This is a genomic window from Corynebacterium aurimucosum, from assembly GCF_046895345.1.
Lineage (GTDB): Bacteria > Actinomycetota > Actinomycetes > Mycobacteriales > Mycobacteriaceae > Corynebacterium > Corynebacterium aurimucosum_G.
In genome coordinates this window covers 2,570,817-2,628,206 of the sequence record NZ_CP160096.1, presented here as the reverse complement: position 1 = coordinate 2,628,206, position 57,390 = coordinate 2,570,817, and the positions used below count along the sequence as shown (strand labels likewise).

Annotated in this window: 52 protein-coding genes (2 of these 52 running past the window's edge); 24 read left to right on the top strand and 28 right to left on the bottom strand. The window is 62.8% G+C overall.

Features of this window, described 5'->3' with window-relative positions; translation table 11 throughout:
• Nucleotides 1-887 carry the 3' portion of a cation diffusion facilitator family transporter gene (locus ABZS45_RS12320; protein ID WP_046647215.1) on the top strand. 4 nt of this gene lie to the left of the window's left edge, so only the last 887 of its 891 coding nucleotides appear in the window; the start codon falls outside the window, past its left edge; it ends in the stop codon at nt 885-887.
• Between the two features lie 484 nt (nt 888-1,371).
• On the opposite strand, the gene ABZS45_RS12315 is transcribed toward ABZS45_RS12320, so the two are convergent.
• On the bottom strand, nt 1,372-4,149 hold the full coding sequence (locus ABZS45_RS12315) for an ATP-dependent Clp protease ATP-binding subunit (protein WP_046647214.1): 2,778 nt from the start codon (nt 4,147-4,149) through the stop codon (nt 1,372-1,374).
• 234 nt (nt 4,150-4,383) lie between these two features.
• Here ABZS45_RS12315 and ABZS45_RS12310 point away from each other — a divergent pair, with 234 nt between their 5' ends.
• The 4 genes from ABZS45_RS12310 to ABZS45_RS12295 all read left to right on the top strand — a co-directional run bounded on the left by ABZS45_RS12310 (nt 4,384) and on the right by ABZS45_RS12295 (nt 8,698).
• Complete coding sequence (locus tag ABZS45_RS12310) at nt 4,384-5,070, top strand: hypothetical protein (RefSeq protein ID WP_046647213.1); 687 nt, start codon at nt 4,384-4,386, stop codon at nt 5,068-5,070.
• A 122-nt stretch (nt 5,071-5,192) separates the two neighbouring features.
• The gene (locus tag ABZS45_RS12305; protein WP_412100070.1) at nt 5,193-5,858 is read left to right on the top strand and encodes a hypothetical protein; all 666 of its coding nucleotides are present in this window, start codon (nt 5,193-5,195) and stop codon (nt 5,856-5,858) included.
• Nucleotides 5,859-5,860: 2 nt separating this feature from the next.
• Nucleotides 5,861-7,339 carry a serine/threonine-protein kinase gene (locus ABZS45_RS12300; protein WP_049154723.1) on the top strand — a complete coding sequence of 493 codons (1,479 nt, stop codon included), beginning with the start codon at nt 5,861-5,863 and terminating at the stop codon, nt 7,337-7,339.
• A gap of 111 nt (nt 7,340-7,450) precedes the next feature.
• Nucleotides 7,451-8,698 (top strand): serine/threonine protein kinase, encoded by a 1,248-nt coding sequence (locus ABZS45_RS12295; protein ID WP_412100069.1) that lies wholly within the window; start codon nt 7,451-7,453, stop codon nt 8,696-8,698.
• 9 nt (nt 8,699-8,707) lie between these two features.
• On the opposite strand, the gene ABZS45_RS12290 is transcribed toward ABZS45_RS12295, so the two are convergent.
• On the bottom strand, nt 8,708-10,108 hold the full coding sequence (locus ABZS45_RS12290; RefSeq protein WP_070515880.1) for an MDR family MFS transporter: 1,401 nt from the start codon (nt 10,106-10,108) through the stop codon (nt 8,708-8,710).
• Between the two features lie 270 nt (nt 10,109-10,378).
• Here ABZS45_RS12290 and ABZS45_RS12285 point away from each other — a divergent pair, with 270 nt between their 5' ends.
• Nucleotides 10,379-10,720: a hypothetical protein gene (locus ABZS45_RS12285; protein WP_102233531.1), complete on the top strand. Its 342-nt coding sequence runs from the start codon at nt 10,379-10,381 to the stop codon at nt 10,718-10,720.
• 1 nt (nt 10,721) lies between these two features.
• On the opposite strand, the gene ABZS45_RS12280 is transcribed toward ABZS45_RS12285, so the two are convergent.
• Together ABZS45_RS12280 and lysS are read right to left on the bottom strand one after the other, a co-directional pair.
• Nucleotides 10,722-11,660: a hypothetical protein gene (locus ABZS45_RS12280; protein ID WP_049154719.1), complete on the bottom strand. Its 939-nt coding sequence runs from the start codon at nt 11,658-11,660 to the stop codon at nt 10,722-10,724.
• Between the two features lie 147 nt (nt 11,661-11,807).
• Entirely contained in the window at nt 11,808-13,382 is a 1,575-nt protein-coding gene (gene lysS / locus ABZS45_RS12275) for a lysine--tRNA ligase (protein WP_412100068.1), read from the bottom strand.
• Between the two features lie 170 nt (nt 13,383-13,552).
• Between lysS and ABZS45_RS12270 the strand changes: the two genes are divergently transcribed.
• Nucleotides 13,553-15,649, top strand: a complete 2,097-nt coding sequence (locus ABZS45_RS12270; protein WP_070511113.1) for a PhoX family protein — start codon at nt 13,553-13,555, stop codon at nt 15,647-15,649.
• A 27-nt stretch (nt 15,650-15,676) separates the two neighbouring features.
• On the opposite strand, the gene ABZS45_RS12265 is transcribed toward ABZS45_RS12270, so the two are convergent.
• The 13 genes from ABZS45_RS12265 to dacB are packed head-to-tail and all read right to left on the bottom strand — an operon-like array spanning nt 15,677 to nt 27,467.
• Nucleotides 15,677-16,624 (bottom strand): 2-dehydropantoate 2-reductase, encoded by a 948-nt coding sequence (locus ABZS45_RS12265; protein ID WP_412100067.1) that lies wholly within the window; start codon nt 16,622-16,624, stop codon nt 15,677-15,679.
• Between the two features lie 39 nt (nt 16,625-16,663).
• Nucleotides 16,664-17,437 (bottom strand): pantoate--beta-alanine ligase, encoded by a 774-nt coding sequence (locus ABZS45_RS12260; protein ID WP_412100066.1) that lies wholly within the window; start codon nt 17,435-17,437, stop codon nt 16,664-16,666.
• The gene (locus ABZS45_RS12255; protein WP_412100065.1) at nt 17,419-18,096 is read right to left on the bottom strand and encodes a hypothetical protein; all 678 of its coding nucleotides are present in this window, start codon (nt 18,094-18,096) and stop codon (nt 17,419-17,421) included. The genes ABZS45_RS12260 and ABZS45_RS12255 overlap by 19 nt, the downstream gene beginning before the upstream one ends.
• Entirely contained in the window at nt 18,097-19,314 is a 1,218-nt protein-coding gene (locus tag ABZS45_RS12250) for a DUF6779 domain-containing protein (protein ID WP_070516217.1), read from the bottom strand. It abuts the gene before it with no gap.
• A gap of 5 nt (nt 19,315-19,319) precedes the next feature.
• Nucleotides 19,320-19,793, bottom strand: coding sequence for a DUF3180 domain-containing protein (locus tag ABZS45_RS12245; RefSeq protein WP_070511118.1), 474 nt, complete (start codon nt 19,791-19,793; stop codon nt 19,320-19,322).
• Nucleotides 19,793-20,266, bottom strand: coding sequence for a 2-amino-4-hydroxy-6-hydroxymethyldihydropteridine diphosphokinase (folK, locus tag ABZS45_RS12240; protein WP_046647202.1), 474 nt, complete (start codon nt 20,264-20,266; stop codon nt 19,793-19,795). Before folK ends, ABZS45_RS12245 begins: the two co-directional genes overlap by 1 nt.
• A complete protein-coding gene (folB, locus tag ABZS45_RS12235) occupies nt 20,266-20,637 on the bottom strand; it encodes a dihydroneopterin aldolase (RefSeq protein WP_046647201.1) in 372 nt (123 codons plus the stop codon). The genes folK and folB overlap by 1 nt, the downstream gene beginning before the upstream one ends.
• A 3-nt stretch (nt 20,638-20,640) precedes the next feature.
• Nucleotides 20,641-21,570, bottom strand: a complete 930-nt coding sequence (gene folP, locus ABZS45_RS12230; RefSeq protein WP_046647200.1) for a dihydropteroate synthase — start codon at nt 21,568-21,570, stop codon at nt 20,641-20,643.
• Nucleotides 21,571-21,575: 5 nt separating this feature from the next.
• Nucleotides 21,576-22,166 (bottom strand): GTP cyclohydrolase I FolE, encoded by a 591-nt coding sequence (gene folE, locus ABZS45_RS12225; protein WP_046647199.1) that lies wholly within the window; start codon nt 22,164-22,166, stop codon nt 21,576-21,578.
• Complete coding sequence (gene ftsH / locus ABZS45_RS12220) at nt 22,156-24,612, bottom strand: ATP-dependent zinc metalloprotease FtsH (RefSeq protein WP_070511120.1); 2,457 nt, start codon at nt 24,610-24,612, stop codon at nt 22,156-22,158. The genes folE and ftsH overlap by 11 nt, the downstream gene beginning before the upstream one ends.
• Nucleotides 24,613-24,660: 48 nt before the next feature.
• Nucleotides 24,661-25,248: a hypoxanthine phosphoribosyltransferase gene (hpt, locus tag ABZS45_RS12215; protein ID WP_049154711.1), complete on the bottom strand. Its 588-nt coding sequence runs from the start codon at nt 25,246-25,248 to the stop codon at nt 24,661-24,663.
• The gene (gene tilS, locus ABZS45_RS12210) at nt 25,238-26,191 is read right to left on the bottom strand and encodes a tRNA lysidine(34) synthetase TilS (RefSeq protein ID WP_412100063.1); all 954 of its coding nucleotides are present in this window, start codon (nt 26,189-26,191) and stop codon (nt 25,238-25,240) included. The genes hpt and tilS overlap by 11 nt, the downstream gene beginning before the upstream one ends.
• Nucleotides 26,181-27,467 (bottom strand): D-alanyl-D-alanine carboxypeptidase/D-alanyl-D-alanine-endopeptidase, encoded by a 1,287-nt coding sequence (gene dacB, locus ABZS45_RS12205; RefSeq protein WP_412100062.1) that lies wholly within the window; start codon nt 27,465-27,467, stop codon nt 26,181-26,183. The genes tilS and dacB overlap by 11 nt, the downstream gene beginning before the upstream one ends.
• A 69-nt stretch (nt 27,468-27,536) precedes the next feature.
• On the opposite strand from dacB, the gene ABZS45_RS12200 reads away from it, so the two are divergent.
• Nucleotides 27,537-28,010: an inorganic diphosphatase gene (locus ABZS45_RS12200; protein WP_010188812.1), complete on the top strand. Its 474-nt coding sequence runs from the start codon at nt 27,537-27,539 to the stop codon at nt 28,008-28,010.
• A 404-nt stretch (nt 28,011-28,414) separates the two neighbouring features.
• Complete coding sequence (locus tag ABZS45_RS12195) at nt 28,415-28,972, top strand: endonuclease domain-containing protein (protein WP_412100060.1); 558 nt, start codon at nt 28,415-28,417, stop codon at nt 28,970-28,972.
• 27 nt (nt 28,973-28,999) lie between these two features.
• Here the strand turns inward: ABZS45_RS12195 and ABZS45_RS12190 are convergent, their stop codons facing one another.
• The 3 genes from ABZS45_RS12190 to ABZS45_RS12180 are packed head-to-tail and all read right to left on the bottom strand — an operon-like array spanning nt 29,000 to nt 32,012.
• On the bottom strand, nt 29,000-29,932 hold the full coding sequence (locus ABZS45_RS12190) for a S41 family peptidase (RefSeq protein ID WP_412100059.1): 933 nt from the start codon (nt 29,930-29,932) through the stop codon (nt 29,000-29,002).
• A complete protein-coding gene (locus ABZS45_RS12185) occupies nt 29,929-31,329 on the bottom strand; it encodes an FtsX-like permease family protein (protein ID WP_412100058.1) in 1,401 nt (466 codons plus the stop codon). The genes ABZS45_RS12190 and ABZS45_RS12185 overlap by 4 nt, the downstream gene beginning before the upstream one ends.
• On the bottom strand, nt 31,326-32,012 hold the full coding sequence (locus ABZS45_RS12180) for an ABC transporter ATP-binding protein (protein ID WP_412100057.1): 687 nt from the start codon (nt 32,010-32,012) through the stop codon (nt 31,326-31,328). Before ABZS45_RS12180 ends, ABZS45_RS12185 begins: the two co-directional genes overlap by 4 nt.
• A gap of 109 nt (nt 32,013-32,121) precedes the next feature.
• Between ABZS45_RS12180 and ABZS45_RS12175 the strand changes: the two genes are divergently transcribed.
• A complete protein-coding gene (locus tag ABZS45_RS12175; RefSeq protein WP_412100056.1) occupies nt 32,122-32,814 on the top strand; it encodes a sensor histidine kinase in 693 nt (230 codons plus the stop codon).
• A gap of 3 nt (nt 32,815-32,817) precedes the next feature.
• The gene (locus ABZS45_RS12170; protein ID WP_012715319.1) at nt 32,818-33,474 is read left to right on the top strand and encodes a LuxR C-terminal-related transcriptional regulator; all 657 of its coding nucleotides are present in this window, start codon (nt 32,818-32,820) and stop codon (nt 33,472-33,474) included.
• 164 nt (nt 33,475-33,638) lie between these two features.
• Here the strand turns inward: ABZS45_RS12170 and ABZS45_RS12165 are convergent, their stop codons facing one another.
• Nucleotides 33,639-34,451, bottom strand: coding sequence for an endonuclease domain-containing protein (locus tag ABZS45_RS12165; protein ID WP_412100055.1), 813 nt, complete (start codon nt 34,449-34,451; stop codon nt 33,639-33,641).
• 90 nt (nt 34,452-34,541) lie between these two features.
• On the opposite strand from ABZS45_RS12165, the gene ABZS45_RS12160 reads away from it, so the two are divergent.
• From ABZS45_RS12160 to ABZS45_RS12140, 5 genes are all read left to right on the top strand, one after another.
• On the top strand, nt 34,542-34,844 hold the full coding sequence (locus ABZS45_RS12160) for a rhodanese-like domain-containing protein (RefSeq protein ID WP_412100054.1): 303 nt from the start codon (nt 34,542-34,544) through the stop codon (nt 34,842-34,844).
• Nucleotides 34,845-34,913: 69 nt separating this feature from the next.
• On the top strand, nt 34,914-35,243 hold the full coding sequence (locus tag ABZS45_RS12155; RefSeq protein ID WP_412100053.1) for a type II toxin-antitoxin system HicB family antitoxin: 330 nt from the start codon (nt 34,914-34,916) through the stop codon (nt 35,241-35,243).
• A 60-nt stretch (nt 35,244-35,303) separates the two neighbouring features.
• Complete coding sequence (locus tag ABZS45_RS12150; RefSeq protein WP_412100052.1) at nt 35,304-35,780, top strand: MarR family winged helix-turn-helix transcriptional regulator; 477 nt, start codon at nt 35,304-35,306, stop codon at nt 35,778-35,780.
• A complete protein-coding gene (locus ABZS45_RS12145) occupies nt 35,781-39,758 on the top strand; it encodes a Pls/PosA family non-ribosomal peptide synthetase (RefSeq protein ID WP_412100051.1) in 3,978 nt (1,325 codons plus the stop codon). It begins immediately after the preceding gene.
• 373 nt (nt 39,759-40,131) lie between these two features.
• Nucleotides 40,132-40,278 (top strand): hypothetical protein, encoded by a 147-nt coding sequence (locus ABZS45_RS12140; protein ID WP_412100050.1) that lies wholly within the window; start codon nt 40,132-40,134, stop codon nt 40,276-40,278.
• 102 nt (nt 40,279-40,380) lie between these two features.
• On the opposite strand, the gene ppk2 is transcribed toward ABZS45_RS12140, so the two are convergent.
• The 5 genes from ppk2 to ABZS45_RS12115 form a co-directional block, all read right to left on the bottom strand.
• Complete coding sequence (gene ppk2 / locus ABZS45_RS12135) at nt 40,381-41,280, bottom strand: polyphosphate kinase 2 (RefSeq protein ID WP_010188788.1); 900 nt, start codon at nt 41,278-41,280, stop codon at nt 40,381-40,383.
• Nucleotides 41,281-41,674: 394 nt separating this feature from the next.
• On the bottom strand, nt 41,675-41,779 hold the full coding sequence (locus tag ABZS45_RS12130) for a porin (RefSeq protein ID WP_412100049.1): 105 nt from the start codon (nt 41,777-41,779) through the stop codon (nt 41,675-41,677).
• A 59-nt stretch (nt 41,780-41,838) separates the two neighbouring features.
• Nucleotides 41,839-42,021, bottom strand: a complete 183-nt coding sequence (locus tag ABZS45_RS12125; protein WP_412100048.1) for a PorH family porin — start codon at nt 42,019-42,021, stop codon at nt 41,839-41,841.
• 513 nt (nt 42,022-42,534) lie between these two features.
• The gene (gene groL / locus ABZS45_RS12120) at nt 42,535-44,181 is read right to left on the bottom strand and encodes a chaperonin GroEL (protein ID WP_070445838.1); all 1,647 of its coding nucleotides are present in this window, start codon (nt 44,179-44,181) and stop codon (nt 42,535-42,537) included.
• A gap of 277 nt (nt 44,182-44,458) precedes the next feature.
• The gene (locus ABZS45_RS12115; RefSeq protein ID WP_412100047.1) at nt 44,459-46,432 is read right to left on the bottom strand and encodes an OPT family oligopeptide transporter; all 1,974 of its coding nucleotides are present in this window, start codon (nt 46,430-46,432) and stop codon (nt 44,459-44,461) included.
• Nucleotides 46,433-46,528: 96 nt separating this feature from the next.
• Here ABZS45_RS12115 and ABZS45_RS12110 point away from each other — a divergent pair, with 96 nt between their 5' ends.
• From ABZS45_RS12110 to ABZS45_RS12075, 8 genes are all read left to right on the top strand, one after another.
• Nucleotides 46,529-47,896, top strand: a complete 1,368-nt coding sequence (locus tag ABZS45_RS12110; RefSeq protein WP_412100046.1) for a dipeptidase — start codon at nt 46,529-46,531, stop codon at nt 47,894-47,896.
• Nucleotides 47,897-48,125: 229 nt separating this feature from the next.
• The gene (locus ABZS45_RS12105) at nt 48,126-51,041 is read left to right on the top strand and encodes a Na+/H+ antiporter subunit A (RefSeq protein WP_412100045.1); all 2,916 of its coding nucleotides are present in this window, start codon (nt 48,126-48,128) and stop codon (nt 51,039-51,041) included.
• Nucleotides 51,041-51,541, top strand: a complete 501-nt coding sequence (locus tag ABZS45_RS12100) for a Na(+)/H(+) antiporter subunit C (protein WP_070445823.1) — start codon at nt 51,041-51,043, stop codon at nt 51,539-51,541. Before ABZS45_RS12105 ends, ABZS45_RS12100 begins: the two co-directional genes overlap by 1 nt.
• On the top strand, nt 51,534-53,330 hold the full coding sequence (locus ABZS45_RS12095; protein ID WP_412100043.1) for a Na+/H+ antiporter subunit D: 1,797 nt from the start codon (nt 51,534-51,536) through the stop codon (nt 53,328-53,330). Before ABZS45_RS12100 ends, ABZS45_RS12095 begins: the two co-directional genes overlap by 8 nt.
• Nucleotides 53,327-53,845, top strand: coding sequence for a Na+/H+ antiporter subunit E (locus ABZS45_RS12090; RefSeq protein WP_412100042.1), 519 nt, complete (start codon nt 53,327-53,329; stop codon nt 53,843-53,845). Before ABZS45_RS12095 ends, ABZS45_RS12090 begins: the two co-directional genes overlap by 4 nt.
• Nucleotides 53,845-54,117, top strand: a complete 273-nt coding sequence (locus ABZS45_RS12085) for a monovalent cation/H+ antiporter complex subunit F (protein ID WP_010188770.1) — start codon at nt 53,845-53,847, stop codon at nt 54,115-54,117. The genes ABZS45_RS12090 and ABZS45_RS12085 overlap by 1 nt, the downstream gene beginning before the upstream one ends.
• Nucleotides 54,114-54,494 (top strand): monovalent cation/H(+) antiporter subunit G, encoded by a 381-nt coding sequence (locus ABZS45_RS12080; RefSeq protein WP_412100041.1) that lies wholly within the window; start codon nt 54,114-54,116, stop codon nt 54,492-54,494. The genes ABZS45_RS12085 and ABZS45_RS12080 overlap by 4 nt, the downstream gene beginning before the upstream one ends.
• A gap of 88 nt (nt 54,495-54,582) precedes the next feature.
• Nucleotides 54,583-55,806 carry a glycosyltransferase 87 family protein gene (locus tag ABZS45_RS12075; RefSeq protein WP_412100039.1) on the top strand — a complete coding sequence of 408 codons (1,224 nt, stop codon included), beginning with the start codon at nt 54,583-54,585 and terminating at the stop codon, nt 55,804-55,806.
• 165 nt (nt 55,807-55,971) lie between these two features.
• Here ABZS45_RS12075 and ABZS45_RS12070 read toward each other — a convergent pair whose 3' ends face one another.
• Entirely contained in the window at nt 55,972-57,108 is a 1,137-nt protein-coding gene (locus ABZS45_RS12070) for a glutamate--cysteine ligase (protein WP_412100038.1), read from the bottom strand.
• A 48-nt stretch (nt 57,109-57,156) separates the two neighbouring features.
• On the bottom strand, nt 57,157-57,390 hold the end of the coding sequence (locus tag ABZS45_RS12065; protein WP_412100037.1) for a LytR C-terminal domain-containing protein. 531 nt of this gene lie beyond the right edge of the window; 234 of the gene's 765 nt are visible here — the last part of the coding sequence; its start codon lies beyond the right edge, outside the window; its stop codon occupies nt 57,157-57,159.

Below are 57,390 nucleotides of genomic sequence, written 5' to 3'. Positions count from 1 at the left end.
CACACGAGCACCACGACCACGATCACTCCAGCACGCCGCTGCGCGCGCTCTTGATTGCGCTCAGCATTACCGGCACCGTCTTCTTCGCGGAGCTAATCGGCGGCTGGTTGGCGGGTTCAATGGCGCTGATGGCGGATGCGATGCACATGCTTTCCGACGCCGCTGGGTTGATCATCGCGGTGTTAGCGGTGTTGGTTGGGCGTCGACAAGCATCAGCCCAGGCCACGTACGGCTACCGGCGAGTAGAGGTGCTTGCTGCGCTAGCGAACGCGGTGATGGTCCTGGCGATCTCGGTGTGGATTGTCGTCGAGGCGGTGCGCCGCCTGCAGAGCCCAGCTGAGGTACAAGGAACAACGATGCTGATCATCGCGGTGATTGGCCTTGTGGCGAATGCGCTATCGGCGTGGGTGTTGCACCGGCACCGCGAATCCTCAATCAACGTGGAGGGCGCGTTCTTGCACGTGCTGGTGGATATGCTCGGCTCGATCGCAGTGATCGTGGCGGGCGTCGTGGTACTGACCACGGGGTTTGTGGCGGCGGACGTGATCGCCTCCCTGGTGATCGCGGCGATGGTGCTCCCGCGCGCCTGGCAGCTCATGCGGCTCTCGGCGAGCGTGCTGCTCGAGCAGGTCCCGGCGGACTTCGACGCCAGCGTCATCGAGCCCGCGCTGCGACAGATCGAGGGTGTTGCCGACATCCACGACCTACACCTGTGGAGCCTGGACGGCGTGAACGTGCTGACGACCGTGCACATCGTGCGCGACGGTACCGTCGAGACCGGCCCTCTGTTGGATGCCGCCCAGCAAGCCCTGCGCGAGCACGGCATCGAGCACTCCACCATCCAGATCGAGCACCCGGAGCACGAATCCCACGAGACGGTGTGCTGATTCCCTTCTAGCCCGGCTTAGGTCATGAGCGGGCGAGCAACGTCACTCCTAACACTGCTACCTGGTACTTTTCGGCGGTGGGGTGGGATTGTTCCGCACGAAACTGAACCAAGTCAAAAGGGCGTCCCGCAAAAGGCATCTGGCAAACGGCATCTTTGGGTCTAAAAACGCCATCTACAAGGCGTAAAAGGCGTTTTCAGCCGTGAAAACGCCTTATGACAGATGCCTTTTGTCAGACGCCTTTTACCAAACGCCTCCATCATCCAGGTCGAGCACCCGGAGCACGAATCTCACGAGACGGTGTGCTGATTCCCTTCTAGTGGTGGGCGGGCCTTCCCGCCCACTGGGCCTTCCCGCCCACTGGGGCGTGCCTCCCACCGCGGCTGGAGGACACACAAAGAAAGCCCCGAACCGCACGCGGTGTCACACGCATGCGGTTCGGGGCTTATTCCTTATGGGTCCAGCACGGGGCCCAAGTCAGCGCTTAAAGCGGCTGGCTAGCACCGGCACCTGCCGGCGGCGGGTTGCCGTTATCACCATCATCGTTGTGGGATTCCTCAGCGGAATCGCTACCAGACTCGTCGAGGACGTCCGGGGTGACGGTGTCAGGACCATCGGAATCCGGACCGTGGGACTCCTCATCGATCTCGGTGGCGAGTTCCTCATCGGCCTCACGCACGGCGGTCTCCTCGAGCTCATTGTCGAAGGTGTCCTCCGGCAGCGGGCGCGGACGCGGCGTGAAGGTGAAGGTGGCGGAAGAGTTGTCCTTGGACTCGCCGTCCCAGCCTTCAACGTCCACGGTGATGATCTCACCCGCACCGATTTCGCCGAAGAGGATCTTCTCGGAGAGCTGGTCCTCAATCTCGCGTTGGATGGTGCGGCGCAGCGGACGTGCACCCAAGACCGGGTCGAAGCCGCGCTTGGCCAACAGGTCCTTGGCCTTCTGGGTGAGTTCGATACCCATGTCGCGCTCGGAGAGCTGCTTCTCTACGCGGGCGATGAGCAGCTCCACCATCTCGACGATCTGCTCCTGGGTGAGCTGGTGGAAGACCACAATCTCATCGATACGGTTGAGGAACTCTGGGCGGAAGTGCTTCTTCAGCTCGTCGTTGACCTTGTTCTTCATGCGCTCGTACTGCGCATCGGCGTCATTCTCCGAAGAGCCGGTGAAGCCCAAGCCCACGGCCTTGGAGATGTCCTGGGTACCCAGGTTGGAGGTGAAGATGAGCACGGTGTTCTTGAAGTCCACCACGCGGCCCTGCCCATCGGTCAGGCGGCCATCCTCCAACACCTGCAGAAGGGTGTTGTAGATCTCCTTGTGGGCCTTTTCGATCTCATCGAAGAGCACCACGGAGAAAGGCTTGCGGCGAACCTTCTCGGTCAGCTGGCCGCCCTCTTCGTAGCCAACGTATCCCGGAGGAGCACCAAAGAGGCGGGACGCGGTGAAGCGATCGTGGAACTCACCCATATCGATCTGGATGAGGTCATCATCCGAACCGAAGAGGAAGTTGGCCAGGGACTTCGACAGCTCCGTCTTACCCACACCGGAGGGGCCTGCGAAGATGAAGGAACCGGAAGGACGGCGCGGGTCCTTCAGGCCGGCACGGGTGCGGCGAATGGCGCGGGACACGGCCTTGACGGCATCGTCCTGGCCGATGATGCGCTTGTGCAGCTCCTCTTCCATGTTGAGGAGGCGGTTGGATTCCTTCTCCGTGAGCTTGAGCACCGGAATGCCGGTCCAGTGCGCGAGGACCTCAGCGATCTGCTCCTCGCCGACCTCGGCGATTTCCTCCAAGTCACCGGAGCGCCACTGCTTTTCCTTTTCCGCGCGCTCTTCACCCAGCTTGCGCTCCTTATCGCGCAGTCCAGCGGCCTTCTCGAAGTCCTGGGCGTCAATCGCAGCTTCCTTTTCCTTGCGGACCTCTGCGATGCGATCATCCACTTCGCGCAGGCCCTCCGGGGCGGTCATGCGCTTGATGCGCATACGGGCACCGGCCTCATCGAGGAGGTCAACAGCCTTATCCGGCAGGAAGCGGTCATTGATGTAGCGGTCCGACAGGGAGGCTGCAGCCTTCAACGCTTCATCGGTGTAGGAGACGCGGTGGTGTGCCTCGTACTTATCGCGCAGCCCCTTGAGGATCAGGATGGTGTCATCGAGGGAGGGCTCTTCCACCTTGACAGGCTGGAAGCGGCGCTCCAAGGCGGCATCCTTCTCAATGTGCTTGCGGTACTCATCCAGGGTGGTGGCACCGATGGTCTGCAGCTCGCCGCGGGCCAGTTTCGGCTTCAGCAAGGAAGCAGCATCGATAGCGCCCTCGGCGGCACCGGCGCCGACCAGGGTGTGGATCTCATCGATAAAGAGGATGATGTCACCGCGCTGGTTAATCTCCTTGAGCACCTTCTTCAGGCGCTCCTCGAAGTCACCGCGGTAGCGCGAGCCAGCCACCAGGGAGCCGAGGTCCAGCGAATAGAGCTGCTTATCCTTGAGGGTCTCCGGGACCTTGCCGTTAACGATATCGAGGGCCAGGCCCTCGACCACGGCGGTCTTACCCACGCCGGGCTCACCGATGAGCACCGGGTTGTTCTTGGTGCGGCGGGACAGCACCTGCATGATGCGTTCAATCTCGGAATCGCGGCCCACGACTGGGTCCAGCTTGCCGTCGCGCGCAGCCTGGGTAAGGTTGCGGCCGAACTGGTCCAGTACCAGGGAGTTGGAGCGCTCGCCGGAGCCACCCGGGCCGCCACGGCCACCCTGGCCAGCGCCGGCACCGGCGCCTACCGGGCCGGGGCCACCCTGGGACTGGTTGCCTTCTCCCTCGTTGCCTTCATAACCGGAGAGCAGCTGGATAACCTGCTGGCGCACGCGCGGCAGGTCGGCGCCCAGCTTGGTCAGGACCTGGGCAGCCACGCCGTCACCCTCACGGATGAGGCCGAGCAGCAGGAACTCAGTGCCAATGTACTTGTGGCCCATCTGAAGACCCTCACGCAGGGAGAGCTCGAGAACCTTCTTCGCGCGCGGGGTAAATGGGATGTGGCCGGTGTGCGGCTGAGAACCTTGACCAATAATCTCTTCCACCTCACGGCGGACGTCCTCCAGCGAGATACCCATGGACTCCAAAGCCTTGGCTGCTACACCTTCGCCTTCGTGAATAAGCCCCAGGAGGATGTGCTCGGTGCCGATGTAATTGTGGTTGAGCATGCGTGCTTCCTCCTGCGCCAAAACAATGACGCGGCGAGCACGGTCAGTAAACCTCTCGAACATTACCTCTTACCTTTCGCTGTAAATGTGTCATCCACTCTAACGCGCGGGGCGGACACTCCATTCGCGAATTCCGCACCCCCCTTCTCAAAAACCTCGTTTCCCCAGGTAGAACCACTGTACGCCGGTAGCGAACAGGTGGCGGGAGGCGTCGCCAAGCGCCTGCGCGCAAGCCTTAAAGTAAAGTAACTCTTCAGTCAACACTGGTTACATCCCCGCGGGAAGGAGCCTCCCCCGATGCAACAGGCACAGCACGGCACCCTGCTTATCGACGATCTGATTGGGCACTCCCGCCTCCTCGAGGTCTCCGAAACCGTCACCCTTGGCCGCCAGGGGGACTTCCTACTGGCCTCCGATGATCCCGCCATGCACCGCACGTTCCTGCAGGTGTGGTCCAACGGCTCACAGTGGTTCATCAAGAACATCGGCAGTTTCATCGCCGCTACGATCCAGCCGCCCGCCGCCTGCGGCTTCGGCCGCACCCTCATCAGCCCCGGCAGTATTGAGGTTCTGCACCCGGGAACCTCCACACTCTATTTCTCCACTGCCACCATGAGCTACGAGTGCGAGCTCACCGTCATGCAGTCGCTGCGCAGCCCACAGCCCAGCCTTCCACCGGATGGACCGTTTACCACCCACGTCTTCGAGCCGAATGAGGAGCAATGCCTGCTGCTCAAGACCCTCGCTCAGCCGCTCCTCGACAACCCCGCTGCGGAGCCACGGGTGGTCGTGAGTAGTCAGCGCGAGCTAGCAGAGGCCCTGGACTGGACGGAAAAGAAAGTAGAGCGCAAGATTCAGACGCTGGCGGAGACCTTGCAAAAGCTCGGCGTTCCGCAGTTCCAGCCGGGCCAAAAGATCTCATGGCGCATTGTGCTCGCCCAATTCGCGGCCGCGCACCCGCACTACTATGCGCACCTTTCATAACAATTCAGCATTATTGTTTTAAGCCGCTCACCGGTGCTGTTATTCTTTGTCTGATTCTGGCCCCTATCTATTTTTATCCCCTTCTATCCCTCATCTGTCCCTCTGCAAGGATCTGACAACCAATGTTCGCCTCCGTCTCTCCGCGCGCGCTAGCTGGACTCGGCGTAGCGCTCCTCGCGCTGTCTGCGTGCGCGACGAACAAAGACACCGCGGAGGATGCGCCCAAGTTCACGGTCACGGGCCAGACCACCCTGTCCCAGCACGAAGACGTTCCTGTCGAGGGCACCGATTCCGAGATCCCAGAACCCAGCGAACCTTCGCACCTGCGTCAGGAGGACGGCACCTACCTGCTCACGAAGAAGGAAGCGGGCCCAGGAGTGGTCAACGAAATCGTGGCCACCTACTCGGGCGTGGAGCCCTACGGTTTCCAAACCCTGCGCGTTGAGCTGGACAACCGGCGCTACGACGGGACCATCGGCGGCTCTGCCCCGACCGGCGTACTGCAGTGGGCCACCGGGGGTGCCCTTGTCCTCAGCGTGCAGGCCACGAACTTGAGTGGGGACGAGGCAGATCTGGATAACAATGCCGAATGGCAGGTGGCGCTTCTCGACGACACCCAGTCACACCACCTCAAGGAGGGCGAGGATTTCGTCGTGGACTGTGAGTCCGGCGAGTGCACGCTGGTTGCTCGGCTCACCGACCCCGGCGACTTCGTCGCAGAGATCAGCATCCGGCAGGCCGGTTATGAGCCTTTTGTCATTCACCAGCCCATCATCGTCGCCGCATAGCCATGAACAGCCAGCCCACCGCTTCCGGTCTGCCTTTGGATCTTGAGCCCGAGCTCAGCGCCAAGGGCTACTCGCAGTTCCACCAGATCGGTGCGGGTGGCATGGGCACCATCGTCTTTGCCCGCAAGGAAAGCTTGGACCGCGAGGTCGCCATCAAGGTCATCGCGCAGCATGCGGCCGAGGATGATGAGGAGGTCCGCCGCTTCATGGCGGAGATGCGCACCGTCGCGGCACTCGAGCATCCGGCCATCGTGCCTATCTACGATGGCGACATCACCCCGGGCGGCGTGCCTTATTTCATTATGAAATTTCTGCGCGGCCCTAGCTTGGAGGCGCACATTAACCAGCGGATCTTGGACAATTCCAAGTTCACGGTGGAGGAAACCGTGCAGCTGCTCGCGCCCATCGCACAGGCCCTGGACTACCTGGCGGCCCTTCCATCGCCGGTCATTCACCGCGACGTCAAGCCCGCGAACATCATCGCCGATAGCACGCCTTCCCCCACGGCCCACAGTGATAACGAGGGCTGTACCGTCATGCTGGCGGACTTTGGCATCGCCATCAATGAGGACACGACGCGCTTGACCCGCGAAGGCCTGCGCGTGGGCACGGATGCCTACATGGCGCCGGAGCTCTACCCCACGCAGTTGGTCAAGCAGCCACCGCAGCCGACCGCCGCCAGTGACCGCTACTCGCTCGCGCTCATCGCGCTGGAGATGCTCACTCTGGTTAATCTGCGCCGCGCCACCAGTCCCCAGCAGTGGGCGCACAGCCGTGTGATACCGCAGTTGACCGCTCATAATCTGGCGCCTGGCGACGCTCCCCTCGCCCCCGCCCTCAACACTTTCTTCGCCTCCGCGTTGAACCCGGATCCTCAGCAGCGCTTCGCCACTGCATCGATTATGCTCGCGGAGCTGAGTGAGCTGGCGTCCGCGCCGCGCCCCGCAGCCCCGGATGCTGCCGCCGGCCCTGCTACGCCACCGGCCAGCCCCCACCACGAGCGCGCCGAGCAGCCGCGGCGTCGCCATCTGAGCATCCTCGGGGGCGTGCTTGCGGCGGTGTTGCTGTGTCTGGCAGTCGCCGGCGGACTAGCGCTGTACGGCGCGGGGTGGGACGAGCACGACGAGGTTCTGGCCCAACAATTTCCACAGCTATTGCCGGAGCACCCTGGCCGCGCCCCGTGGCGCAACCTCGACTGCCGCCCCGCGCTGCCGGAAGCGGGGCAGCAAGCTCGAATCGTGTGCAGGAGCGACGACCTCACGCTCGTCGCAGCTGATTTCGGCACGGAGGACAACCGTAACTCCATCATGCCGCGCCGCCTCGACGTCTTAGTCCAGGATGCGTGCAGCATCACCTCGGCGGAAATCCCTCACCAGCCGGGAACGTGGGGAGTGTACCCCTCGGGAGTCTCCGCGCGTTTTGCTCTCGTTCTTGCTGGTCCGCATGCCCACGAGGACCGTTTGAGCTTGCCCATCTGTTAGCCCACCCTGGCGGGAGCGCTGTGTCACGCCCATGGACACGGTGTCGCCTTTAGAATGAGGAAGATTCTTATACCTCACCGTCTACCTCCTCCACGAAGGATTTCTCTCACCGTGACTACGCTTCCTGAATTTTTCACTACCCAGCACCGGCTGCGCGAGAAGGCTGTCTTGGACCAAGGGGCGGGCTCCTCGCTGTTTCTCGTGGAAGATCCCTCGCAGGACGAACTCCTCGTAGAGATTTATGGTCCGGAGCACCGCGGCGTGCTCCGCCAGTCCGGAATCGTTGGCCAGCTGCAGCACAGCGCTATTGCCCCCGTCGTGGGCACGGGCACGATGAACAATGGTCAGGAGTTTTTTGTGCGCCGCAGCCTGCCGGGCGAGCAGCTGTCGAAGTACACGTCGTCTGGCATCGGCGCCCACCACCTTTCCCAGGAGGAGGCTCTCGCCGTCTTTGCTCCCTTGGCCGACGCCACGGACTTCCTTATCCAGCAGGGCCGCGCTGGCTTTGCTCTCCGTGCGCTCAACCCGCGACGCATCATCCTCACCGATAACCGCTCGAACGCCTTCTTCGCCTCAGTCGGCCCAGCCACCGCTACCGACGCCCCCACTGCCTCCGCGAAGGAGGTCATCGACCGCCTGGCCCAGCTCGTCTCCGCGGCCTACCCAGGCTTCCGCGCTGCGGCCGCCTACCCCTCAGCCGCCGCCGTTATCGACGCCGTGCGCAGCACAAACACCGACAGCTCGAGCCCGAGCCCGGGCGCGGCCCCGTGGCAGTCAGCTCCGCAGCATACCGCTGCCCCGCAGGAGGACTGGGCCGGGCCGCAGCAACCCCAGCAACCCCAGCCTGGCTATGCTGCCGATCCCGCGGAGTCATCACCCACCACGCGCACCTCGAAATCGAAGGGCAAGGTCTTTGCGGGCTTGGGCGTGGGCCTTCTTCTCCTGCTCCTGGTTGGTGGGCTGCTGTGGTTCTTCTTGGGGAGGTCGGCGTGGTCCGACTCAGAGCAGGCGCTTGCCGACGGCCACCCCGGGCTCATCAGCTCCCGCCCCGGCGACGAAGGCTTCAACGGCGCCACCTGCGAATCCCGTGCTCCGGAGGACGGCCAAGAGGCGAAGATTACGTGCGTTGGTGACGGCGTGAGCTACTCCGTGGCGCGGTACAGGGACGTCACCCAGCGCGAGGCCGCCGGCCCGACGCAGGGCGCGCAGGAACTATCCAACGGACGCTGCACCGTGTACAGCTACGACATTTCCGATTCCGAGCCGGTGTTCTACATGAGCGCCGAGGACTCCGCTGACGCCGTCCTCGTCTGGGGCGAGGACGCAGAGGACATCCGCCTCAACCTGCCGCTGTGTTAAACCGCGCACTTAATCCGCGCGCTTAAGCAGCGGTGCTATCACCGCAATGGCGATGCCGGCCACGCCGGCAAACAGGAAAGCCCAGTGCGTTCCCTGCGCCGTCGCCGCGGCCGGGCTTAGCCCAGCGGCAGCGCCAGCCAGGGTGCCGCGGGTGAGGAAGACAACGAGCAAAGCCGTTCCCGTCGCACCCGCCAACTGCTGGAAAGTGTTCATGATTGCCGAGCCGTGCGAGTAGAGCTTCTTCGGAAGCGAGGACAGCGCAGTGGTCATCAGCGGCGTCATCATCAAGCACATGCCGAGGGAGAAGATCACGTGCATACCCACGACCATCCACACGGCTGAGTTCTCACCCAAGGTGGCCATGAGCCACAGCCCGGCCACCATGAGCAGCGACCCGGGAATCATGAGCGGGCGCGGGCCATAGGAATCGAAGAGCCGGCCCACAATCGGAGAGAGGAAGGCTTGGAGGATGCCGCCCGGCATCACCGCCAACCCCGTGGCAAAGGCCGTAGCACCCAGTGTGGTTTGCAGATAGATGGGCAAGACCGTGACCATTCCCAGCATGAGCCCAAAGGACAGGAGGAGGATGATCACCGCGAGGGTGAAATTGCGCACACGGAAGGGACGCAGATCCATCAGGGCGCGATCCTCCAGCGCCAAGCGCTGCTGCCGACGGATGAATACGGCGAGCGCGATGACGCCCACCACGGTAACGGCGATGTCCACCCAGCCGTCACCCTGCAGGATCTTTTCCATCGAGGACAGGCCGTAGATCAAACCGCCAAACGCGAAGGCGGAAAGGACGACGGAGAGGCCGTCGAGCGGGGTATCACGGTTCTCCCCCACATTGTCCAAACGCCACAGCCCGGCGACGAGAATGAGGGCGATGAGCGGGACCATGGCCCAGAAGATAACGTGCCAGGTGAAGTGGTTGAGAATCGCTCCGCCGACGGTGGGGCCCAATGCCGGGGCCACGGAGATCACCACGGAAATGATGCCCATCACCGTGCCACGACGCTGCGCTGGGACCAGCGTCATGGCCACGGTCATAAGGGTAGGGATCATCAAAGCGGTTCCGCCAGCTTGAAGGACGCGGCCCACCAGCAGGATGAAGAAGCTCGGTGCGAGGGCCGCCACCACGGTTCCGGCCAGGAAGAGCCCCGCGGACGCAACGAAGATCTGGCGCGTCGTGAGCCTTTCCAGAAGGAAGCCGGTGGTCGGGATAACCACAGCCATGGTGAGCATGAATCCCGTCAACAACCACTGGGCACTCGTGGCAGGAATGGAGTAGTCCGCCATAATGGCTGGTAGCGCAACGGAGAGCGAGGTCTCGTTGAGAATCATGACCATCGCTCCCAGCACCAGGATGCTGAGGGTAGTTATTACCTTCGAAGGGATTTCAGCGGACATGCGGCCGGCTACACCTTTCAACTTTTCTATTTTGGGTCTTCAGCGCTGCTACTCACATCGTCAGCGCCCAAGAGACAACACGTGAGCGATTTAGTGTATTCCTCTGGTGGCCGGGGGTGCCACACGAGCCAAATGTGAACCCTCGTTGGGTGGCACTCCCCGGAATCTCAGCAGGCGCGTTAGGCCACACGGCAGTGTAAAGGTGACAGCGCCCTCCGTACTACTCAAAGCTCTAAAAGCTACTGCCTAAAGTTACAGAAAGGCCTCTGGATGCAGCGCGACCTCCTTGTCACTAACTCCGCTGGGGAGCGCGCCGTCGTGCGCCCAGGTCAGCAGCTAGTGGCAGGCCGCGCGGGGGACTTCCCGCTGGCTCCTGATGACGCCTCCATGCACCGCCACTTCCTCCACTTCTGGCAGCAAGAGGACAACTGGATGGTGAGTAACGTGGGCAGCTTCCTCGCGGCGGAATTATCCTCCCCACACATCCGCACGCACGGCCCCATCAGGCTGCCGCCGCAGGCTACCGCAGCCATCCCCAAGGGCACCTCGCTGCTGTGCTTCACGACGCCCAGCGGTTCCTACGAACTCACGCTGACGCGCGCCCCGCACTGATCTAGCGCTGCCCACCTTTCTCTGACACGAGTGCACGCGCGGCCGGGTCCAGGACGACGACAGCGCCACCGTCTTCAATGCTGCAGCCAAGCCACCGATAGTCGGGCTCGTCTGGCCAGCCGGGATCGGCGTTATAGGAGCAACTGAAATCATCTTCCATGAGGTACCCACGGTTGCCGCCCTCCATGGGCGCGAAGTCATAGTTCTTGTAATACTCAAGAACTTCCATTGCCCGCGCGCAATTCGTCCCGTTTTCTTTGGCATAGACATACTCGCCATTGCCGAGGTCCCCACAGATGGTTCCGGTCATAGCTTTCCCTTCCCCATCTGGCTGCGGTGGGAAGGTATCGGAGTAGTACTCACCATCGTCTTTCACTGTGAAGTGGTGGCCATCGATCTTGACCGTGAACTCATCCTCATTCACGGATTCAAACGTCACACCGTTCATCGTGACGGTGTTCCCTGCTTCTAGCATGGTGGGCGCCGCGGCGTCTCCGCCCATTTTCACATTGGGATAAAAGCCCGCGTTCGCATCGAAGTTGACGGAGTTAGAAAGCCAGAACGGCTGCCCGGTCGCCGGGTACAGGGGCGGATCAGCGAGCATTACGCTGCACCCGATCAAACCTTGATCTTCAGTAACTGTGCAGGCCACACGGTCATTCGGGCTGCTCACTCCATACACCGTGGAGGTCGCGTGTCCCAAGTTGGTGGCGATGAAGTCTTCCTTATCTAATTCTTTAAGGCCCGAGTCACCTTCCTTGTCCTTCGCGGACGTCGGAGCCGGGCTCGCTTCCGTAGATTCAGTGTTATCGGCGGAAGTCTCGGCGGTGGAGGTGTTGTGGAATTGCGGCTCACCGCTGGTGGAATCCTCGGCAGCAGAACACGCTGCCGCTGTACAGGCGATCAGTGCGAGGGGCAGGGCATTCAGAAGCTTTGTCACACCTGCATTTTCCCATGGATTGGTCAATCCTGCGGCTAGCCGCAGCAACTTTCCCTCATTGGGGGCTGGAGGCGCAGCAATGAGAAAACCCGAAAACCCGCGCAGCCACCACAGTGGCGGGCGCGGGCAGGTGGAGGCTAGGAGAAACTAGTGCTCCGGCTTCACGATCGGGAAGAGCACGGTCTCGCGGATGCCCAGGCCGGTCAGCGCCATGAGCAGGCGGTCCATGCCCATGCCAGCACCGGCTGTCGGCGGCATGCCCTGCTCCATGGCGGCGAGGAAGTCCTCATCCAGCACCATGGCTTCCTCATCACCGCCGGCGGCAAGGCGGGCTTGGTCCTCGAAGCGCTCGCGCTGGATTACGGGATCCACCAGCTCCGAGTAGCCCGTGGCCAGCTCGAAGCCGCGCACGTACAGGTCCCACTTCTCCGTCACGCCCGGCTGGGAGCGGTGCTGGCGGGTCAGCGGGGAGGTCTCAACCGGGAAGTTCTTCACAAAGATCGGGCCTTCGAGCTGGTCCTCGCAGAGCACCTCCCAGATCTCCTCCACCAGCTTGCCGTGGCCCCAGCCGCCGTTCTTCGGGACGTCGAGCCCGATGACGTCGGCAATCGCCTTGAGCTCCTCGACGGTGGAGTCGATGGTCACTTCCGGCTGGCCGGGGAACTTGCGCTGCAGAGCCTCGTTGAGGGAGGGGTACATTTCAATCTCCGGCCACTCTTCGCCGCCGAGGTCATACTCCGTGCCATCCGCCAGGGTGACGGTGGTGGAACCGAAGACTGCGCGGGCCACCGACTGGATGGACTCGCGAATGGTGCGAGCACAGTCGCTGTAGTCGCCCCATGCCTCGTAGGTCTCCAGCATGGCGAACTCCGGGGAGTGGGAGCGGTCAACGCCCTCGTTGCGGAAGTTGCGGTTGATTTCAAAGACGCGGTCAATGCCGCCGACAACAGCGCGCTTCAGGAAGAGCTCCGGGGCGATGCGCAGGTACAGGTCAATGTCCAAAGCATTGGAGTGGGTCACGAACGGGCGGGCCGCCGCACCACCGTGGAGGGTCTGCAGCATCGGGGTTTCGATCTCCACGAAGCCCTGATCTTCCAGGTAGTTGCGCAGCGCACGCATGACCTTCACGCGGGTCATGGCATTCTTGCGGGCCTCCTCGCGCACGATGAGGTCGTTATAGCGCTGGCGGACGCGAGTTTCTTCGTTCATGTCAGCGAAGGAGACCGGAAGCGGGCGCAAGGACTTCGCCGCCATGGTCCACGTGGAAGCCATGACGGAGAGCTCACCGCGGCGCGAAGCAATGACGCGGCCGCGTACGGAGATGAAATCACCCAGGTCAACGTCAGACTTCCACGCGGCGAGGCGCTCCTCCCCTACCTCCGCCAGCGACAGCATGGCCTGTACCTGGGTGCCATCACCATCCTGCAAGGTGGCAAAGCAGAGCTTGCCGGTATTACGCATGAAGATAAGGCGGCCGGCGATGGCTACCTCGACGTCAGTCTCCTCACCCGCGCTGAGGTAGGTGACGCCCTCTTCCGCGGCCGGCTCTTCGCCCTCTGCAACGACCTGGAACTGCTGGCGGAGATCCCGCAGGGAGATCGTGCGGTCCACGGTCACCGGATAAGGCTCGGTGCCGGACTCCAACAGTCGGGCGCGCTTCTCGCGGCGGATGCGCAGCTGCTCGGGGACGTCAGTAACTTCAGTATTCTTCTTCTCGCTCACGGTTGTCTAGGGTAGTCGATCCCCATACGCTGGCGCGATCCCGGTTCACAGAGTGTTCATCTAGCCGTTAGACAGCATCAACCGCGCGGCCATCTCAACCGTATTAACTCAGTGCGTCCGTTGCGACATCCCCGCGCAACCAACGAGTTCGATTTTTGGAGCATATTTTCATGACACTCAACGGCCGCAATCTCTTGGCTAACATGTTTACCTCTTCTCGTTCTTCTCTTACCTGCACCTACAAGTGCGGTAATGCCTGCTTCGGCGAGTGCGAGAACACCTCCGATAACCCTTACTTTGGTGACCAGTTCTCCCGCCGCACTGCTCTGCGCGCCGGTGGTCTGGCCGTCGTCGCCGTCGGTGGCTCCTCTGCGCTGGCTGCGTGTGCCGCGCCGGATGACAACGGGTCTGCGGCTGGCAGCTCCTCCAACAAGACCAGCGAGGTCAAGGGCTCTGACATCGAGCTCACCTCCGCCGAGGGCATGCACTTTGAAGCCGTGGAGGCCAACACCAAGGATGAGGTCGTCATCCCCAAGGGTTATGAGCAGTCCGTCCTGATTGCCTGGGGTGACCCGGTCATCGAGGGCGCGCCGGAATTCGACGTCAACAACCAGACTGCCGCGGATGCGGAGAAGCAGTTCGGCTTCAACAATGACTTCGCCGGCCTCATCGAGCACCCGGATGACAAGAACCGCATGATCTACATGTGCTCGCACGAGTACACCACCGAGCCGATGATGTTCCCGGACTACGACCCGGAGAACCCTACCGAGGAGCAGGTAAAGATCGGTTGGGCTGGCCACGGCCACACCATCCTCGAGGTCTCCAAGGTGAAGGGCTCCGGCGAACTCAAGCGCGAGTTCGGCCCGCTCAACCGCCGCATTACCGCTACCACCCCGTTCACCCTGGTGGGCCCCGCTAAGGGCACCGACCTGGTGAAGACCTCCGCCGACCCGAAGGGTGAGAAGGTCCTGGGCACCCTCAACAACTGCTCCGGTGGCGTGACCCCGTGGAACACCATGCTCTCTGGCGAAGAGAACTTCGACCAGTATTTCGCCGGTGGCGATGTCAAGGATGAGAAGGCCGCTGAATCCCTCAAGCGCTTCGGCATCGAGGAGGGCCCGTCCGAGCGTAAGTGGGAAAAGTACGATGACCGCTTCGACGTGACCAAGGAGCCGAACGAGCCGAACCGCTTTGGCTGGCTCGTGGAGATCAACCCGCTGGACCCGAAGTCCACCCCGATTAAGCACACCGCTGTGGGCCGCTTCAAGCACGAGGCCGGCAACATCCACATCACCAAGGATGGCACCGTGGTCTGCTACTCCGGCGATGACTCCCGCTTCGAGTACGTCTACAAGTTCGTCTCCTCCAAGAAGTACAAGGAGGGCGACCTGAAGCACAACATGACCATCCTGGACCACGGCACCCTGTACGTGGCCAAGATGGAGGGCAACTCCCCGGAGAAGGAAATCGACGGCTCCGGCGTCCTGCCGGAGGACGGTGCTTTCGACGGCACCGGTGAGTGGGTCAAGCTGCTGACCTCCGATACGGAGAACAACAAGTTCGAGTCCCACGTGGACGGCATGTCCGCCGAAGAAGTCGCCGTCTTTACCCGTGAGGCCGCCGATAAGGTGGGCGCCACCAAGATGGACCGCCCGGAGGACGTTGAGGTTCATCCGGAGACCGAGAAGGTCTACATCGCGCTGACCAACAATAAGTACCGCGGCGCCACCGGCGAGAACGCTAAGAAGAACAAGGAAGACGCCAAGGAATGGGCTCCGGTCAAGGAGAACAAGAACGGCCTGGTCATGGAGCTCGAGGATGACCACGCCGGCGAGAAGTTCACCTGGAACCTCTTCCTGGTCTGTGGTGACCCGCGTGAGGCCAGCACCTACTTCGGTGGCTTTGATAAGGAGAAGGTCTCCCCGATTTCCTGCCCGGATAACCTGGCCTTCGACAACCACGGCAACCTGTGGATCTCCACTGACGGCAACGCGCTGGACTCTAACGACGGCCTCTACGCCGTGACCACCGAGGGCGAGACCCGCGGCGAGCTCAAGTGCTTCCTCACCGTCCCGGCGGGCGCGGAGACCTGTGGCCCGATCGTCGACGATGACCGCGTCATGGTCAACGTTCAGCACCCGGGCGAGTCTGATGACGCCACCTTCGACAACGCCACCTCCCACTGGCCTGATGGCGGTAAGTCCACCCCGCGCCCGGCCGTGGTTGTGGTGTGGAAGAAGGGCGGCAAGATCGGTACCGAATAAGGCACCGACGTTGCGTAGTGCGCACTCTTAGGCGGTGCGCAGCTGCGCCTCCAGCACCTCCTGTGCAAAGTCCCACAACGGGGTTGCAACGCCAGCTTTGACGCCCATGCGTCGGATCGCTCCGACCTGGGCGTCTAATTCGTTGGGAAGCCCCTCCTTGATATCGCGCTGCATCGAGGACGTACTGTCCGGGTGCTGCTGGCGGGCGAACTCCATGGTCTGTTCCACCACGTTCTCCGGCAGCTTCACGCCGAGTGCGCGCCCGACGGCCTCGACTTCCCGCATGAAGGCCTCAAGCTGGCCGGGGATTTCCTGGCAGAGGTAACCAATGGGCTTATCCACCAAGGCGCCCAGAGTGCCTGTCGGGGTGACGAACATGGCTTTCGACCAGACGTCGACAAGCGCGGCGTCGTGGAACTTGCTAGAGGCACCCGCCTCCTTCAGCGCGACCGACAGTTCCTCGCCCGTACGCCGCAGTGACTCCGGGGCGTTGGCACTCAGCGGACCAAAGGCCAAAGCCAAGGGCCCCGGATTGCGCTTGATCTGCGCCGGCCCCAGGCGAGTGGCATAGACGCGAGCGACACCAGCGAGGATGTTTTCCTCCCCGAATTCCTCGGCCGCCACGTACGGAATCTCGACCGAGTTGTGCGTGGTCACCACCGGGATTCCCTGCAGGGCCTCGCGGTCCTCCGCACTACCAAAGGTCTCGTTGCCCGGCAGCGCTTTCGACGCGATAATCGCCACGTCCAGCCCACCCAAGAGTTCTTTGACCTCGGCAAAGGTTTGGGCAGCTGGGACCTTAATGACCTCGGTGGTGGTGGGTTCCGCGTGGGCGTCGATCAACGTCACGCCCGTCTCCCCCAACACCCGCAAGGTCTCACCGCGAGCGACGAAGGCGACGTCGTGGCCCGCTGCTTTCAGTTTTCCGCCAAAGTATCCGCCGATGGCGCCGGCTCCCAGAATTCCAATCTTCATGCCTCCAACCTAACTGGTGGAGACCTGCGCCACAGACTTTTATCCGCGCTGTTCTAAGTTACGGAAGCCAATGCCCAACGGCACACCCGCGTTATCAATGAGCCGCACCCCACCCACGGTGGCGGCGATAAAGAGACGGGCATCGCCCTCTGCTGGGGCTTCACCCAGGTCGCGTCCGCGCAGCTCCACGTACTCCGGCTCGACGCCCGCGGCGGCCAACACTTCACGTGCCACACGGACGACTTCCTCGGCTCCGGACTCCGCCGCGTACGCACCGGCGGTGAGTGCCGCCGACAGCGCGCTGGCTTGCTCGCGGGCCTCTGGCGCGACGTCGGCGTTGCGCAGGCTCATCACCACGCCATCGGGCATGCGCACCGAGGGCACGCCCTGCACGCGCGCTGCGATGTGGAGGTCAGTAAAGGCCTGCTGGGTGGCCACGAGCAGCTCGTAATCCTTCTCCCCTATGAGCACATCGCTGGGCCCCAGCGCACAGGTCAGCGCCACAATGCGGGTCAGCTCCGCGCTCACGTGCTCCATGCCGTGATCGGGTGCGAGGACCCGCGTGCGCTGACTCTGCTCGCCGTAGCGCCACACCACGTCAACACCGTCGAGGGCAGAGATGTCCGTCGCCGGGTCCACAGCCACGACGACCACGCCGCCGCGCACGCGTTGGGCCGCCTGTACCAGGGCAAGGTGCCCGGCGTGGATGTCGCGGCCCAGCGGTACCAACACCACGCGCTTGCCCGTCTTGCGGTAAGCGCTGCCGACCATGCGGATGCGCTCAATGTCCTCCACTAGGAGTTGTTCTGCCACGGCGCTTCCTTTCTTACTGCCCACAGTTCCAGTTCTTCAATCTTCTCCTGCCCGCCCACCATGCGGGCGACGTCGCGGTAGTTGCGCGCCATGCCCAGCTCCACGGCGGCAGGATAAGCATCGATGATGTCCCCGGCGTCGAGGTCGAAGGCGCCGCCCATATAGTTTTCGATAATCCCCGCCTTTATCGCCGCCCACACGCTGAGTGCACCAAGCATCTCCGCGTAGTACAACCGTGCGGCACGTTCGGCGCGCTGCTCCTCCGGCACCGTTTCTGCGGACTGGGAAATCTCCGATAGCAGCAACCCAATGACGGTCTCCGCCACCTCATCGAGGGTGCCCACCGCGTAGGAGTCGCCCAGGGGAGCTGCGGCAATCGTCAGGCACCCGCGCGTTTCCAGCTCATCAAGGGCTTCCACCCCAGCCAGCAATGAGGTGTGGATGACGATTTGCTTGGGGCGCACGTGCTTGGCGACGTCTCCCACAGCTGCCTCCAGCTCTCTCGCCGTTGCAGCGATAATCAGTGCATCGAAGCGGTCCAACTGGGCGGGGTCCTCAAGGCTCTCGATGGTATGGCCCGCCCACTCGAGGCGTCGCGCGAAGTTAAGGCCGGCCCGGGAGCTACCCCAGACCGCCACCCGCATGCGTGGTGCCTTCATCTACTTCTTGTCGCCCTTGTTCTGCTGTTCCTGCTGACGCTTGCGGCGTGCCATGAGCTCCGCCACGGAGACCGCGCCCTCGCGGTGCTCATCGCTGCGGCGGCGGCCACGGGTGCTGGTCTGTGCGGTGTCTGCCTCCGGCTTGCGGTGGCGGTGGTGCGGCTGGGCCGGGGCAGAGTTCTCCTTGACGTGCTGCCCGCCCGCGGCACCCTGGTTCCACTGCACGGCCTGGAAGCTATCGGTCTTGAACTCCGGTGCCTTTGGCTGGGGCTGTGGCTTCTCAGTCTTCGGCTGGGGTTGAGGCTTCGGCTGCGGCTTCTGCTGTGCCGCCTGCGGCTGAGGCTGTGTTTCGGTCACTGGGCGAAACGCCGAGGGACGGTTCTGAGAAGGCTGCGGCGCGCCGAAGGCCGATGGTGCTGGGCGGGTGCCCTGCTGATCTGCGGGTTTCCCGGCGGGCTGCTCGGCTGGCTTCTGCGTGGGTTGCTGAGCAGGCTTCGCGGCTGGCTTCGCCGCCGGCTGCTGGGCGTTGGCACGGGCGTTATCCGCCAGCAGATTGTCCAGCGGGTTGCTCACCGGGTGGGTCGGCTGCGAGCCGAGGCGGCCTGCGACGGCGTCGGCAGACGGCGCGCCGCCGGACTTCTGGGTGAAGTTCACGTTGGGGGCATCGCCGCGCTCATCCACGCCAGCGCCGCCAGCCTTGCGCTCCAGCTCCTGGATGCGGCGAGCCTCCGCATACAGGGCGGCCGGCTCGTAGACCCACTCGCGCCCGGAGATCTCCTCGATCTGGGTGCGGATGGCTTCCAGCTCCGATCGGATCTCCGCCAGGACCTTGCTGTTATCCGCGCTCGAAGCACCGGAAGCGGTCAAGGTGGATGCGGCATGGGCGCGCTCCACCGCCAGAAGCTCCTTGGCCTCATGGGCCTGACGGCGATAGCGCACCACCAAGAAGAAGCCCAACACCGCGGCCCACAGGGCAGCCAGCAGGGCAATCTTCAGTGCGTTCGCCGAACCCGAAATCAACATGACCAGGCTGGCGATGACCGCGAGGATGACGAGGATGATAAGCCCAATAGAACCAGCATCCGTCTTCGAACCGTCCTGGGAAGACTCCGCCGTTGTCGGTGGCTGAGAGTCCGGCTGCGCAGAAAACTGGGTGGTCGGGCGATCATCCGGGGCCGACTCGTACTGGGGATCAGGGGCGTGGTGCGGGCTCGTCATGCCCACTAACTTACCGCTTGTGCCCCATCAGTTGGAGGTGGCACCTCGCAGTGTCGCTCCAACACCACTCCGGCAACACACATCGCGGCACCGCCCAGCGCCGAAGACACCACCCCGGCCAGGTCACCAGCCGCAGCGACGAGCTCACCGGCGCGCGGCACCACGTAGACCGCCATGCCAGCATAGGCCCCGCCCACGATGGCCCCGGTCCACGCCGAGGCTTTGCCGACAAGCAGGAATTGCGCGATGGTCATGGGATTGAGCTGCGAGTTATCCAGGCCGATACCGTGCTCGTCCTCCTTGGCACCGCGCACCTTGAGCGTCAACAGCACGCACACCAGCGCCATAGCCCACAGAGAAATCGATACGGTTGCCGGAATGGCCAGCATGGAGCCATAAAAGCGGGTGGTGAGGGTGGCAGCCGCCGCAGCCACGAAGAGGGCGGTGCCGACAAGCGCGCCAATCGACGTCCTCGTCATTACTCCCCCAGTTCCTTCACCGCAGCGACCTCGTCCTCATCGAGGTCGGCGATGAGCTCGCGCACCGGGGTGCCGTTGAGCTCCGCGTGCTCATCCGCGGCCAACCACGGCACGAGCACGAAGGCCCGCTCGTGAGCATAAGGATGCGGCAGAATAAGCTCCGGATCTTCGGAGGTCACGCCGTCTATCTGCACGACGTCCACGTCCAGGGTGCGAGGACCCCAGTGCCGCACCCGCACACGCTCAGCGGCCTCCTCCAGCTTCTGGCCACGGCGTAGCAGCTCCAGCGGGGTGCAGTCCACGTCCACGATGAGCACCGCGTTGAGGAATTCATCTTGGTCGGTCACGCCCCACGGCGGGGTGGCAAAGACTGGAGAGGCAGCGACGGTCTCCTCAGCAAACTCGTCAAAGACGGTCTGCAGCAGCGCGCAGCGGTCTTCCATGTTGGAGCCGATAGACAGCACGGCGCGCATTAGCCTGCCATCCTCTTTCGGGAGCGGCGGGCCACGACTGCCACGTCCGCGAAGGTGCGCGGGATGGGCGCCTTCGGCTTGTGGATGGTCACCTCGATGGCATGGAGAATCCCGAAGCGCTGCATCGCGGTCTCGGCGACCTCCTCAGCCACCGTCTCGATAAGGTCCCGGGAGGGGCCCTCGACGATGTCCGCGGCGACGTCGGCAAGCTCGGCGTAATTCACCGTGCGGGACAGGTCATCCCCGATTCCCGCGGTGTCCAACCAACAGGTGATATCCACGATGAAGGGCTGCCCCGTCTTCTTCTCTTCCTCGAAGACGCCGTGGTAGCCAAAGCACTCCAGGCCGGTGAGTTCAATGCGATCCGCCATGTTTTATGCCTTTCCCAAAGAAGTGGACACCACTGTTCCGCCGTCCGCGCCGTTGGCGTAGCTGCCGGAGGCATGCGCGCCGCCGGTGTAGGCCGCGCCCGCGTTCCAGGCCGCGGCGACATCCACGGCATCGCGCGAGACTTCCACCTCGTGCACGCGCACGCCCCACGCACCCATCTGCGCAGAGATGGCGGTGACGGCCGCGGTGGCCGGGTCCGCGAGCAGCGGGCTGGACTCGGCGCCGCGATCTTCCCGGATGGCGGCGAGGAAGCGCTTGCGGGACGCGCCCACCAACAGCGGGAACTCGCCCTGGAGGAACTCCGGCAGAGCCTTGAGCAAAGCCCAGTTATCCTGCGGGGACTTGGCAAAACCCAGGCCCGGATCCACGACGATATTGTCGTGGCTAACACCGGCCTGCAGGGCGTTATCAGCGAGCTTCGCCAGGGACTCGTGGACATCGCGCACCACATCCCCGCCATGGTCGGCCACACCGGCGGCCGAGCCGAACTGGACGGTGCGCCAGTGCATGAGGCAGACCGGCAGGCCGGTTTCGGCCATGGTGCGGTACATGTCCGGGTCGGCCGCACCACCGGAGACGTCATTGATCATGTCCACGCCGGCCTCCGCAGCGGCTTGAGCAACCGAGGCCCGCATCGTGTCCACCGAGGTCTTAATCCCCTCCTCGCGCAGCGCCTTGATGACGGGCACGACGCGGCGTTCTTCCTCCTCGGCAGCCACGCGCACCGCACCCGGGCGGGTGGACTCACCGCCGACATCGATCATGTCCGCGCCGCAGGCGACAAGGTGGCGGGCGTGGGTAAGTGCATCGTCGATGTTGATCCAGCGCCCGCCGTCGGAGAAGGAGTCCTCGGTGACATTGACGATGCCCATGACCAGCGTGCGGCCGGGAACGGTGAGATCACTGACTGCCATTGCTGCTAGCTCCTAATCAGGCTCATGACCTCCGCGCGGGAGGCCGCATTCTTCTTGAATCCGCCGCGCACCGCGGATGTCGTCGTGGTCGCCCCCGGCTTGCGGATACCGCGCATGGCCATGCACAGGTGCTCGCACTCGATGACGACGATGACGGACTGCGCGTGGAGGACCTCCACCAGCGCATCGGCGATCTGGCTGGTGAGGCGCTCCTGGACCTGCGGGCGCTTTGCGTACATGTCCGCCAGGCGAGCCAGCTTGGACAGGCCGGTGACGTGGCCGTCGGAGCCAGGGATATAGCCGATGTGCGCCGTGCCGTAGAAGGGCACGAGGTGGTGCTCGCAGGTGGAATAGATGGGGATATCGCGCACGAGGACGAGCTCTTGGTGCTCCTCGGCAAAGGTCTTGTGCAGGACCTCGGTCGGGTCCTGGTGGAGACCTGCGAAGACCTCGGCATAGGCGCGGGCCACGCGGGCCGGGGTCTCGCGCAGGCCCTCGCGGTCGGGGTCCTCGCCCACTGCGATGAGCAGCTCGCGGATGGCTGCTTCGGCGCGCTCGTGGTCGAAGTCGCGCTGCGCCGGGATGTTATCGCTCATTGGTGTCGCCATCCTTGTACGGGTTGTTGCGGTGTTCATGTTCTCCCCAGCCGGGAGCGCCCCAGGCGTGCTCCTCCGGCTTGGCGTGGCGGCCGCGGCGTTCCGGTTCGCGTGGCTGCGGCTGGTGTTCTGGTTGGGGCTGGGATTCTGGCTGCGATGCGGCGGCATCCGGCACACGCGGAATCTCTTGGGTGTCCTCGTGGCTGGGGCCAGCCTGTTCTGGGGCAACAGTTTCTTCCTGCGCCCCATCGCTGACCGCTTCGTCTGCGCTGAGCTCGCGACCGGTGGGCTCGGTGATATCGGACTCGCCGAAGAAGGTATTGCCCTTCTCCGGATCCACGTAGTCACCCGCGTGCTGGCCGAAGCTGAAGCCAATCTCCTCGACCGATGCCTCCGATGTCGCGGCGGCGGCCTCGTCACCGTTTTCCTTCGCGCGTTCGAGCTCCGCGTGGCGGCGCTCGCGGGCGGCACGGGAGGCGTCGAGAAGCGTCATGCGCTTCGGCAGCTCCTCGCCGCGCTCCTGGGCAAGCTCGACCGGGGTCTTTACCGGCTCGCGGCCGGCCTGGCGCGGGAAGCGAGCGTCCTCGTTCGGGAAAACGTCGAAAGCCTCGCGCGGCTCGATGCCCTCGAAGATGCCCTCGAGGTCCGGGCGGCGCAGGGTTTCCTTCTCCAGGAGCATCTCGGCGAGCTTATCCAGGTAGTCGCGGTGCTCGGACAGGATGTCATAGGCCTGCTGGTGCGCGCGGTCCAAGAGGTAAGCCATCTGCTCATCAATCTTGGCGGCAATGGCATCGGAGTAGTCGATGGTCCCGCCGCCACCCATCTGGCTGAAGGGATCGCCCTGCTCCTTGCCGTACTTGACGGTGCCTAGATCCGGCGAGAAGCCGTACTCAGTAAGCATGGACCGCGCAATCTTGGTGGCGTGCTCGATATCGGAGGAAGCACCGGTGGTCGGTGCGCCGAAGACCAGCTCCTCAGCGGCACGGCCACCCATGGCGAAGACGAGGCGCGCGAAGAGCTCATCGCGGGTATACATGCCCTTGTCATCTTCCTGCGCGGTCATGGCGTGGCCGCCGGTGCGGCCGCGGGCCAGGATGGTGACCTTGTAGACGCGCTCAATGTCCTTGAGCGCCCAGGCGGCCAAGGTATGACCGCCCTCGTGGTAGGCGGTGACCTTCTTTTCATGCTCGGAAATGATCTTGCCCTGGCGGCGCGGGCCGCCGACGACGCGGTCGGTAGCCTCTTCCAGCGCATCATAGGTAATGACGTTGCCGCCGATGCGGGCGGTGAGCAGGGCGGCCTCGTTGAGCACGTTGGCCAGGTCCGCGCCGGACATGCCGGCGGTGCGCTTGGCCAACTGAGCCACGTCGACTTCCTTGGCCAGCGGCTTGTCCTTGGCATGCACGCGCAGAATCTGCTCGCGGCCGGCCAGGTCCGGGTTGGTGACCGGGATTTGGCGGTCGAAGCGGCCCGGGCGCAGCAGCGCCGGGTCCAGGATGTCGGGACGGTTGGTGGCCGCGATGAGGATAACACCCTCGCGGTCACCGAAGCCGTCCATCTCCACGAGCAGCTGGTTGAGGGTCTGCTCGCGCTCATCGTGTCCACCGCCGGTACCGGAGCCGCGCTGGCGGCCCACGGCATCAATCTCATCAACGAAGATGATGCACGGGCTATTTTCCTTCGCCTGCTTGAACAGGTCGCGCACGCGGGAGGCACCGACGCCGACGAACATCTCCACGAAGTCGGAGCCAGAAATGGAGTAGAAGGGCACACCGGCCTCGCCCGCCACGGCACGGGCCAGCAAGGTCTTACCGGTGCCCGGCGGGCCGTAGAGAAGTACGCCGCGCGGGATCTTCGCGCCGAGGGCGTGGTAGCGCTCCGGATCATCGAGGAAGTCCTTGATTTCCTGCAGCTCATCCACGGCCTCGTCCGCACCGGCCACATCCGCGAAGGTGTTGGTCGGCATATCCTTGGTCAGCTCCTTGGCCTTGGAGCCGCCAATGCCAAACATGCCGCCAGCGCCCTGCTGCATGCGCGACATCATCCAGAACAACAGCGCGAAGAGCAGCAGCATCGGCAACAGGAAGCTAATCATCGAGCCGATGAAGGAATCCTGCGTGACCTTCGTTTGGTACTTCTCAGCACCGGAGTCCTTGACCGCGTTAAAGACCTGCTCGGAGGCGCGTGCCGGGTACTTGGCAATGACCTCCTCGATGCCCTCCTGCTCTTCCACCGTCACCGGCTTCTTGAGCTTGAGGCGCAGTTGCTGCTCGCGGTCGTCGATCTGCGCTTCCTCGACGTTCTTGGAGGTCAGCTGCTCCATGGCCACCGAAGTGTCCACCTGCTTGAAGCTGCGGGCATCGTTGGTAAAGAACGTGAATGCGTACAGCAGGATGAGAACCAGGCCCGCGATGGAGCCGTAGCGGATGATGTTCTTGTTTTTCATTAACTACCTTGCACAATTGCGGCTTAAAGCGCCGGACAAGAATAAAGATTAATCGTTGCTGTAGACCGCCGGATGCAGCGTACCTACATAGGGCAGGTCACGGTAGCGCTCGGCAAAATCCAGGCCATACCCCACGACAAACTCGTTGGGGATATCGAAGCCTACATCGAACAGGTCAAGCTCTGCCTTAACCACCTCTGGCTTGCGCAACAGGGTGACCACTTCAAGGGATCGTGGCTGGCGGCCCTGCAGGTTACGGATAAGCCACGACAAAGTCAGGCCGGAATCAATGATGTCCTCCACGATGACCACATCGCGGCCCTCGATATCGCGGTCCAAGTCCTTCAGAATGCGCACAACCCCCGAGGAGGAGGCCGAGTTGCCGTAAGAGGAGACCGCCATGAACTCCAGCTGGGACGGGATAGCCAGCTTGCGGGCGAAATCCGTCAGGAAGAAGACCGCGCCCTTGAGCACGCAGACCAAGATGAGGTCATCGTCGGCATTGCTGTATTTCTTGGACACGCGATCCGCCATCTCTTGGATGCGCGCCTGAAGATCGTCTTCGGTGATGAGAACGTTTTTGATGTCCTCTCCATAAGGATGGGCGGGGACGGCTAAATCATGGTTATCGTGCACGTGAGCGCTCCTTTGCTGACCGAGGCAATAGTGACAGTTTGCCACCAACGCGTGCGACTTCCAACCTTGTACCTTTCTTTTCCCCACGGACGGCGACGGGGCCTTGGCCATGCCACTGCGTGCACAGGGCATCGATGCCGCGCACTGCCTCGCGCGTAACCTCCACTCCTTCCACGCGCAGCCACGCGGCGATCGCCCGGCGGCGCTTCGGTTCTGGGAGAACGGCCAGCTCGGCGCAGTCGGTGGTGGGGTGGGTGCTGAGGAGGACGTCGTCAAGCGCGGCGTCGTGGGCTGCCTGGGCTAAGGCCGGGACGGGGTCACCGCCCACGATCTCCTGCAGCCGCGGGAGGATCTCGCGGCGCAGGGCCACGCGGCGGAAGGCTCGGTCCTGGTTCTGGGGGTCCTGCCAGACCTCCAGCCCCAGCTCCGCGCAGGCGGCCTCGGTCTGGGCGCGGCGCACGCTCAGCAGGGGGCGCACAACGCGCACGCCCTCCACCTCGGAGCGCTCGCGCATGCCCGCGACCTTCCCCCGCAGGGCACCCAGCAGCAGGGTTTCGGCCTGGTCATCAGCGGTATGCGCCACCGCCACCTCACCCCAGGGCGCGAAGGCACGGTACCGGGCGGCGCGGGCTTCGGCCTCCACGGAGCCTTGCTTGCCGACGTCCACCCGCAACACCTCCGCCCCCGCCCCCAAGGCGCGGGCCTGCTCGGCAGCCCGGCGCGCCTGCGCGGCCGAGCCTTCCTGTAAGCCGTGGTCGACGCAGAGCGCTGTCACCTCGTGTCCTTCGGCCACGAGAGCGGCGGTCAGCGCCAAGGAATCGGCCCCGCCGGACAAGCCCACGGCGATGGCGCGTGGCTGCTCACCGACCACGGCGCGGGCGGCGACGCGGCACGCCAAAAAGTTGGGGCTTCTGCGCGGCCAAAAAGGTTTCTTAGAAGTCATGGAGGGCAGCGGCGAGAGCATCTTGGGCTTGGCGGGCGGAGGTGACTTCGCCGTCGTTGACTAAGAAGGCGAAGGCGTACACGCGACCCGACTGGCCCTGGGCGGTGCCGGTCAGCGCGGAGGTTCCCGTGAGGGTGCCGGTTTTGGCGCGAACGTACCCGCGGGCCGGCGAATCGGGGTAGCGCTGGTAGAGCGTGCCCTCACCGCCGGCGAGAGGCAGGTAGCCCAACAGCGGGCGCAGCTCCTCGGTGGCTACGGCCTGGTCCATGATGTGGGCGAGTACGTCGGCGGGGATGCGGTTATCGCGGGACAGGCCGGAACCGTCTTTGAGGGCGATGCCGCTGATGTCGATGCCGTGGCCTTTAAGCACGTCGAGCATGGTTTTCGTGGCGCCCTCGAAACTTGCTTCCGCGCCCTGGCTGACGGCCAGCTCGCGGGCGATGGCCTCCGCCATGACGTTATCGGAATCCTTCACCGCTTCCTGGGCGCGCAAAGCCAACGGCTCAGATTCTGTAGCTGCGATGACCTCGGTGTTCTCGGGCGCTGAGCTCGTGTCCGCCTTGTCGGTTCCCAGGCGGGAGGCCAACGCGCGGGCGACGTCGAGGGCCGGCTCGTGGGAGCGCGGAACGTCGCCGGTCTTCTCCCCAATGCGCCCACCGTAGAGCATGGCCGGCTGGATGGGGGCGACGAAACCGCCGTCAATATTGTCATCATCCCAGCCCGGTGCCTGGTCGGGCCCGGCCCAGATGGACGTGTCGATGGAGACCCGCGTGACGGTATCCATCTTCTGCTGAATCTGTTCCGCCAGCTCATCGAGGCGCTCGTCCGTCAGCCAGACATCGCCGGCGGCCTTGATAACGATCTCGCCCTCGTGCTCACCTGCGACCACTTCGGTGGTGAGGCGCTCTTCTTCGTCGAGCTTGAGCGTCGCTGCGGCGAGGGTGAGGACCTTGGTGGCGGAGGCCGGGGTCAGCGGCTTTGCGGGCTCGCGCTCCCACAGCACGTCCTGGGTGGTGGTGTCGATGATCTGCCCGCCGAAGGTGGCTAGAGCCTTGTCCTTGCCCAGCTCATCCAACCTGGCTTTGAGCGCGGCGGCGTCAATATCGCCGGGCTCGACGGGCTGGACCAGTGTTGTGGGTTCTTCCTGCTTGTAGGGCTGGCCGTGGTCCAGGTGATCGTAGGTGCGCTGGATTTCTACGCCCAAGGCGGCCGTCGCCGCGACGGCTCCCGCCGTGACGAGGGCCGCAGTACTCCACCAGACATGCTTAGCTTTCATCGCCCTTTAGACTAGCGCGGTAGACTAAGCGGAGCACATGCCAACCTATTAGTTATGGAGGATTCAGCCGTGAGCGTTGAAGTAACCATCGAGATCCCAAAGGGCTCCCGCAACAAGTACGAGATCGATCACGAGACCGGCAAGGTCCACCTCGACCGTTACCTGTTCACCCCGATGGCCTACCCGGCTGACTACGGCTTCATCGACCACACCCTGGGTGAGGACGGCGACCCGTTGGACGCGCTGGTCATCCTCCCGGAACCGGTCTTCCCCGGCGTTGTCGTTGAGGCTCGCGTCCTCGGCGTGTTCAAGATGACCGACGAGGCCGGCGGCGACGACAAGCTGCTCGCCGTCGTCGATGACCCGCGCTGGGAGCGCTACCAGGACATCAACGATGTAGAGCAGCACATCAAGGACGAGATCGAGCACTTCTTCACCCGCTACAAGGACCTGGAGCCGAACAAGGAAGTTACCGGCTCCGGCTGGGGAGACAAGGCTGAGGCAGAGAAGATCCTCGAGGAAGCGAAGGCTCGCTTCAAGTAAGCCGCCGCTTCCGTGCGTCAGCAATCGCACAATCAGGTACGTTTTGGTAAATAAGGGCTGAAAACCTACCAGTTTTTCGCCACTATTTGCGAAAACGTACCTTTTTCGTTCCGGGGGGAACATTGATTGAGATTTATCGGGGACGCGATGTCTCCCGCGGGGCTCGGCGCAAGGGAGCCATCAAGATTGCGAATGGTTTTTACCTCTCAGAGGAGCCCACACCGCTTCAGCTAGCACAAATCATGTCACGTGAATGGCCTGACTTAGCGCTTGACGGCTATTCCGCCGCGCGCCGGTACTTAGAACAGCCCCTTCAATTCCCGCTCGAGTTTATTCGCGACTCCACTCTCCCATCGAGCACGTTCTTTCACAGCAGGCGGGCGCGGCCCAAGGCGCTGGGCAGCATGAATGGGGTGAACGTGTGCAGCCCGCTGCAATGCATTGAGGCGATGGCGCAGGAAGATGCCGTGGCCTTCATCGAGGCCTTCTTTGCTGGGCCGCATGGGCGTTCGCGCATCGAGACCGAGCAGTTGGACTTTCGCCGCCTGCCCAAGCACACGCGTGAGGTACTGGAGAAGGCCATCGTCGGGGCGGATAGCAAGCCGGAGCGCGACCTGACCAGGGGCCTCGAGCCGCACGTCAAGGTCCGCAACAACGTGCGGATTGGCCCCTACCGCTGGGACTTGGTGCTAGAGGAACACAAGGTCGCCATCGAGGTGGACGGCTATGCCTACCACAAAGGCGAGAACCGGCAGCGTTTCGAGATCGACCGCCAGAAGCTTAACGACGCCATCCAGCGCGGCTACCGGCCCCTCCACTTCACAGCCGCCACGATCGAGCATCACCTTGACGTCGCGGTTCACCAGGTTCTCGCGGTCATCAAAGGGCGAGGCGAGCTGGTTCCTCCACCGTGGAAGTGGCATCACTACTGGCGGTGGGAAGGCGAACGTTGGGCAGGCTAACGTTGCGGCTCGATGGCCGCAACGTACTTAGGAGCCGCATTGGGAGGCGAGCCAGCCGTCGAGCTGGGATTCGGGAGCATCGGGCGCGATGGGATCTTCGGCGAATTCCTCTCCGGTGCGCGCCTTGTCCTTGGCAGTGGTGAGCATGAGCGAGCGGCCATCAGGATAATCCAGGACCACGTTGGCGGAGGCGTAGCCGGCAGTCGGCTCACCGAAGGTGCGTACGTTGTCCAGCCCGCGGAAGGCCAAGAGGGTGGCTTCGGCGGAGGAGGCGGTCTCACCGTCGGTCAGCACGGCGACGGGGACGTCGAGCTTGCCGCCCGACGTGGTGGTGGGCGTACCACCGCCGGTCACGGAGTTTCCGTCGATGACCACGTCAGTTGTGCCCATTCGGCTGACGAAGGAGAGCGCGGTGCCTTCCGGTAGCAGGGGGCTTAAGCCCGCATACATCGGCCCCATGTCGCCGCCGTCATTGCCCCGCAGATCCACCACGGCAGCGCAGGCCTCCGGGTGGGCGGTCAGACCCTGAGCAAGCGTGTCGGCATAAGCCTGGCCGTCATCGTGGCGGCCGATGGAGGGCACGGTCGCGCGCAGGACGCCGTCCTCGAAGGAGACCGAAGGCTCGATGTTTTCGGCGGCCTTTTCCTTTTCGGTGCTAAAGACCTTGGAGTGCTTGCCACCGGCCGCGTTGATGGCGGCATCGAGGAGCTCGGCGTTCGTGGGGTCCTCCTTGAAGGCCTCGCGGGCGCGCTGGAATTCCTCACTTTCGCCATAGATTCCGGAGAGCGCTGCGGTATCCACCATCGCGGTGTTGATGCGCTTCTCGCTGGCATTGAAAAGGAAGTAGGGCTTGCCCAGCAGCGCCCCGCCATAGGAGGGGCCGAAGAAATACACGGCCGCGACCACGGCGATGAGGGCAACAAGAAAAAGTCCACCGAAGATTTTCAGTACAGTTTTCATTCTTTCCTTCCTCCCGTGCGCAGCACGTAGCCGCGCAGGGGTTCCGCAAGGACAATGGCCACAAGCGTGACCAGCCAGCCCACGGCTAGGAATCCGAAGGCCATGAGCAGACGGCCAAGAACATCGACATCACTTTGCTCGACGCTAGAGAAGAACATCAGCGAGGCGATCCCACCGCCGAAAAGGAAGCCGAAGAAGCTTAATCCCACCACGGGCCCCATGATGGTCAGAACACCGGAACGGAACTGGAAGCCGCGCGGCACGCCCATGAGATCCAGGGAGCGGATGAGCTCCTTGTCCTCAAAGATGCCGGAGACCTGCCCCAGAATGATGGACATGGTGGTCAGCGTGAAGCCGAAGATGAGGGTGAGCAGCACGCCAGTGGAGATGTCCTTGAACACCACGTTCATCCCCGGGTCCTCTTTGAGAACCATGGCCAAGGCATCAGAGCCCAAGGGGGCGGCAACGAGGAAGCCCGCCAAGTAGCCGAAGAACGCGATGGCCGCACTCCGCTTCCATGCCGGGCGCGCATTGCCCGCCACTCGCTGGCAGGCCACGAAGTGCGCGGTGCCAGGAAAGAGAGACATGATGTGTGCGCCGAGCTGCAAGATAAAAGGGGAAATGAGGTTGATGCTCATCACCATGCCAAACATGACGACGATGACCATGGCGGTCGGCGGGCCCGCCTTCCCGGAGAGCAACACACCACCGATGCCCGCGATGATGAGGAAGACGATGACGCGCCACCAGCGATAGGCCGCGGGCATCTGGCGCTTGGCCACACCCAGGGGGCTCACGCGCACGCGCTGCATGCCGACGAGTGCCGCACCGATGGCCAATACAAAGAGCACACCGGCCACGGCCAGATAACCCCACCACGGGAGGAGAATCTCGGATACAGCAATAGAACGCATCTGGAAGTCCACCTGCGTAAAGACCGGCGCGATGAGCAGGCTGATCAGCCCGCCCAGCACGATACCGATGATGGCTTGCAGGCCCGTCTCCACGATGGCCATGCGCTCCACCTGGCGGGAGCTCAACCCTAGAAGGCGCAGGGTGGCCAGGCGCTGCTCTCGGCCGGAGGCTCCGAGGACGGCGGCTTGGGCTGTGAGGTTAAACAGCGCCGGAAGAATGAAGGCGCAGGCCAGCAGAGCCAGGGCAAACCACGGGTAAAGGAAGGCCTCCATCTCGTTTCCGAAGGCCTCTTTCAAGGCCGGTGCCGCCTCCTCCACGTGCTGAGCGCGTTCCCAAAACATCCACGTACCGCCCGCAACGAGGAAGGCGATGGCAGAACCTACGGTCAGGCTCGCAATCGCCAACACGGAGACGATTCCGGTGCCCGAGCGCGCGCGAATGGATTCGCGCTGCAGGTCAAAGACCAAAGTCGCGGTGTTCATCGAATCACCTCGAGGCGGCGGTCATCGTGGATGATGCCATCGCGAATCTCCACGCGGCGCTGCATCCAGTCGGCCACCTTCGGGTCGTGCGTGACCATGACCAGGCTGGCACCCGACTGGCGCACGATGGTGGTGAGCATCTGCATGACCTCGTGGCCGGTGGACTGGTCCAGCGCACCAGTCGGCTCGTCGGCGAAAACGACGCCCGGATTGGCAACCAGCGCCCGCGCAATAGTCACGCGCTGCGCCTGACCGCCGGAAACCTGCGCTGGGCGGCGCTCCGCCAGACCACCTAATCCCAGCTGGTCCAGCAGCTCCATCGCGCGCTTGCGTGCAGCACCGCGCGAAGCACCGTTGAGCATCGCGGGCAGTGCCACGTTATCCACGTTGCTCAGCTCCGGCAGGAGCTGGCCATCCTGGAAGACGAAGCCGAAGTTGCGCAGGCGGAGGCGGGAGCGGGGGCCGTCGCCAAGCGCGGAGAGCTCCTCATCTCCGTAGCGCACGCTGCCGTGCGTGGGGGTCAGCACGCCGGACATGCAGTGCAGCAGCGTCGACTTACCGGAGCCGGATGGCCCCATGACCGCCACGAGCTCGCCCGGTTCAATGTCGAGGGAAATTCCGGCGAGCACCGGGCCGCCGCCGAAATCCTTGGTGATGTCTGTCAGGGAAAGTGTTTGTGCCATGTCTCTCATTTCACCGTCTCAGGCCCGCTTAAAGAACAGCCCTAGCGTTGCTCTTTAAGGTAGTGCCAGCACTACCCCTGCCGCAGGGGCGGACCACTATGCTGGGCCTGTGTTCCGAAGAAAGCCCCAGCCCACCAACCATGAGCAGCAGCAAGCGGAGAAGATCGCGCAGCTGACCGCCTCGCGCCGCGCCATCGCGGACGCCTACGAGGTGGAGCGCGCCCGCATCGAGCGTGACTTGCACGACGGCGCGCAGCAGTACCTCGTGGCCGCGAGCATGAAGTTGGGAGAGGCACTTCTTGATGCTCCCGCACCCCTCGCCGAGCTCCTCACCGCCGCCAAGCAGGACGTGGACCGCGGCCTGCATTCGCTGCGTGCCACGGTGCACGGTATCCACCCACAGGTACTGCAGGATCACGGCCTGGTGGCCGCGCTTGCCGACGTCTCCTCCTCCCACGGCCCCCACGTCAGCGTCTACGCTCCGCATCCTCTTCCTAAGCTCTCCGCTTCCGTGCTGGCCTGCGGCTACTTCTTCGGCACTGAAGCTTTAACCAACGCAGCGAAGCACGCGCCCGGCGCGCCGGTCTCCGTTTTAGTGACCGCGGATGCCTCCTTAAAGATCACCGTGGTGGATGAGGGGCCGGGTGGTGCGCAGGTGAAACCGGGGCACGGCTTAGCAGGGATGGCCGAGCGCCTCGCCGCTTTCGGTGGGGAGATGACGCTGAGCTCTCCCCCGGGCGGGCCGACGAGGCTGGCATGCTCGATTCCTCTTCTTCTCGATCGCGGACAGTCAGGAGTGTAAGAAATGAGTTTGAGAATCGTGGTAGCGGATGATTCCGCCATTCTGCGCGAGGGCCTAGCCGGCCTCCTGGAGCGCCGCGGGCATTCTATTGTGGGCCAGGCGGACTCCGCGCCGGCGCTCGAGGCGGTGGTGGACAAGCTGCGCGATGAGCTTCCGGACATCGTCATCACGGACGTGCGCATGCCGCCGGGCATGGGCGATGATGGCTTGAAAGCCGCAGTGAACTTAAGAAACGCATACCCGGGTTTACCCGTCATGGTGCTCTCCCAGTATGTGGCCCCGGCATACGCGGTGGAGCTCTTCGACTCCCCCGATGCCGGCACCGGCTACCTTCTGAAAGACCGCGTCTCCGAAGTGCGGGACTTCCTCTCCAGCTTGGATGTGGTGGCCCAGGGTGGCACCGTCATCGACCCCACCGTGGCGCAGGCTTTAATGAGTTCTGGGCGCAGCGGCTTGGGCGAGCTCACCCCGCGCGAGCGCGAGGTCCTCGAATTGATGTCGCGCGGCAAATCCAACAAGGACATCGCCGCCGAGCTCGTCCTTTCTTCCGCCGCCGTGGCCAAGCACGTCTCCAATATCTTCACCAAGCTGCGGTTGGACCCCAGCGAGGACAACCGCCGCGTCAAAGCGATTCTGGAGTACCTCTCCGCGCACCGCTAAACCGGCCGCTGCCGTTTTGACCCAATACTCCACACGGGTAGCAGCTGTATGATTTCGCTCCTCGAGCACATTATCTTGACTACGTTCACGGTAAATAAGGCCCAATTTTTCGCGCCGCGATTTTTCGGCCTTATTTACCGTGAACGACATCACCCCTCGCACACTCACACAAAGAACCGGTGCCACATCCACGGCGGGTCCAGATACCGTTTCGTCCCTTGTGCCACCCCGCGCACCTGCTCCACCACCTTGTCCAAATGATGCTCAATCGTGGTCGCGGTGAAGTGGAGCGGCGTGTAGCCGCGATGCACCACATCATTCAACTTTTGGCGGTCAAGCTCGAACTGCCGGCGGTTTTCCCCGCGGTGATAAGCGTAGCCGTCGACCTCTATGGCAATCTTGTGTTCTTCTAGAAGGAGATCCCACCGATAGGGACCAATTTTCGCGTTGTTGAGCACTTTAAAGAAGGGCTCCAATGCACGAGTAAGAGCTCGCTCGGGCACACTATCCGCACCGATGACTGCTTTCTCTAACACCCGCCGAGTGTGTTGTGGGAACCGCCGAAAGTCCATGGAGAGCAACTTCAGCCGTTTTTCCGCGTCCCTGCCAGACAAAAACGTTTCTAAGAACTTCACCGCATGCTTTTCTTCTATGGCCTCCACCGCTTGCAGTGGATTGCAGACGTTTATCCCGTCATAGGGGAATACCCCCTTTGGGCGGGCACGGCGACCGACATAAAAGCGCGTATCCTCTAAGCCTTTTTCGCGAATGATCTGCAGTGGAAAGCCAGGCTTCCGCTCAAGAAGCACCATCGCTGCGGAATATCCGTCCAACGCACTGTCTGGCCAATGCCGGCTGAGCACCTGCGCTAGCTCGTATGCCGTTGGCTCACGCGGTAAATACAGCCCCCGCGTAATTTTGATCGCCTCACCTTTGGCCGCTGCTGCTGAGCCTGCGCGGCCGACAATCTCCTCCATTTAGCCCCTCCGATTGATTACCCCACCCCGTACTCCTCACAGTAAAGTGCCCCCACCAGTCCCGCAAGAAAACCCCGTAAGCTGGTGCGCATGCAGAACGTACAACCCACTGAAGTACCCGAGAACGCCCAGCTTATCGACGTCCGCGAGGACCACGAATGGAACACCGAGCACGCTCAAGGCGCCACCCACATCCCGATGGGTGACCTGGTTGAGCGCCTCGACGAGATTGACCCAGACCGCGATATCTACGTCATCTGCCACCTGGGCGGGCGCAGCATGCAGGTCTGCCAGTACCTCGAGCACGCGAAAGGCTGGGACGTCATCAACGTCGACGGCGGCACGGACGCGTGGAAGGCCCAAGGTCGCCCCATGGTTTACCCCACTCAGTAGTGGTACCATTTACGGTACCATTCAAGTGTGGTATCCAAGATACAAAAGATCCTCACAAATAGGCACTTCATGAACCTCGCAGACAAATACACCTACCAAACCGCGTGGTCCGAAGAGGATGGAGAGTTCGTTGCCACCGTCCTAGAGTTCCCCTCCCTGTCATGGCTCGACGCCTCTGCAGCCACCGCTGAGTCCGAGCTGCGCAGCATCGTCGAAGAAACCCTAGAAGATATGCAACGCAACAATGAACACATCCCGGAACCATTCGGACAGCGAAGCTACTCGGGAAAGTTCAACCTCCGCATACCTCAGTCACTTCACCGAGACCTGACCATCGAAGCAGAACGGGAAGGCGTTTCTCTCAACACACTTATTGTGCAGAAGCTAGCCTCAGCCTGAAACTAATGGGCCATAACCCATGATTTAAGTTTGCTACGGTAGGCGCGTAGTATCGTCGGCATGCCTACCTTTAACTCCGTATCGATTCCCACTTCACTCCTAGAGTCCCCCTCCTTCCAGCTGGAGCGCCTCCGCCGCCGCACCCGCGAAGGCGTCGAGGCCGCATTGCAAACGAAGCGCACCACCCTGCGCGAGTACTGGGTTCTCACCTGCCTGGTTGCGGAGGCCGCATCCTCCCAGTCCGCGCTGTCAGAAACCTTGGCCATTGACGCCTCCGACATGGTGCGTTTGCTGGATTCCCTGGAGTCTCGCAACTGGGTCAAGCGTGAGCGTGACTCCAAGGACCGCCGCCGCCAAATCATTGCCTCCACCAAGAAAGGCGTGAAGGCCCATAAGGAGCTTGCCGTTTTGGTAGCGAAAGCCGAGGACGAAGCCCTCGACGAATCTACCAACAAGCAGCTCAAGCACCTGCGTAAGCTGGCCACCGCCATCATCGCGGCGGACGCGCCTGCTGATGCTGAAGGCAGTGATGCTTAAATGACGGAGCCCGATAATCTTCCCAGTACTGGGGGCCGCCACGCCCTCCAGGCGGACAAGCCCGAGAACCCAGCAACGCCCAAGGTTCCCGCGCACTACCTCCTAGGCTCCGAGGCCGCACCCGCGCGCACCCTCTGGGATATCGTTCAAACCACCGCCGAGCACTACCCCGAGGCCGCGGCGCTGGACGACGGTGAGATCCTCACCTACGCCGAGCTGCTTGCCGACGTCTCCGCTTGGGCCACCGAACTCCACGCCAGCGGTGTGCGCCGCGGCGACCGCATCGGCGTCCGCATGACCTCGGGCAAGCGCGAGCTCTACCTTGCCATCTTGTCCACGCTTGCTGCCGGTGCGGCGTATGTTCCTGTCGACGCCGACGACCCCGATGAGCGCGCCGAGATGGTCTTCGGCGAGGCTAACATCGACGGTGTCTTCACCGACGAAGGTTTCCGCATGCTGCGGGAAGGTGGGGCGGCGCGCCCCACGCTCGACGAAAAGGACGGTGACGACACCGCCCCCTTCGAGGAGCCGCGCCCCGAAGACACCGCGTGGATCATCTTCACCTCCGGTTCCACGGGCAAGCCCAAGGGCGTGGCCGTCAGCCACCGCTCCGCGGCCGCCTTCGTGGATGCGGAGGCAGCCCTCTTCCTAGCCGATAACCCGCATGGCCCGCTCGGCCCGGACGACCGCGTCCTCGCCGGCCTATCCGTAGCCTTTGACGCCTCCTGCGAGGAAATGTGGCTGGCCTGGGGTCACGGCGCCTGCCTGGTTCCTGCCCCGCGCTCCCTGGTGCGTTCCGGCATGGACTTGGGCCCCTGGCTCATCCGCCGCGACATCACGGTGGTCTCCACCGTGCCGACCTTGGCCGGCCTGTGGCCCGCGGAGGCCTTGGACAATATCCGCCTCCTCATTGTTGGCGGCGAGGCCTGCTCCCAAGAGCTCACGGACCGCCTGGCCACCGAGGACCGCGAGATGTGGAATACCTACGGTCCCACTGAGGCCACCGTCGTGGCCTGCGCGCAGCGTATGCTGCCGGGCAAGCCCGTATCGATCGGGCTGCCGCTGAAGGGCTGGGATCTGGTGGTCGTCGACAAGCACGGCGTTCCCGTAAACATCGGTGAGATAGGCGAACTCGTCATCGGTGGTGTGGGCCTGGCTGCTTACCTGGACCCGGTGAAGGATGCGGAGAAGTACGCGCCGCTGGAATCGATGGGCTGGGAGCGCGCCTACCGCACCGGTGACCACGTGCGCTTGGAAGAGGACGGCCTGTACTTTGTGGGCCGCGTCGATGACCAGGTCAAGATTGGCGGCCGCCGCATCGAGCTCGGTGAGGTGGAAGCTAACGTCGCCGCGTTGCCGAACGTGTACAACTCCGCCGTGGCCGTACAGAAGACACCGGGCGGCGAGTCCGTACTCGTCGGCTATGTCTCCCTGGATGACCCGGATGCCGGATTCGACCACGAAGCCGCGCATGCCCGCCTGGCGGAATCCATGCCGGCAGCGCTCGTCCCGCGCATCTGCGTCATGGAGGAGCTGCCGATTCGCACCTCCGGCAAGGTGGACAAGAAAGCCCTGCCGTGGCCGCTGCCCGGCGTGGGCGTCGAGGCAGACGGCCTCAACCCCACCGAGCAGTGGTTGGCGGAGCTGTGGGTGGACACCCTGGGTGTTTCCGTCGAGGACGTCAACGCTGACTTCTTCTCTCTCGGCGGCACCTCGCTGGCCGCGGCGACCCTGGTCGGCCGCATCCGCGAGCGCTTCCCCACCGTGGCCGTGCGTGACCTCTACGACCACCCGCGCCTGGGCTCCCTGGCGGAGCAGCTTTCCGGTGCCGAGTCCGTCGAGGACGCCGGGCCCGCACGCGAGGTAAAACCCGTCGGCGCCGGCACGCGCATCGCGCAAACACTCATCCAGATCCCCGTGATGACGCTGGCCGCCACGACGTGGCTGGCCTGGCTGCTGCTGGGCTCCAACCTGGCGAACCTGCTGGGCGTGGAGTGGGCCATGACCACGCCATGGTGGCTGGTCATCCTTCTCCTCGTCATCTTTGTTACCCCCATCGGCCGCATCCCCATCGGTGGTTTCGGCGCGCGGCTGATTACCGCCGGTATTAAGCCTGGCGAATACCCGCGCGGCGGCTCCACGCACCTACGCATTTGGGCAGCGGAGCGCTGGGCCGATGCTTCTGGCTCGCGCTCTATCGCGGGTGCCACGTGGGTCAACAACTATGCCCGTGCGCTGGGCGTAAAGATGGGTCGCGGAGTGGACCTGCACTCGCTGCCGCCTGTGACAGGCCTGCTGACCTTGGGCAAGCACGCCGCGATTGAGCCCGAGGTCGATCTCTCCGGCTACTGGCTCGACGGCGATGTTCTGCACGTTGGTGCCATTGAGGTCAAGGAAGGCGCTCGCGTGGGCGCGCGCTCGACGCTGCTTCCTGGCACCGTCGTGGGCAAAGACGCCCACGTCGAGGCGGGCTCCACCGTCACCGGGCGCAAGAAGATCAAGGACGGTCAGCGTTGGTCCGGTTCGCCCGCGAAGAAGGTGGGCCGCTCCAAGCATCGCTTCCCCTCACACGCTCCGAAGCGCCGCCCGTGGTGGGTAGCCATCTACGGTGCTACCTCTATCTTGCTGGCCCTCCAGCCCATCGTGGCGTTGGCCGTGGGCGCAGCCGTGGTCGTTGCCCTCATCGCGGTGACCGAGGGCTCTGCCTTCGTCGGCTCTATTTTCTTCGCCCCGCTGGGCGCGCTTGCGGCATTCGCCACCTTCATGCTGCAGACCTGGCTGGGCGTGCGCCTCCTGTCGCTGGGCATCAAGCCCGGTGTGGCGCCGGTGCGCTCCGCCAAGGGCTGGCGCCTGTGGGCCATCGAGCGCCTCATGGACGAGGCACGCACGCAGCTCTTCCCCATCTATGCCTCGCAGCTCACCCCAGCGTGGTTACGTTCGCTGGGCGCGACGATTGGCAAGGACGTGGAGATTTCCACGGCCGTCATGGTTCCCAAGCTCACCGAGGTCAAAGACGGCGCCTTCCTGGCGGATGACACCATGATCGGCGGCTATGAGCTCGGTGGCGGCTGGATGCTCACGGGTGAGACCAAGGTGGGCAAGCGTTCCTTCGTGGGCAACTCCGGCATCACTGGCCCGGGCCGCAAGCTGTCAAAGAACTCGCTGGTCGCCGTACTCTCCTCGACGCCGAAGAAGACCAAGTCCGGTGCCAACTGGTGGGGTTCCCCGCCGGAGCGCATGCGCCGCGTGGAGGCCCACGTGGACGGCGTGGAGGGCGAGTCCCTCACCTACAACCCGGGCTTTGGGGTCAAGGCCGCGCGCGGTGCGATTGAGACCATGCGGCTGCTGGCGCCGATGACCTCGGCCATGTTGCTGGCGGGAACCTTGGCATCGCTGTACGCGCTTGCCGACGCCCTCGGCATCGCCGCCGCCTGGGCCCTCGGCGGCCTCATCCTCATGGTGGCGGGCGCCATCGCGATGGCGATCACCGTGGCGGTCAAGTGGATCTGCGTGCGCACCCAGACCGCTGGCGATCACCCGCTGTGGTCCGCCTTCGTGTGGCTCAACGAGCTGCAGGACACCTTCGTGGAGGCGGTCGCCGCCCCGTGGTTCTTCACCCACACGTATGGCATGGGCGAAATCAACCAAGGCCTGCGCGCGCTGGGTGTGACGATTGGCCGCGGCGCCTGGATCGATTCCTACTGGTTCCCGGAAACCGACCTGTGCTTTGTGGGCGCTGGTGCCTCCGTCGGACCGGGTACCGTGGTGCAAACCCACCTCTTCCAAGACCGCGTCATGAGCCTGGACACCGTGACCATCAAGGCCGGTGCCACCCTGGGCTCGCACTCGGTGGCGCTGCCCGCCTCAGTCATCGGCAACGTGGCAACAGTCGGCCCCGGCTCCTTGGTGATGCGCGGCGACCAAGTCCCCAGCAACTCCGAGTGGCAAGGCAACCCGATTGAGCCCTGGAAACACTGAGAGGGTTTGCTCCTCAATACTGGTATCCCCCGCTTTTCGTTGTACACACCCGCATGCAGCGCTAAGCGGGGGTTTCTATGCCATCTACACCATTTACGTACAGAAAAAGCACTGCGTGCTGACCCAGCGGGTGTTATTCTGAAAATGAAACTGAAGCAAGTTCAAGCCACGGTTTCGGTCTCACACTACCCCTCTAACTCGCAAGGAGTTCAACAACAATGATCGGCACCCTTCTCTCTTCTTTCGGCCTCTACAACATTCTCACTCGCTTGGGCCACATGGCAGAAATCCCGGCCATCGAGAACCTCGTACAGTCCTTCCACGTTTAATCTTTCCCCACATCATTTTCTAATTCTCTCAAGGAGATTTTTCTATGGGCACCGTAGCAACCATCATCAGCTCCATCATCGGCTCCGTCGCTAGCGCCGTTAGCCTTGGCCTTTCTTCCTTTGGCGTGTACTCCCTCTTGCTGGAAACCGGCCGCATCGCGCCGATCGTTCAGCTTGAGGCCCTCTTCTAAACCCGGCCAATACCAAAGCCCTAGCCCACTTGTTGTTGGGCTAGGGCTTTCGTGTTATTCGAGGACGGGGCCAAGCCCCCCTTGCCCCTCGAAATACGCTAATTAATCACCGATCTGGTCGCGGCCGCGCTTCACAATCTTGTCATCCACCTGGTCAACGAGCTCGTGGTCCTTGTTGGTGTACTCAAACTTGGAGAGCACGTAGCGCATCGCGTTGATGCGGGCACGCTTCTTGTCGTTGGATTTAATGGTGATCCACGGAGACTCTTCCGTATCGGTGTAGCGGAACTGCTCCTCCTTGGCGCGGGTGTAATCATCCCACTTATCCAAGGACGCTAGGTCCATGGGCGAAAGCTTCCACTGACGGACGGGGTCAATCTGGCGAATAGCGAAGCGAGTGCGCTGTTCCTTGCGAGTCACGGAGAACCATAGCTTAGTCAGGGAGATACCCGAGCCTAGGAGCATGTTCTCCAGCATCGGTACCTCGCGCAGGAACTCTGCGTGCTGGGACTCTGTGCAGAAGCCCATGACGCGCTCCACACCGGAGCGGTTGTACCAGGAGCGGTCGAAGAAAACGATTTCACCGCCGGACGGGAAGTGCTGAATATAGCGCTGGAAGTACCACGACGTGGACTCGCGCGGGGAAGGCTTCTCCAGCGCCACGGTGCGCGCACCACGCGGGTTGAGGTGCTCGTTGAAACGCTTAATGGTGCCGCCCTTACCCGCGGCATCGCGGCCCTCGAAGAGGATAATATGGCGCTGGCCGGTTTCCTTGGTCCAGTTCTGCCACTTCAGCAGCTCAATCTGCAGGGCGCGCTTGATGGATTCGTATTCATCGCGCGTCATGCGCTCCTCGTACGGGTAGTTCTCGCGCCAAGTCTCGACAGGCGAGCCATCCGGCATAATCAGCGAGGGATCATCTTCATCAGAGTCATCGACGACGTAGCCGTCGGTCTGCGCAAGGTCGATCTCGGGGAGTTCGTCGTCTTTAATGTCAGCCATACCTTTAATTCTATCTAGGAAGCAGACATCTGGCGCGATAAAAGAAGTTGTAGCCGCGTGATTTACCCCCGTATGCCCGATGGGCGGCAGCATCCGCCCAGAATGTACGTTTCTAACAATTAGTGCCCCCGAAAGTCGAAGATTTGGGGGCTTAAATGATCGTTCCGTACCTGCCGCGCGTACGCGTTGGTACGTTTCGCACACAAGCCCATGAAACCGCCTGATTTCGGGAGCTTATTTGCGAAAACGTACCACGCCACCGAGCTGGCCGAACTCAGTCCGGCGGCCCAGTCCTAGGCATCCGTCCGACGGCGAATTTTAGAAATGCGAAACCCCGCTGCCCACAAATGGGTCAGCGGGGTTAACGCTTAGTTCTGCGTGAGCAGCGTGCTGTTTAGAGCAGGCCGATCAGCTTGGAAGCGCCGGAAGCCATGTCGCCCAGGTTGTACAGAACAGAGAGGATATCGCCGATGATACCGGTGGAGGAAAGGATTCCCATTGTAATTCTCCTTGGAAATTAAAGGTTTTATGTATGACGTGCCCTAAGGCACGTAAGGTTTACTTGGTGGAGGACATCCAGTCGAACTGCTCGGTCTTAGGAGCAAACTCGTAGGAGTCACCCTTCTGGACAGCGCCAGCGATGGTATCGAAGACGCCAGCGAAGCCCTGGAACAGGTTCTTGATACCGGATGCGAAGTCAGCGAAGTTACCGAGCTGCTCGCCGATGAAAGAAAGATCCATTGTGGTCTCCTCTTGTGAAGTCCGGGTCAAGAGATTGCCCGGAGGGGGTTTGCGGTTTTGCAGACACCCTCAGCGGGCGTCACACGAAACTATTTTGGCACACCACTGAAACATTGCAAGTGGATTCGCGGGTGACTTTTTGAGCACAGCGCTTCGAAAATCAGATTCACTTTTCAGGTTATTTATTCACCTTTTGTTAACGCAGCCAGCAACAACGCGCCTAACTGCAGAAATAGACAGCGCCCGAAACGAAGGCTCAGGAATTCTTCATTGGAACGTAACGTTAGCCCCCGAAACCACGATTCATAGGCTCGCTTTACAAAGTAAACCCGCGAAATATTTTTCGCAGGAGCGCTCCAAATTACCCCTATTTGGGGTGGCATAAGGACACAATAGGGTCTCGAGACAAAGAAAGCTCCCCACGGTCAACCGTGGGGAGCTCGTAATTTGCTAGGGGCTGAGGCGACGAAACGCCTCAACCCGGGAAATCGCTTCAGGCTGGGAAGCTAAGGGCTAGAAGCCCATACCGCCCATTGCGTCAGCGTCCGGCATGCCAGCGCCTGCACCGGCCGGCTCCGGCTTATCAGCCACAACCGCCTCGGTGGTCAGGAACAGGGCTGCGATGGACGCAGCGTTCTGCAGCGCGGAGCGGGTGACCTTCACCGGGTCGTTGATGCCCGCAGCCATCAGGTCCACATACTCGCCAGAAGCGGCGTTGAGACCCTGACCAGCCGGTAGGGAGGCAACCTTGTCAGCGACAACGCCCGGCTCCAGACCAGCGTTCTGAGCAATCTGCTTCAGCGGAGCAGAGAGTGCCTCGCGCACGATCTTGACGCCAGTAGCCTCGTCACCGGTGAGGTCAGAGAGGGAATCCAGAACCTCAGCTGCCTGCAGCAGAGCCACGCCACCACCGGCGACGATGCCCTCTTCTACGGCAGCCTTAGCGTTGCGCACAGCATCCTCGATGCGGTGCTTACGCTCCTTGAGCTCGACCTCGGTAGCGGCACCAACCTTGAGGACTGCCACGCCGCCGGCCAGCTTGGCCAGGCGCTCCTGCAGCTTCTCGCGGTCGTAGTCGGAGTCAGAGTTCTCGATCTCGGCGCGGATCTGCTTGATGCGGCCGTCGATCTGCTCCTGGGAGCCAGCGCCCTGAACGATGGTGGTCTCATCCTTGGTCACGACAACCTTGCGGGCCTGGCCGAGGTACTCGATCTCAGCGGTCTCCAGGGAGAGGCCAACCTCTTCGGAGATGACCTGGCCGCCGGTGAGGATAGCCATGTCCTGCAGGGTGGCCTTGCGGCGGTCGCCGAAGCCCGGAGCCTTCACGGCAACGGACTTGAAGGTGCCGCGGATCTTGTTGACCACGAGGGTGGACAGGGCCTCGCCCTCAACATCCTCAGCGATAATCAGCAGCGGCTTGCCGGTCTGCATGACCTTCTCCAGCAGCGGGACGAGGTCCTTGATGTTGGAGATCTTGGAGGAAACCAGCAGGATGTACGGATCCTCGAGGACTGCCTCTTGGCGCTCCATGTCGGTAGCGAAGTAGCCGGAGATGTAGCCCTTGTCGAAGCGCATACCTTCAGTGACCTCAAGGTCAACGCCGAAGGTGTTGGACTCCTCAACGGTGATGACGGAGTCCTTGTTCACGGAGCCGTTGCCCACGGTGTACATAGCCTCAGCGATCTTCTCGCCGATTGCCGGGTCAGCAGCGGAGATACCTGCGGTGGTAGCAATCTCTTCCTGCGTCTCTACTTCCTTCGCAGAGGAGAGCAGGGAGTCAACAACCTTCTTGGTAGCGGCCTCGATGCCGCGCTTGATGCCCATCGGGTTGGAACCAGCAGCTACGTTGCGCAGGCCCTCACGCACGAGAGCCTGTGCCAGAACGGTAGCGGTGGTGGTGCCATCACCGGCGACGTCGTCGGTCTTCTTGGCTACTTCCTTGACCAGCTCTGCGCCGATCTTCTCGTACGGGTCCTCGAGCTCGATCTCGCGCGCGATAGAGACACCGTCGTTAGTAATGGTCGGGGCACCCCAGGACTTCTCCAGGACGACGTTGCGGCCCTTAGGGCCGAGGGTGACCTTGACGGCGTCGGCAAGCGTGTTGAGACCACGCTCGAGGCCGCGACGTGCCTCTTCATCGAAGGCAATGATCTTTGCCATGTGTTTGTGCTCCTTAAGCTTTGTTGAGGACGACACTCACGTCTGATCTATGACGGACGCCCGCGACGGCACGGCTGGCGAGTGTTCTCCAGCCCCAACCACATAGATGACTCTGTTTATTTCTGGCACTTGCCATGTGGAAGTGCTAGCGACCATTCTGGCACTCAGCCCCCGCGACTGCAAGGTTCAACACGAACGGGCGGTGCATAAGCACCGCCCATCAAAGTAAACTGCCCATTAAATCGGACTGCCCGTCACAACGAAGTCTCTGACGCGTTTAAGACGTAGCCTTCTTCGCCGTCCACTTGTAGGCCGCAGCAATACCGCCAACAAAGAGGATGACGCCGATGAACTTGGCTGCCGTCCCGCCCTCGAAGATCTCCAGCGGGGACTCGCCCGCCGAGGCCGCGATAATGCCCGCGTTGACCACACCAAAGAGGGACTCACCCACGATGAGGCCAGTAGCCAGCAACGTACCCATGCGCTTGACAAAGTCCGGCTTGGACTGGCGTGCTGCCCAACGGTTGTAGAAGTAGCCCAGGAAAGCACCGATCGGCACCACAATGGTGATCGCCGCCGGCAGGTACATGCCCATACCCACGGCCAGCGGGGACAGGGAGTACTTGTCGGTGAAGTGGCGCAGGCACTCGTCCACGATGATGATGACGGCACCAATCGCCGCGCCCAGGCCAATAAGATCCCACGGCAGGGAGTTATCAAAAATACCGGAGGCCACCGAGGACATCAGTGCGGCCTGCGGTGCAGCCAGCGCATCCTCGCCAGCGCCCTCCATGCCCTGGAAGCCAAAGCCGGTGAGCATAACCTGCAGAATCGGCGGAATCACCAAGGAACCGAAGAGAACGCCAATGATGAGCGCTACCTGCTGCTTCCATGGCGTTGCCCCAACCAGCTGACCAGTCTTGAGGTCCTGCAGGTTGTCATTGGAAATAGTCGCAATGCCGAAGACAATGGCCGCGGTAAACAGCGTGTAAGCCACCAGCGAGAGCGGCTCCGCATCCGTACCGCGGGTCACGGCGGCAATCAGCAGCGCGGCCGCGATGACCGCGATGATGCCAATAGAGGAAATCGGCGAGTTAGAGGCACCAATCAGGCCCGCCATGTAGCCGCACACCGATGCGATAACGAGGCCCACCAGCAAGGTGAAGAGCACGGAGACAGTGATCAGCACGCCCATGTGCTCGTGAATATCGGTACCACGCACGAAGTTCCACAGCAGAAGTCCAATCGGAATCATCAGGACCAAGATGGTGCCAATGACATAGGGCGCTGGAATATCGCGCTCCTCCACGGCCACGTGTTGGCCATCCTTGCGGTTGCGGGAGGAGGCGAAGGACTCGGCCATGCCCTTGACAATCGGGCCCGTAATCTTAACCAGCGTCCACACGGCCGCGATGGCCATGGTGCCCACGCCGATGAAGCGGATCCTATCGGAGAAGACCGTATCGACGGTCTCCATGATGGCGGCCGGATCTCCCAGGCCCTCACCACCGGTGAGGATGGGCAGCAGGATGAGGTAGGAAATAACCACGCCGACGAGCATGGCGATACCCACGGCCAATCCCACGAGGTGGCCCACGCCGACCAGCGCCAGCGAGAGGGAGGTGCCCAGCGTCGTCGCACCCGAGCCCAGCTTGAAATAGGTGGCCACCTCAGAGGCAGCCGCCTTCATTGCCGCAAGCAAAGCCATAACCGCGGACAAGATGCCGCCAAAGACGATGACGCGCAGGCCCTTCGCGTTCTCCTCGTGGGCGGCTTCGCCGTCCTCACCGGAGCTATCGCCCACCTTGAGGACCTCGGCCGCGGCCACGCCCTCCGGGTAGGGCAGGTCCGACCCCGTCACCAGCGCGCGGCGGAGCGGGATGGAGTACATCACGCCGAGCACACCACCGATGGCGCACACCGCGGCGGTATCAATGAAGGAAAAACCCTGCCAATAGCCCACCATCACCAGGCCTGGGAGCACGAAGATGATCGCGGACAACGTACCGGCTGCCGAGGCGATGGTCTGTACAATGTTGTTCTCTTTGACGTTGTGCCCGGCAAAGCGGCGCAGCACCGCCATGGAAATCACGGCGGCGGGAATGGACGTGGCAAATGTCAGACCTACTTTGAGGCCGAGATACACGTTGGCGGCAGTAAAGATCAGAGTGATGAGTCCACCGATAATAATGCCGCGCAGCGTGAGCTCGCGGAGAGTGGACTGGGAACCTTCGGCGGTCGTCGTCGCCATGTCAGGTCCTTTCTAAGGAATAGTTACTAGAACCCGGAATATATTACTCCCTACTTGTCGATAGACCGATTCGGGGATACGAGTAGGTTGGAGGGCATGACCAAGATTTCTGAGTTTGTCAGCAACGACCGCGATACCATTTTCCAGCAGCTCAAGGAGCTCGTCTCCTTCAATTCCGTCCACAACGAGCCGGGTCTAGAGGAGCAGACCGCGAAGGCAGCGGAGTGGGTTCACGCCGCGCTTGTCGACGTCGGCTTCACCCCCGAAGCCATCACCACCGCTGATGGTTCCACGGCGATCGTCGCCAAGCGCCCCGGCAAGGAGGGCGCGAAGACGGTACTGCTCTACTCACACTATGATGTCGTGCCCGCCGGCAACCCGGAGGCCTGGGACTCCGATCCTTTCACTCTGACTGAGCGCGATGGCCGCTGGTACGGCCGCGGCGCCGCGGACTGCAAGGGCAACGTCGCTATGCACCTAGCGGCCCTGCGCGCACTCGACGCTCACGGTGGGACCGACCTCAACCTCACCGTGCTTATTGAGGGTTCCGAGGAACGCGGCGGCGAGGGCCTGTCCGCACTCATCGAGGAGCGCCCGGAGCTCTTTGCTGCCGACGCCATCCTCATCGCCGATGCCGGCAACGCCAAGGTGGGTGTGCCGACGCTGACGACCTCCCTGCGCGGTGGCTCCCAGATCAACGTCAAGGTCTCCACCCTCCACTCGGCTGTGCACTCCGGCCAGTTCGGCGGCGCGGCTCCCGACGCTGTCAAGGCGCTCATGCGCGCGCTGGATTCCCTGACGGATGAGTATGGCCGCACGACTATCGACGGCGTCGATTGCGAGGGCACCTGGCCGCTGGCCGAGGGACAGGACACCGCCTACAGCGAGGAAAACTTCCGCGCCGACGCGCAGATGCTTGAGGGCACCGAGGTCATGGGCGCGAAGGACCCGGCCGGTGCCACCGCCATCGCGGATATGATTTGGGCCCGCCCGGCGGTTACCGTCACCGGCTTTACCTCCACCCCGGTGGCCGAGGCCGTCAACGCCGTGCCCGCTACCGCTGAGGCCAACATCAACCTGCGCACCCCCGCCACCATGGATCCCCGCGCTACCGCGGAGGCCGTGGCCGAGCACCTGAAGAAGCACGTCCCGTGGGGCGCACACATCGAGGTCACCATCCTGGAGGCCAACCTCGGATTCGAAACCGATCCGGCAAAGCCCGCCGTGGCTCTGCTGGGTGAGTGCCTCGGCGAGGCTTTCGGGGCCGAGACCATCACCCAGGGCATGGGCGGATCCATCCCGCTGACCGTGGAGCTGCAGGAGAAGCACCCGAATGCCGAGATCGCGCTCTTTGGCGTCGAGGAGCCGCAGTGCACCATCCACTCCGCCAATGAGTCGGTCGACCCGAGCGAAATTGAAAAGATCGCCATCGCTGAAGCGCTCTTCCTCCAGCGCTTCGCCTAGGCACCAGACCAACGCCCCGCCACAGGATCCGCCGGGCGTTGGTCTCCCTTCTCCTCAGCTAGGCAGTTGGCGAGGTGGCGGAACGCCAACAGGAGACGCATATATAACTGTATGAAACGAAAATGTGAAAACTGGGATTTCAAACTGTATCGTGAGCACTAGTGAACGCCCGCCAGTGCGGTGGGTTTAGCTCAGTCCCCCGATAAGGAAAGGACGCCACCGCAACCTCGTGCTCACTCTCTTTTGCGCTTTGGTAATCGCCACCATTGCTGCCCCATTCCTCATTTTCTACCTTGGCCGCCGCGCCTTCGGGCTCTTGGCAATCGCCCCTGCGGTCGGCTTCTTCTGGGTACTCCAGCAGCTCACTACTGGCACGCTACGCAACGGCAACCAGCTGGCTTATGACCTCAACTGGATGCCCGCAGCACACCTAAATATCAGCTTCCGCATGGATGCGCTTTCTGCGTTATTCAGCCTCATCATCCTGGGCGTAGGCGCGCTGGTTTTGCTCTATTGCTGGGGCTATTTCGACCACTCCCGGCGCCGCCTCGCCCTCTTCGGTGGCCAGATGGTGGGCTTTGCCACGGCCATGTATGGCTTGGTCATTTCCGATAATTTCCTGCTGCTCTACGTCTTCTGGGAAATCACCTCCCTGCTGTCTTTCCTCTTGGTGAGCTATTACGGCGAGCGCGCCTCGTCACGTCGATCAGCGCAGCAGGCGCTCATGGTGACCGTTCTGGGCGGCCTCGCCATGTTAGTGGGTATCACCCTCCTCGGCCGCCAGACCGGTGCGTGGTCTTTCAGCGGTATCGCCGCCACCGACGACCTCGCCAACACCCCCTACCTCACCGTGGCGATCGTGCTCATTCTCTGCGGTGCGCTCTCCAAGTCCGCCATCGCCCCGGCCCACTTCTGGCTGCCCGGCGCCATGGCCGCGCCGACCCCAGTCTCGGCTTACTTGCACTCCGCAGCGATGGTGAAGGCCGGTATCTACCTCGTCGCGCGCCTTGCTCCCTCGGTGCATGACATTCCTACCTGGCACCTCGTGGTCATCCCCCTGGGCGCCTTCACCATGCTGCTCGGCGGCTGGATGGCGCTCAAGCAGCGTGACCTGAAGCTGGTTTTGGCTTATGGCACCGTCTCACAGCTGGGCTTTATCACCGCCATCATCGCCATCGGATCCCGCGAGGCCATGCAGGCAGGACTGGCGCTGACCTTCGCGCATTCCCTCTTCAAGGCAGCGCTCTTCATGATCGTCGGTGCTATCGACCATTCGACGGGAACGAGGGACATCGACAAGCTTGCGGGCCTGGGCAAGAAGAACCCCTCGCTGTATGTCCTAGCTATCCTCCCCGCGATGTCCATGGCGGGTATTCCACCGCTGCTGGGCTTCGTGTCCAAGGAAGCCACGCTGGAAGCCATCATGGGCGAGGAGCTGCTCGTCGGCATGCCGCGCAACATGCTACTCGTTGCCGTCGTCGTCGGCTCCGCGCTGACGATGGCCTATGCCCTGCGCTTCTTGTGGGGTGCGTTCTCCTCCAAGGGGCAGGAAGAGCCTTCGGAGGCAGTGGCACACATGCACGACATCGGCCCCTTCCTGTGGATCCCGCCGACGGTGCTGACCTTGCTCACCATCTTCTTTGGCCTGCGGCCGCTGCCGCTATCCCACGGCATCACGCAGCACCTGGACAACACTTTTGGGACGGAGCAGGCTTCCGAACTAGCCCTATGGCATGGCTTCACCATCGCGCTGCTGCTTTCCGTGGTCATTGTCGCCGCCGGTTTCCTCCTGCACTGGCAGCGCCAGGCGCTCACGAAGGCCCAGTTCACCTACCCGGCCCTGGGCTCGGCAGATGATTCCTACGACGCCGTGATCAACGCCCTACGCCAGCTCTCCCTGCGCATCACCGCCTCCACCCAGCGCGGTTCGCTGCAGTTCAACCTCACGGTCATTTTCGCCACGCTCATGGTGCTGCCCATCGTCATGCTCATCAACGGTGATATCACCAACGTGCGCATGATCGTGGCTGAGAACCCTTGGCAGGCCATCGCTGCGGTGATCATCATCATCGCCGCTGTCGCAGCCACCGTGCTGGATAACCGCCTCTCGGGCGTCATCCTCGTCGGCGTGACCGGCTACGCCTTGTCTTTCATCTTCGCGCTACAGGGCGCGCCGGACCTGGCGCTGACGCAGCTCCTTGTGGAGACCATCATCATGGTGCTCTTCATGCTGGTACTGCGCCGCATGCCGGCCAATACCGAGTGGAAGCAGGATCCCAAAACCGGTCGCTTGCGCGCCTGGCTGGCAGTCGGCGTGGGCCTGGCCGTCACCGTGATCGGTATGTTTGCTATCAACGCCCGGCGCGAGGAACCCATCTCCCAATACATGCCGGAGTTGGCCAAGGAGATTGGCCACGGCGCCAACACGGTCAACGTCCTGCTCGTGGACCTGCGTGCGTGGGATACCTTTGGCGAGATCACGGTGCTCGTCATTGCCGCAACGGGCATTGCCTCGTTGATTTTCCGCACGCAAAGCTTTGCCCGTGCCTCCCGCCGCCCGACCTTGCAGGTCACCGGGCGCCGCTGGCTGGCTGCAGGCGTGGAATCGGAGAAAGCGCTCAACCGCTCGCTCATGGTGGACGTGAGCACCCGTATTCTTTTCCCCTCGATGATGGTGCTGTCCCTGTACTTCTTCTTCGGCGGCCACAACGCCCCCGGCGGCGGTTTTGCCGGCGGCCTCGTGGCAGCCTTGGCGCTGATTCTGCGCTACCTAGCTGGCGGCCGCGAGGAGCTCGAGGAGGCGCTGCCACTCGACGGCGGCCGCACCATGGCGGTAGGCCTGCTGTTCTCCCTCAGCGCCGTCATCACCCCGATGCTCCTGGGCTATCCGCCGCTGACCTCTGGGTACACGAAGATCGGCGTACCGCTCATCGGTGATGTTTCCTTTCCGTCGGCGCTAATTTTCGATGCCGGTGTCTACCTCATCGTCGTCGGCCTCACGCTCTATGTCTTGTCTTCCTTGGGCGCCAAGCTCGATGAGGAAGAAGAGATGCGTAAGCAGCGCGCCCGCGACCGCGCCCGTTCCCTGTCACGCCGGGCGAAAGAGAAAGAAACCACTGCCATCGCAGAGAAAGGACACGCCTAATGGATGCCAACCTCATGCTCCTGCTCGCTGCGGGCGTGCTCTGCGGCGCCGGAGTGTACTTATTGCTCGACCGCGCCATGACCAAGATGCTGCTCGGCATCTTGCTGCTGGGCAATGGCGCGAACCTCTTCATGCTCATGGCTGGCGGCAAGGCGGGATCACCGCCAATCGACGGCCGGACCTCCTTGCCCTATGGCGAGGACATCGCCGATCCACTGGCCCAGGCGATGATCCTCACGGCCATCGTCATTTCGATGGCACTGACCGGCTTCATCCTCACCTTGGCCTACCGCCAATATCGCTACCGCACCGCGGACGTTATTGAGGATGACACCGAGGATGCCGCCATCGCCGCGATTGCCTCACGTCCGGGCAACGCCTCGGCTGCCCCCGACCATGACGCCTCCAATGACCCGACCACCGGCCGCAACACCAAGGAAGGCGATAAATTTGGCCCCGAATTCTTCGAGGCTCCCGTGAAGGAGGCCACCGATGAGTGAGACCATCTCACCCCTGGTGGATCTGCTGCTGCCCTATATCAGCTACCTGATCCCCCTGCCGATCATCATCCCGGCCTTGGCTGCCGCGCTAGCGATGCTTTGTGCACGCAATGCCAATGCGCAGCGCCGCATCGCTTTCTTCTCCCTGCTCACGCTCGCCACCGTGAATGCCGCTCTGATTTTCATCGCGGATACCACCGGCATTCAAACCCTGCAGGTGGGCGGCTGGGACGCCCCGGTGGGCATCACGCTGGTGGCGGACCGTTTGTCCACGGTCATGCTCTTTACCTCCTCCGTCGTCCTGTTCTCCGTCATGTGGTACGCCATTTCACAGGGCGTGCGCGACGGCACTAAGGACGAGCCGGTGGCGACCTTCCTGCCCACCTACATGCTGCTGACCATGGGCGTGAACGTGTCCTTCCTGGCCGGTGACTTGTTCAACCTCTACGTGGGCTTCGAAATCTTCCTCGTGGCCTCTTATGTGTTGCTCACCCTCGGCGCATCGCCTGCGCGTGTACGGGCGGGAGTGGGCTACGTCATGGTCTCCATGGCCTCCTCGCTCATCTTCGTGCTGGCCTTGGCTTATGTCTACGCCACGGTGGGCACGATGAACATGGCCCAGATTGGCATCCGGATGGAGGATATCCCGGCGGGCACCCGCTCCGCAGTGTTCGCCGTGTTGCTCATTGCCTTTGGCATTAAGGCGGCCGTCTTCCCGTTGGATGCCTGGCTGCCGGACTCCTACCCCACCGCACCGTCCCTCGTCACCGCGGTCTTCGCGGGCCTGCTCACCAAGGTTGGTGTCTACGCCATCATTCGCGCGCGTACCTCCATTTTTAGCGATGGCGGGCTGGATGGCCTGCTCATGTGGGTCGCGCTGGCCACGATGCTCGTGGGTATTTTGGGTGCTATCGCCCAATCGGATATCAAGCGATTGCTGTCCTTCACGCTGGTCAGCCATATCGGCTATATGATCTTCGGCGTTGCCCTCGGAACCGCGCAAGGTTTGTCGGGTGCAATCTTCTACGCCGTGCACCACATTCTGGTCCAGACCGCGCTTTTCTTGGTTGTCGGCCTCATCGAGCGCCAGGCGGGCACGTCCTCGTTGCGGCGCTTGGGCTCGTTGATTTATACCGCGCCCCTCATCGCTATTTTGTACTTCATCCCGGCCATGAACCTGGGTGGCATCCCTCCCTTCTCCGGCTTCCTGGGCAAAATCATGCTGCTCCAAGCCGGCGCGAACGAGGGCTCGTGGATGTCCTGGGTCCTCATCGGCGGCGCGGTGGTCACCTCCCTGCTCACCTTGTATGTCATGGTGCTCGTCTGGGCCAAGGGCTTCCTGCGAGACCGCGGCGACGCCCCCGAGGGCAACCTCGCCATGGTGCGTCCTTCCCCGCTGGGCGAGGTCACCGAGTACGTCGAACTGGAAGAGCGCGACGACGTCGGCCGCGTGCCCTTCGGCATGCTGGCCTCCACGTCCCTACTCGTCATCGCTTCGGTGTCGATGTCCTTCCTGGCGGGCCCCATCTCCGGTGTCACCACCCGCGCGGCCACCTCGGCGCAGGATGATTCCATCTACCGTTATGCCGTGCTGGGTGATTCCGCCGAGGCCCCGACGCGCCACCTAGACCCCGCCGAGCGCTACGAGGAGGGCGCGGATTCCCGCAAGAACCGGAGCGAGCCCATCCCGGATCCGGAGCCGGTGGCGCCGACAACGAGGACGTCGCCAAGCGCCACGCCCGCTCTGCCCACCACCGTGAGCAAGGATGAAAAGGAGGTATCGCGATGAGATTTGCCGGGATTAAGCACCGCTTCCGCCCCTGGTTCATGGTGTGGATCATCGTCATGTGGTGCATGCTCATGGGCGAGGTCACCGTGGCGAACCTGGCAGGCGGGCTGCTTGCCAGCCTGTTCATCGTCTTCGCGCTACCGCTGCCGGCCATGCCCGTGGCGGGAATTTCGGTGAGCTGGGGCAAGCTTTTCATCTTCATGGCGCAGTGGTTTGTGGAGTTGATGGAGGCTTCCATCAAGGTTGGCTGGCTGGCGGTGCGCCCGCAGGAAGTGCCGAAGACCGCGATTGTGAAGTTGCCGATGCGCGTGGAGAACGAGTTCGTTCTCGCACTGGCGGTGAGCTTGTATAACCTGCAACCGGGCGGCACGGTATCCGATATCGATATTGCCAACCGCATGCTCACCATCCATCTGCTGAACGCCGATTCTGAAGCCCACTTGGAGCGGGAGATCGCGGCGGTGTGCAAGCTGGAAGCCGATATGATTGCCATCTTCGAAAGGAGCCACCCCTGATGGATACTGACGTGTATAACATCCTGCTTACCGTGGCCGCGGGCTTCCTTGTGGTGGCCTTCCTCATCACCACGTGGCGCATCGTCATCGGCCCCAACTCGCTCGACCGGCTCATCGCCATGGACGGACTCGTGGCCATGTTCCAATGCGCCCTGGCCACCTATATCTGTTGGACCTTGGACACCACAGTCTCCAACGCGATGCTGGTCGTGGCGCTCCTCGGATTCATTTCGACGGTCTCCGTTACTCGCTTCAGGAAGAGGGATTCATGAGTTACGCACTGATTGCCGATGTCCTCTCCATCATCCTCATCCTCGTCGGCTCGATACTCATTTTGGCGGCCGCGATTGGAGTGGCACGTTTTGGGGACACGATGGCGCGCGTGCATGCCATCGCCAAACCCCAAACCACTGGCCTCATCTTCACCATTCTGGGCGCCATCATCAAGGTGACGGGTTCGGAGAGCTTCAGCGTGGCTGAGCGCGGCGACTTGGGCATCCTGGTGCTGCTTGTCCTTTTCGCCATGATCACCAGCCCGGTGACCGCACAAAGAACCACGCGTATCGCTCGCCGCGAGGGCCTGTACGGCACGCCGGATTCGATGCTGCGCAACGAGGCCCCCGCCGCGCGTTCCATGCGCCGAAAGTAAGGACACGGGCCCCTTCTCCCAGGAAATGAGGGAGCATTAATATAGGCTGCAAAAGGCAATAATAGGTGCTCATTCGAGGAGAGTCGACGTGAAGAAGCTGCAAGGCGTACCAACGATATGCGCTGTCCTCGCACTGGGCATCGCTGTGATGGTGTACAAGTTCAGCCAGTTCGATGGCCCCCACTCCTTCACCTATATCCTCCCCTTCGACCTCTCCATCTACCGCATGGCGGGCGAGGACCTCAACGCGGGCGGCCTGCTGTACGACGCCCCCTATATCTTCCAATTCCCCTTCACCTACCCGCCGTTCGCGGGCCTGCTGTTCAAAGTTTTGCCCTTCTTCAGCAAGGGTGCGCTGACCATTATCTGGCCCTCACTCATGTTCCTAGCGGTGCTGGCGATCGTCGTCATGATTTTCCGCGAGCGGGGCGTGAAGGTGACCCCGGCGGCCGTCCTGGTGGCGGTGCTGCTGACCGCGCTCACCCCGGCAAATGAGGCGATGCACGGGTCGCTGTACTACGGGCAGGTCAACGTCTTCTTGATGCTGCTCGTAGCCTTGGATTTCCTGCCACTCAAGCACCGCCTACCGGGCGTGGGAATTGGACTGGCCGCGGGCATCAAGCTGACCCCGGCCTATATGGGGCTGGCCTTGCTCTTTGAAAAGCGCTGGTGGGCCGCCCTGGGAGCGGTCATCACCTTCTTGGTGACCGTGGTGCTCGGTTTCCTCTTCGTACCCGATGCGATGGATTTCTGGACCGATGCCATGTTCAACTCTTCCCGCGTGGGCGAGCACGCCAACCCTGGCGCGAAGTCGCTGCGCTCGCTTATGTTCCGCGAGCTCGGTATCGATGGTGGCATCTGGTGGCTGCTGGCGGTCATCGTGGTCTTCGCGCTTACCTGCCTGGCGCTGCGCACCGCATACCTACGCGGCAACCGCTCGGCGGCCTTCGCGCTAACGGGCCTGAGCACCTGCTTGGTTTCCCCCTTCTCGTGGTACCACCACTTCGTGTGGACCATCCCCTTCGTGGTCATGGTCTTCGTATCAGTCAACCAGGCTCTGAGCGCGCGCCTGTCCGGGAAGTTCGGCGAGCAGCTCGCCGGCCTTGCCTCCGTGGCGGTCCTATTCGTGGTGTCGCTGCCGTTTATGTCTGTGCCGGTGTGGTTCACCATGTCCACGGCCAACCTCGACGCGATCGAATCCTTCCAGCCGTGGGCGACCTCGCTGTGGACGCTGTCTTGCATCGTATTTATCGCCGTCTACGCCGTGTGGGGCTTCATCGCACCGCGCAAGCGCGTGGCGGAGAAGAGCTAGGGGGCGTTTCGATCAAATAAGGGGGCAAAACCCGCCTGTTTTGGCGCACTATTTGATCGAAACGTCCTCTTGAAGGCGAGACAGCTTCCCACAAGTACTTTTCGATCAATTAAGGCCCTGAAAACCACCAGTTTTCGGGCCTTAATTGATCGTTCGGTACTCGCCCTAAAGCGGCAGGAGCTGCTCCATCTCATCCGCGGTGGCCTTGACCACCTTCTGCCAGCTGCCGGTCTCCTCATACAAGCGGCGCTGGCGCTCATAGCCCGCCCCAGAATCGATGATCTCCTGCACCAGCTGCAGCTCCCGAGCGCAGCCCAGCTCTTCTGAGAGCGGGGCTAGCTCCACCAAGAGATCCGCCAGCTCATCCTTGATCCAGCGCTCATCGGTCTCGCGCGAGGTGATGACCAGCGCGTCCATGCCATAGCGCGCACCGCGCCACTTATTCTCCGCCACGTGCCAAGGCTGGAGCGTTGGCAGCTTTTCGCCCGCATCGATCATGCGGTCATAGTGCACCACCAGACAATGCGTGAGCGCCACGATGGCGGAGAGCTCGCGGAGGTTGGAGGCGGCGTCGGAAATGCGCACTTCCACCGTTCCCCACTTCGAAGCCGGGCGGACATCGAAGTGCATCGAGCCGGTGTGGTTGATAACTCCCGAAATGGCCTGGTCCCGCATATAGGCCTGCCACTGCTCCCAGTTTTCAAACTGGTAGGGCATGCCCGCGGTGGGCAGCTGTTGGTACAGCATCGTGCGGTTCGAGGCGTAACCGGTATCGAGTCCCTCCCACCCCGGCGAGCACGCGGAGATGGCCAGCAGGTGAGGGTACTTCGTCATCAGCGCATTGATGATGGGCCACACGCGCTCCTCGTGGCTAATGCCAACGTGCACGTGCGTGCCCCACAGCAGCATCTGCTGGCCCCAGTACTGGGTGCGGTTGATGATTTCGGAGTAGCTCTCCTTCGCGGAGACGGGGTTCTTCCGGAAGTCCGTGAAGGGGTGCCCGCCCGAGGCCCACAGGCGCACATCCATGGAATTGGCCGCTTCACGCACTGCGCTGAGCGACGTCTGCAAGTCCCCCATCGCCTCCGGCACCGTCCGGCATACCCCGGTCACCAGCTCCACCGTGTTCTGGAGGAACTCCTTTTCCAAGTGGATGTCGGGGTGGGCGGCGTGGACGCGGTCAATGAGCTCCGCACCACGCGGCACGAGGTCCCAGGTCACTGGGTCAACGAGGGCAACTTCCCACTCAACCCCCAGCGTGGGCTCGGGCGAGCGGGCAAAGTTCTCTTCCGGAATGTTCACCCGTTCATCCTATCCACCAACAGGGTGAATTTAATAAGTTTTTATTCCCTAGGCCTGGGGAACGGCGAGGACCACGACGACGGCATCGCCCTTGGTGTAATCCCCGGTCAGCTCGGCCGGGTACGGCGCGATGGCTTCCGCCGGAACATTGCCGCCGTAGTACTGGGCGGCGACTTCCTTGGCCAGGTTCTCGGCGGCGGCATCACCCTGCGGGAAGAAGATGGTGGTCTGCGGTGCGACGAGGACGTCACCGCTGATGTTGCCTACCTCAGCCACCTTGAA

Bases quoted from the DNA above. Each gene is read 5' to 3' on its own strand.
- folE (WP_046647199.1), bottom strand. From the start codon at position 22,166: ATGAGCGATAACATCCCGGCGCAGCGCGACTTCGACCACGAGCGCGCC.
- dacB (WP_412100062.1), bottom strand. From the start codon at position 27,467: ATGAAAGCTAAGCATGTCTGGTGGAGTACTGCGGCCCTCGTCACGGCG.
- ABZS45_RS12125 (WP_412100048.1), bottom strand. From the start codon at position 42,021: ATGGATCTTTCTTTCATCGGCGAGCAGCTCGGTAACTTCGCTGACTTC.
- ABZS45_RS12085 (WP_010188770.1), top strand. From the start codon at position 53,845: ATGGATACTGACGTGTATAACATCCTGCTTACCGTGGCCGCGGGCTTC.
- ABZS45_RS12245 (WP_070511118.1), bottom strand. From the start codon at position 19,793: ATGACGAGGACGTCGATTGGCGCGCTTGTCGGCACCGCCCTCTTCGTG.
- ABZS45_RS12160 (WP_412100054.1), top strand. From the start codon at position 34,542: ATGCAGAACGTACAACCCACTGAAGTACCCGAGAACGCCCAGCTTATC.
- ppk2 (WP_010188788.1), bottom strand. From the start codon at position 41,280: ATGGCTGACATTAAAGACGACGAACTCCCCGAGATCGACCTTGCGCAG.
- folP (WP_046647200.1), bottom strand. From the start codon at position 21,570: ATGGCAGTCAGTGATCTCACCGTTCCCGGCCGCACGCTGGTCATGGGC.
- ABZS45_RS12190 (WP_412100059.1), bottom strand. From the start codon at position 29,932: ATGAAAACTGTACTGAAAATCTTCGGTGGACTTTTTCTTGTTGCCCTC.
- ABZS45_RS12310 (WP_046647213.1), top strand. From the start codon at position 4,384: ATGCAACAGGCACAGCACGGCACCCTGCTTATCGACGATCTGATTGGG.
- ABZS45_RS12270 (WP_070511113.1), top strand. From the start codon at position 13,553: ATGACACTCAACGGCCGCAATCTCTTGGCTAACATGTTTACCTCTTCT.
- ABZS45_RS12180 (WP_412100057.1), bottom strand. From the start codon at position 32,012: ATGGCACAAACACTTTCCCTGACAGACATCACCAAGGATTTCGGCGGC.
- ABZS45_RS12285 (WP_102233531.1), top strand. From the start codon at position 10,379: ATGCAGCGCGACCTCCTTGTCACTAACTCCGCTGGGGAGCGCGCCGTC.
- ABZS45_RS12300 (WP_049154723.1), top strand. From the start codon at position 5,861: ATGAACAGCCAGCCCACCGCTTCCGGTCTGCCTTTGGATCTTGAGCCC.
- ABZS45_RS12165 (WP_412100055.1), bottom strand. From the start codon at position 34,451: ATGGAGGAGATTGTCGGCCGCGCAGGCTCAGCAGCAGCGGCCAAAGGT.
- ABZS45_RS12315 (WP_046647214.1), bottom strand. From the start codon at position 4,149: ATGTTCGAGAGGTTTACTGACCGTGCTCGCCGCGTCATTGTTTTGGCG.
- ABZS45_RS12140 (WP_412100050.1), top strand. From the start codon at position 40,132: ATGGGCACCGTAGCAACCATCATCAGCTCCATCATCGGCTCCGTCGCT.
- ABZS45_RS12255 (WP_412100065.1), bottom strand. From the start codon at position 18,096: ATGAAGGCACCACGCATGCGGGTGGCGGTCTGGGGTAGCTCCCGGGCC.
- tilS (WP_412100063.1), bottom strand. From the start codon at position 26,191: ATGACTTCTAAGAAACCTTTTTGGCCGCGCAGAAGCCCCAACTTTTTG.
- ABZS45_RS12185 (WP_412100058.1), bottom strand. From the start codon at position 31,329: ATGAACACCGCGACTTTGGTCTTTGACCTGCAGCGCGAATCCATTCGC.
- ABZS45_RS12170 (WP_012715319.1), top strand. From the start codon at position 32,818: ATGAGTTTGAGAATCGTGGTAGCGGATGATTCCGCCATTCTGCGCGAG.
- groL (WP_070445838.1), bottom strand. From the start codon at position 44,181: ATGGCAAAGATCATTGCCTTCGATGAAGAGGCACGTCGCGGCCTCGAG.
- ABZS45_RS12305 (WP_412100070.1), top strand. From the start codon at position 5,193: ATGTTCGCCTCCGTCTCTCCGCGCGCGCTAGCTGGACTCGGCGTAGCG.
- ABZS45_RS12100 (WP_070445823.1), top strand. From the start codon at position 51,041: ATGGATGCCAACCTCATGCTCCTGCTCGCTGCGGGCGTGCTCTGCGGC.
- ABZS45_RS12290 (WP_070515880.1), bottom strand. From the start codon at position 10,108: ATGTCCGCTGAAATCCCTTCGAAGGTAATAACTACCCTCAGCATCCTG.
- ABZS45_RS12250 (WP_070516217.1), bottom strand. From the start codon at position 19,314: ATGACGAGCCCGCACCACGCCCCTGATCCCCAGTACGAGTCGGCCCCG.
- ABZS45_RS12155 (WP_412100053.1), top strand. From the start codon at position 34,914: ATGAACCTCGCAGACAAATACACCTACCAAACCGCGTGGTCCGAAGAG.
- ABZS45_RS12130 (WP_412100049.1), bottom strand. From the start codon at position 41,779: ATGGGAATCCTTTCCTCCACCGGTATCATCGGCGATATCCTCTCTGTT.
- ABZS45_RS12195 (WP_412100060.1), top strand. From the start codon at position 28,415: ATGAATGGGGTGAACGTGTGCAGCCCGCTGCAATGCATTGAGGCGATG.
- ABZS45_RS12110 (WP_412100046.1), top strand. From the start codon at position 46,529: ATGACCAAGATTTCTGAGTTTGTCAGCAACGACCGCGATACCATTTTC.
- ABZS45_RS12150 (WP_412100052.1), top strand. From the start codon at position 35,304: ATGCCTACCTTTAACTCCGTATCGATTCCCACTTCACTCCTAGAGTCC.
- ABZS45_RS12080 (WP_412100041.1), top strand. From the start codon at position 54,114: ATGAGTTACGCACTGATTGCCGATGTCCTCTCCATCATCCTCATCCTC.
- ABZS45_RS12095 (WP_412100043.1), top strand. From the start codon at position 51,534: ATGAGTGAGACCATCTCACCCCTGGTGGATCTGCTGCTGCCCTATATC.
- folK (WP_046647202.1), bottom strand. From the start codon at position 20,266: ATGCGCGCCGTGCTGTCTATCGGCTCCAACATGGAAGACCGCTGCGCG.
- ABZS45_RS12090 (WP_412100042.1), top strand. From the start codon at position 53,327: ATGAGATTTGCCGGGATTAAGCACCGCTTCCGCCCCTGGTTCATGGTG.
- ABZS45_RS12265 (WP_412100067.1), bottom strand. From the start codon at position 16,624: ATGAAGATTGGAATTCTGGGAGCCGGCGCCATCGGCGGATACTTTGGC.
- ABZS45_RS12145 (WP_412100051.1), top strand. From the start codon at position 35,781: ATGACGGAGCCCGATAATCTTCCCAGTACTGGGGGCCGCCACGCCCTC.
- ftsH (WP_070511120.1), bottom strand. From the start codon at position 24,612: ATGAAAAACAAGAACATCATCCGCTACGGCTCCATCGCGGGCCTGGTT.
- folB (WP_046647201.1), bottom strand. From the start codon at position 20,637: ATGGCGGATCGCATTGAACTCACCGGCCTGGAGTGCTTTGGCTACCAC.
- ABZS45_RS12115 (WP_412100047.1), bottom strand. From the start codon at position 46,432: ATGGCGACGACGACCGCCGAAGGTTCCCAGTCCACTCTCCGCGAGCTC.